This is a genomic window from Kitasatospora sp. UYEF31, from assembly GCF_057291755.1.
Genome location: NZ_JBXAWK010000038.1, coordinates 1 through 56,709 on the forward strand (window position 1 = coordinate 1; position 56,709 = coordinate 56,709).

The window sequence follows — 56,709 nt, forward strand, 5'->3', positions numbered from 1 at the left end:
CGGTTGGCGGCCGAGTCCGGGGCGTCCCACTCCATGCCGTCGACCGACACCAGCCGCCGGTGGCCCAGCCACGCGCCCCGCGTCAGCGGGTCGGCGACCGGCACGGCCACCCGGTCGAAGATCTCCCGGACCGGTTCGGAGCCCAGGCGTTTGCGGGCCTGGGTGATTGCGCTGGTGGTCGGTGTCTCCCAGTCCGAATCCCAGCAGCCCCAGCGGGCCAGCGGTTCCGACAGCCGGGTGACGACCTCCTCGTAGTCGTCATCGGCGAACAGTGCCAGCGCCATCACCAGGTACACCACCACATGCGGCGGCAGTTTCCCGTCCGACCGCTTCGCCTGCCGCCCGAACGCGGTCACCGCGTCGTCGATCACGTCCCGGGGGACGGACCCGGCCAGCAGGCCGATCGAGATCCACTCCGGCAACCGGCCGCTCACGTCCACCCGTTGGTCCACGGTCGGCAACCCTACCGACCCCGGGTGGCACCCCGCCGATCAAGATCTACTTAAGCTACGCGGCATTGCCCTATGTAGTGGCCCCGTCCGGGCGAACTTCCCCGGGCCGTTCGGACGGGTGTGCGCCACCCACCCCGGAAGGGGCGCAGGACCGCGTTGACGTCGGAGCCTTCTCCCCCGGGGAGGCTCCGGAGGAGCGGCCTCTGCGCCCCTTCCACTGTTTTTGGGTCGACGTCGGGGACGTTAGGGCGAACCGGGCGGTAGCCAATGGTCTGTGCCCCCTTCACCTGTTCCCCCCACTGCGGCAGTGCAGGCTGCCCGGTCCGCCAGGTCGCCGCTGCGCGCCGGGACGAAGTCCGCCGACGCGGCGAACATCGCCGACCTGCTGTTGTCCGCTGCCCCGGTCGGCCGTCGCAGTGCGTTCGCCGGTCTCGGATCCCGCGAGCAGGCGTACGTCCTCACCGAAGTCGAGCGCGTTACTGGCAGCGTCTACGGCTTGTGGTTTGACACCCCGTCAGGGTTCGTCTCCGACGTTCTCGGAGAGACGATCTGGTCGTCGCAGCGGGAAATCATCGACGCAGTCCCGGGGTCCGGCCCTGGCCGAACGCCTGCGGGACCGCGCCGGGGAGTATCAGTGGTACATGACCGACTTCGCCGTCCCGTTCGACAACAATCAGGCGGAACGCGACCTCAGAATGGTCAAGGCGCAACAGAAGGTCTCCGGATGCTGGCGCACTCTGACCGGCGCGAGACGCTTCGCCCGGATCCGCTCCTACGTCTCGACGGTCCGCAAGCACGGCATCGATCCGCTGACCGCCCTACGTGACCTCTTCGCCGGGCGGCCGTGGATGCTGCCCACGGCCAGCTGAGACCCCAAAATAGTTACTCCGCCGGTGCGGTCCCGGCCGGGCAGGCGGACGGGCACGACTTCGGTCTCCGGGCCCAGTTCCCGGCGCCAGCCGGAGAAGGCGGACGGGCCACCCCCGGCGTGGTGGAATGCGAAGAGGCGCAAAGTCGCCTCTTCGGTGTTTTTCCCGTTCAGCATCTTTCTGTCGCTTTCATGAGGATCCCCGGTGGGTGACCGAGGGTTTGCACAATTGCGCGACCGGTCAATCACTCGCCGAGTCGCCGGTCCATCGGACTGGCGGAGGTGGATTCGCCCTGTTTTCACCTTTTCCGTTCAAGGCGTTCGGCGAACTGTGTCCACGCGTCGGCGTGGGCATGCGCCATGCGGCTGACCAGTTCGACGGAATGCCCGGGGACGGTGTCGATAATTTCTTCCCAGTGGTGCGCGGAAAGCGTGTTCGCGCTCAGCAGGCGCAACAGGGTCCGGCCGTTTTCGACGTATTTGAGGGAAGGGTCCTTCAGGAGTGAGGCGAGCGTCGCGCTGGGGTCAGCGGTGTGCCCCACGGGCCGCACCTGATCCTGGGCGGGCTTCCCAAGCGCCGCATTGGTCCGCTCGCCGTGTTCCGGGGCCCAGCCCGCCCCGGAGCATCGCGCCGGGTTCCCGGCTCGGCGCACCGTGTCCGGGACCGGGTCGTCCCCGCGGAGCAGCCGGGCGCGCACGTCGCGCACCGTGCCGGGGGAGACGCCGGACAGCTTGGCGATCTGCCGCAGCGAGGCACCGGGTGTCTCCGAGATCAGCCGGGCGGCCAGCGCTCGTCCCTGGGCGCTGTTCACCGGCCGAGCCCGTCCGTCCAGCCCCAGCCGGGCTTCGGGCCGCACCTCCGGGGCGGTCACCGTCCGGCGGATCTTGCCGACGGTTCTGGCGGACAGCCCGGCCACTTCGGCGACCGCGCGGTGCGAGACCAGTGCCCGTGCGACTGGACGATGCGCGCGGCGGCGGACGTGCGGTCGCCCAGGGAGAGGGGAAGGCCGTGTGCGGTGTTCTCACGCACCGCGATGAGGAAGGCGTCCTGCCGGGGACCGTCGAAGAAGCGGACCCGGATCACCTCCTCGCCGCGCTCGATCGCCGCGCGCAGCCTGTGCATCCCGTCCACCACCTGCATCGTGGGCCGGTGCGCGATGATGGGCGGCAGCACGGCCTCCGACTGGGCGAGCAGCCGGGTGTGCCCGCTGTCCTCGCCTCCGGTGCGCGGCGTGTCGGCTGGCTGGAGCGCCTGCACCTGCACGAGTTCCACCGCGGAGAGCACAGGGTGGGCGCCCTCACGCAGTGGCCCCTCCTCGTGGCGCTTCGGGACTGCTGGAACCTGGGTCAAGGTCTGGATGCTCATTCGGCCCCGTGGACGTGAATGCTAAGTCTGGTCAGGTCGGGAGTAGTTATCGACTGTGGACATGCATGCCTGGCACAGCGCCGGACCGGGCGGATCGACTCTAGTCAATTTACATACCTTCGCGAAGGTTTTCTTTGAGGTTCCGCGTCCTGGGCGGTTCCCCGGCCACGCACCGCCGCCGGATCGTCAGGGAGCGTCACCAAATGTCCGGGCACGAAAAAGCGGGCGTACGGAAATCCCGTACGCCCGCTTTCTGTTCGTTCACCGCATCACGTGCCCGGGCGGGTGTCCGTCCCGTCCGCGTTCAGGTGGTGCGCCGGGATCGAGCCCATCTTCCCGGCCTGGTAGTCCTCCACCGCCTGGTTGATCTCCGCCTTGGTGTTCATCACGAAAGGTCCGTACTGCGTGATCGGCTCGCGGATCGGCAGTCCCCCGAGCAGCAGCACTTCCTGGGTGTCGCCGGGGCCGGACGGATTGCCGTCCGCGGTCACGGTGATCGAGTCACCCGGGCCGAAGTGGGCCAGCTGCCCCTCGGTGACCGGGCGCCCCTCCGGGCCCACCCGGCCTGAACCGCCCAGCGTGTAGACCATGGCGTTGAAGTCCTTCGGCCACGGCACGTCGAGCTTGGCCCCGGCGCTGATGGAGGCGTGCGCCAGGATGATCGGGCTGTGCGTGGACCCGGGACCCCGGTGCCCGTCGAGTACTCCGGAGATCAGCCGGACCAGCGCGCCGCCGTCGTTGGAACTGAGCAGTTCCAGGTCGGACGACTTGAGGTCCTGGTACCGCGGCGCGGCCATCTTCATGGACCTGGGCAGGTTCACCCAGATCTGGAAGCCGTGGAACAGGCCGCCCTTGACGACGAGTTCTTCGGTGGGCAGTTCGTCGTGCAGGATGCCGGACCCGGCCGTCATCCACTGCGTACCGCCGTCGTCGATGGTCCCGCCGCCGCCGTGCGAGTCGTGGTGCACCATCGTGCCGTCGATCAGGTAGGTGACCGTTTCGAAGCCGCGGTGCGGGTGCCACGGAGCGCCCTTGGCCTCGCCTGGCGCGTAGTCGACCGCGCCGAGGTGGTCGATCATGAGGAAGGGGTCGCCGAGGGTCTGGTCGCCCACGCCGCCGCCGAGCGGGCGGCGTACGAGGAATCCCGCGCCTTCCATCTTCTGGGTGGCGGTGACGACCTTGGTGACCGGCCGCTGGGCCGCATCCGGCAGGGGGCGCCCGAGACGGGGGAGAAGCAGGAGGTTGTTCACGGTTGCCGCGGGCATGACGTGCTCCTTCCGGAAGCTTGGCCGGACCGGCCAGTTGTTTGCGTCAACAGTAGTTGATGCGTGAACTATTCCAGAAGGTGCGCGCCTGTCGTCCACTGGGCCCGGTGGAACAGATCGGACGCGGACATGGTTATCCCAGTACGGCCGCCGCAAGGTGGCCTCCAAGAGGAGGAAGGCCATGAACGCGATCAACACCACGGGGATGACGCCGGAGAACTTCCGCTGGGCCCAGGAACTGGTGGAAGCGCGCGACCCGCGTGCCGCCCTGCAGATCCTTGAGCCGGTCCTCGACCAGGAGCAGGACAACGTCGCCGTGCTGCTGCTGACCGCGCGGGCCTACTTCATCACGATCCAGCTGGCGAAGGCCGAGACGGCGCTGCGGCGCGTCATCGAGCTCGACCCGAACGACGCGTGGGCGCTGCACGCGTTGGGCCGCACCCTGGAGCGGGCCGGCCGGCCGGACGAGTCCGGGCCGTACTTCCGCCTCGCGGCGGCGATGAACCCGGACGTGGACTACGTCCTGGCGGCGGCGCGGTACGCGCCCAAGGAGTAGTCGGTCACGGCCGAAGGGGTAGTCCGGTCAAGTACGGCCGAAGGGGCCTCCGGGAAACCGGAGGCCCCTTCGGCTGTTCGACCCTTCGGCCGTCGGGTGCCTCAGCTTTCGCTGACGCCGACCTTCTCGTACGCCTTCTTCATCGAACTCGGCGCGTACCAGGCCCACTTGCCGAGCACTGCCATCGCCGCCGGGACGAGGATCCCGCGCACCAGCGTCGCGTCGAGCAGGATCGCAAGTGCCGCGCCCAGACCGAACAGCTGGAGGAAACTGACCGTGCTGGTCATGAGGGCCACGAAGGTGACCGCGAGCAGCGCGGCCGCGGTGGTCACGATGCGACCCGTACGGGCCAGGCCCCGGGTGACGGGCTCCGGGTCGCCGGCGTCGTGCAGTTCCTTGATCCGACTGATCACGAAGACCTCGTAGTCCATGGACAGGCCGAGGGCGACGCAGAACAGCAGCACCGTCATCGAGGTGTCCATCGGCAGCGGTGTGAAGCCGAGCAGTCCGCTCAAGTGGCCGTCCTGGAACACCCAGACGGTGACGCCCATCGCGGCGGCGATGCTCAGGCCGTTGGACAGCAGGGCGCGCAGCGGCTGGACGATGCTGCCGGTGAACAGGAACAGGATGATGAAGGTGGTCAGCGCGATCAGGCCGATGGCCAGCGGGATCCGCGAGCCGATCGCGTGTTTGGTGTCGACGAGGTCGGCGTCACCGCCGCCGACGTAGGTCCGCACCCGGTCGGGGGCCTGGATCTTGCGGAGTTCCCGTACGAGATTCTGGGCCTTGTCCGAGCGTGGCTCGAACGAGCCGGTCACATAAAGGAATTGGGCCTCGGGGCGGACCATGTCGGCGGCGGGCGGCGCAGGCACCGAATGTCCGTCGGCGAAGCTTCCGGCGGCGCTGTCGACGCGGGCGACGCCGGGCACGGTGGACAGCTTCTGAGCGTACGGAGTCAGTGGCTGTGAAGCGTTGGGACCGGTGGCGACGACGGTGAGCGCGTTGGCGTTGTCGGCCGTGTAGTCGTCCCGCAGTGCGTCGCCGACCTGGCGGACGGCGGTGCTGGTGGGCAGGACCCGGTCGTCGGGTGTGCCGAACTTGACGCCGAGCAGCGGGGAAGCGGCCAGGAGCAGGACGGCGAGGACCGGCAGTGCGATCAGCGCGGGGCGGCGTTTCACGGCAGCGCCCAGTTTGCTCCACAGTGGCGCCTCAGCCCCGGTCACACCGCGGATTCCGCGGATCCGGCCGCCGTCGGCCTTCGGGCCGAGAACGGTCAGCAGTGCGGGGGCGATGAACAGGGCTGCGATCGCGGAGATCGCCACGACCCCGATCCCGGCGTACGCGAAGGACCGCAGGAAGTACATCGGGAAGACGAGCAGGACGGCGAGCGCCGCGGCGACGGTGGTGGCGGAGAAGACGATGGTCTTGCCGGCCGTACGCACTGTCCCGACGACGGCATCGTGCAAGTCCAGTCCGTTGTGCCGCAGTTCGCGGTGCCGGGCCACGATCAGCAGGGCGTAGTCGATGGCCAGGCCGAGCCCGAGCGCGGTGGTCAGGTTGATTGAGAAGATGGAGACGTCGGTCAGGCTGCCGAGTACGAAGAGTTCGGCGAACGTGCCGATGATGGCGACGAATCCGATGGCCAGCGGGATCAGCGCCGCCACGATGCTGCCGAAGGCGAACACGAGCAGCAGCAGGGTGATCGGAACGGCGATGGATTCGGCGATGGCGAGGCTTTTGCCGACCTGTGCGGTGATCTCCGGGCCGATGGCCGCGTTGCCTCCCACGCGCACCGTGACCGGGGCGTCCTTGGCGATAGCGGCGGTCTTCTCGGGCAACTCGGCTGTTTCGTCCGGTGCGTGAGTGACGATCAGGCCGCTGCGGCCGTCGGTGGACTTGAGGGACGGCGAGCCGGTGGTCCAGTAGGAGGCCGCGTTGCCGAAGCCGTCCTCCGTGTTGAGTGATTCGGTGATTCGGCGGCCGATGTCCGCTACCGCGGGCGAGTCGGCTGTGCCGTCCTTGGCGCGTACGTTGATGACGAGGTTCGTCCGGTCGCCGAACTGCTTGTCCAGGATGGAACCGGCTTTGCTGGAGCCGGAATCCGGATCGTCGAAGCCCTCGGACTTGAGTTTTCCGAAGGCGCCGAGCCCGAGTGCCGCGGCGGCGATGAAGGCGACGACCGCGACGACGAGCACGGTGCGGGCGCGGCGGAAGACGAACTCTCCGAGGCGTTCGAGCATGGTGGTCGACCTGCTTCCGTAAGGACCGGTGACGGGGACTTCGGCACAGTGATCAAATGTTTACGCTGCAAACAATGTTGGCATTGGTAACTTGGCATCACATGTTCACGCTGTCAACATGCATGAGATGAACAATTCCGGAGGCGAAGACGTGGGTGCGGCAACGCAAGGTCATGGGCGGGCCGGCTACCACCACGGGGACCTGCGCAACGCGCTCCTTGAGGTGGCGGTCGGACAGGCGCGGGAGGGTGGCCCCGGGGCGATCGTGCTGCGTGAGGCGGCCCGGCAGGTGGGGGTGTCCTCGACCGCCGCCTACCGGCATTTCGCCAACCACCAGGAGCTTGTCCTCGCGGTCAAGAAGCGCGGCCTGAAGCTGCTCGCCGCACGGATGCGCGCCGAGCTGACGCCGCTCGGTGGTGGCGGCGACCTGTGCGAGGACGCGCTGCGGCGGATCCGGGCGGCCGGCTACGGCTATGTGAACTTCGCACTGGCCGAACCCGGGCTGTTCCGTACGGTTTTCCAGCATCACAAGGGCGACGGGGCGGTCCTGGTGCCGCCCGCCCCTTCGGTCGTGGTCGATCTGCACGCGGCCGGTGCGGACGCGGCCCTTGAGGTGGGGCTGGAGGACGATGCGTACGCCCTGATGGCGAACGCCCTCGACGATCTCGTGAAGTGCGGCAGGCTGCCTGTCGAGCGCCGCCCGTACAGCGATGTCGTCGCGTGGGGCCTGATGCACGGCCTGGCCTGTCTGCTGCTCGACACGGGTCTGTCGCAGCTGCCCGGCGAGGCCCGTGACGTGCTGCTGAACCGGGCGCTGGAGATTTTTTCCGCAGGACTCTGAAGCTGCGGGACCCGGTGACCGCGGGGATCGTGGGCAGGCCGGAATGTCGGATAAAAGATGTACGATGCAATAGTTCATGCAAGTAAGGATTTTTCGGTCCGACGGACTCAACCGCCGGCCCCGCGAGGAGGCCAACGTCATGACAGTCGCCACCATGAAGGCAGTCCAGTACGTCGAGCACGGCAAGCCGGTGGAGATCCGCGAGATCCCCGTACCCACGCCCGGTCCCGGGCAGGTCCTGCTCAAGGTCACCGCGGCGGGGGTGTGCCACTCGGACATCTTCATCATGAGCCAGCCGATGGCCGCCTTCGGGCTCACTGAGCCGCTCACGCTCGGCCACGAGGGCGCCGGGACGGTCGCCGCGCTCGGCGAGGGCGTCACCGGGCTGGAGCTCGGCACCGCCGTCATCGTCTACGGCCCGTGGGGCTGCGGCACCTGCCACTTCTGCGCGCAGGGCAAGGAGAACTACTGCACCCGCGCCGCCGAACTGGGCATCCGCCCGCCCGGCCTGGGCGCTCCCGGCGCCATCGCCGAGTACGTCCTCGTGGACGACGCACGCCACCTCGTGCCGATCGGCGACCTCGACCCGGTCCAGACCGTGCCGCTCACCGACGCCGGGCTCACGCCGTACCACGCGATCAAGCGGTCCCTGGACAAGCTGACCGCCGGCAGCACCGCTGTGGTCATCGGTGCGGGCGGCCTCGGCCACATCGCGGTCCAGCTGCTCCGGGCCATGTCCCCGGCGCAGGTCATCGCGATCGACGTGTCCGACGAGAAGCTGGACCTGGCCCGCGAGGTCGGTGCGCACCTCGCGTTCAAGTCCGACGACAAGGCGGCCGGTCTCGTCCGCGCGGCCACCGGCGGCCTGGGCGCCCAGCTGGTCCTCGACTTCGCCGGTGTCCAGCCCACCGTGGAGCTCGCCGCCAAGTGCGCCGCGGTGGAAAGCGACCTGACGATCGTCGGCATCGGCGGGGGAGCGCTGCCGGTCGGCTTCGGCCTCGTCCCGTACGAGTGCTCGGTCACCACGCCGTACTGGGGCACCCGCGCGGAGCTGATCGAGCTCATCGAACTGGCCCGCCGCGGCGCGGTCACCTCGCACGTCGAGACGTACGGCATCGACCAGGCCGTCGAGGTCTACGACCGCCTGCACCACGGCAGGATCAACGGGCGCGCGGTCATCCTGCCGAACGGCTGATCCTTACGCGTTGCGCGAAGGGGCCTTCAGCTTCACTGAAGGCCCCTTCGCCGTCATCCGGGCTGAAGCGCTCCCGGCATTGCTGGCAATGTGCCAGCATGGTGGTATGGCCAACAAGATGCTCAGCGTCCGCCTCGACAGCGAGGACCTGGAGATGGTCAAGGAGCGCGCTGCCGCGTGTGGTCAGACCGTCCAGGACTACGTCACGGAAACTCTTCGGCGGGATGACTTCAACGACCGCTTCCGCGAAGCCGCGCAGCAGACCATAAGCGAGTACGGCCGGGAACTGGCCGACGTGGACGCTAATTGGGACCAGACCAACCGCAAGCGGTGACCCGGCGATGACCCACCATCTCGATTTCCGGCAGCTGCTGTGGCTCGCCGAGGAACTTCCGGGAGATCCGGCCGTCGAGGACTTCGGCGTCGTCGTGATCGCAGCGCAACGCACCGAAGCTGAAGTCTTCGGTATGGAGGTGTACTGCTCAGCCGGGCTGAAGGCGGCAGCGCTGCTCCAGACCCTGGTGTTGCTCAAGCCGCTTGAACACAGCAACGCGCTGTTCGCCTTCACCGCCGCTCGGGCTTTTCTCCAGGCCAACGGCGTACGAATTGATCCAGACCCGAAGGATGCGGCTGCGCTGTTGGCCTCAGTGCGGTCCGGTGCGGACGGAGCGAAAGAGATCGCCCGGGCGTTGACGGGCTGGAGTGGTTGACCCAACCTCTGACTGTCCCTGAGACGTAAGGGCGGCGCGGCCGGTCCGCTCCGGGTCGACCGCGGCCAGGACCACGTCCACCGCTCCCACCGCGGCGAACGTGCCGAGCAGGAGTTTTGTCGTACGCGACCGCGGCGCGTGGCGGACGGCGCGGTTCAGACCGCTGGATGCGAGGCGGGCAAACACGCGGTGGCCTCCGAGGGCGGTGCGGGGGATGTCCGCGTGGTGGCCGGCTGCCAGCCGGGGCCGCGGAAGACCCGGCCGAAGGGCTCTTTCCAACCGTGTGCGGCACGCACGTCGCGAGCGATCGACGCGTACTCGTGGAAGGCCACCCGCAGCGGGTTGTGCGTGCTGAGGTTCTTCGTCAGTCCGTACAGCGGCTGCTCGTCCTCCGGCTCGAAACTGCCGAACATCCGGTCCCAGACGATGAGGATGCCACCGTAGTTGCGGTCGAGGTACTGCGGGTTCGTCCCGTGGTGCACCCGGTGGTGCGACGGGGTGTTGAACACGAACTCGACCGGCCGCCAGAGCGTACCGATCCGCTCGGTGTGGATCCAGAACTGGTAGAGCAGGTTCACCGCGTACGCCGTCGCGATCATCTCCGGCTCGAAGCCGAGGAGCGCGACGGGCAGCAGGAACAGCCAGTGGTGCACCCCGGTCCAGGTCTGCCGCAGGGCGGTCGACAGGTTGTAGTTCTGACTGCTGTGGTGCACGACGTGACTGGCCCACAGGAGCCGCACCTCATGCCCGGCGCGGTGCTCCCAGTAGTAGAAGAACTCCACCGCGAGGACCGCCAGCCCCCAGGCCCACCAGTGGTGGCCGACCCGCAGTGGAGTCAATCCGTACGCCCCGACCATCACGACACCGGTCAGCAGCCCCCAGCCGAGGTTGGCGGCGACACTGCCGAGGCCCATCGTCAGGCTTGTCGCGGTGTCCTTCCCGCCGAACCCGCGCAGGCTTTCGTCCGGCCGCAGCCGGTGCGTCAGCCACTCGACGAGCATCAGCAGCGCGTAAGCCGGGATCGCCAGGGTTGTGAGGTCCATGCGCGGACCTTACTGGCGAGTAACTACCTTGTGGAAGAGATTGGTCAGCTTTTGGCCGGTGCTGACATCGGCAGTCGGTAGACACCCTGCGCGACCGGCTCGACCAGGCCGTCCGCCACCAGACCGTCCAGGGCGCGGGCGCGCTGCACGGGCTCGGGCCAGACGGCGTCGAGGTCCGCCTGGGGAACAGACCCGGGGGCGTCCCGCAGCACGGCGAGCAGCTTCCCGCGCACCTGACGATCAGTCCCGGCGTACGTTTGGCCCTTGCGCGGTGGACCCGCATAAGGAGGTTTTCCAGCGAGCTGCCACGCACACCGCGCGGAGACAGGACACCCCCCGCACAGCGGGGCGCGGGCCGTGCAGACGATGGCACCCAACTCCATGACGGCCACCGCCCAGGTCGCGGCCGACTCGGCGTCCAGTGGCATGAGCCCGACGGCAGTACGGCGTTCAGCCGCGGTGGTGGACTGTGGCGGGTGTTCAACCCCGTCGACCGTGCGTGCGATGACCCGCCGCACGTTGGTGTCGAGGACCGCGTGCCGCTGCCCGAAGGCGAAGGAGGCCACGGCCGCGGCGGTGTACTCACCGACCCCGGGCAGCGCGAGCAGCTCGGCGTGGTCCGTCGGCACGTCGCCCCCGTGCTCGTTCGTGATCGCCACAGCCGCGCCGTGCAGCCGCAGCGCGCGGCGCGGGTAGCCGAGGCGACCCCACGCGCGGACAGCCGCACCGGGCGGTTCGGCGGCCAGGTCAGCCGGGGTGGGCCAGCGCTCCAGCCACTGCGCCCACGGCGTCAGGACCCGGGTGACCGGCGTCTGCTGGAGCATGAATTCGCTGACCATGACGCCCCACGGGGTGGCGTCGGAACGTCGCCAGGGCAGGTCGCGGGCACTGGTGGAGTACCAGGCGAGGATCGGGGTGTTCAGAGCATGAGGCATGGCGCTCCGATCCTCCCATGCGCAAGCGCCGGGTCCGGATTCACTCGATCGAGTGATTGACCGCGACGCGGGGAGGTGTGTGGCGGTTTGTCGGGTCCCGGCATCGGCGCGCTGGCCTGCGCAGACGAATTCATCAGAATTTCCGACCTGCGACACGGCGCGGCTCCACCGTACGGCGTAACGATCTCTTTAAAGTCGGCTCCGTGGACGCCATGCGCAACCCTGTGGGTCATCTGCCCCCGTCGATCTACTGGCGGCGGCGGGTCCTTGTGCTGCTCATCGCACTAGCGCTGCTCATCGCGCTGGTCGTTTGGCTGTGGCCGGATGACGACTCGGGGAACAAGACGACTTCCGGCAACAAGTCAGCCAAGCCGAGCGGATCGGCTTCGCCGAAACCGGGCCCGATCACTCCCGGCCAGAGCTCTGCCCCGCCAGGGGGAGTCCTCCCGCCCGCCGGCACCAACGGGGGTGCGACCGCGCCCGGAGGCACACCGGGAACGCCCGGCACAGCGGCCGGCGGCGGCACGGCAGCCGGCAACGGCACCGGTGCGGCGGCCGGGACCAGCGGTGTCCCCGGTGCCGACGGCTCCGCGGGCGGCGGTGCCAACACCGGTACGGGCAACGGGACCATCGGCGGTGCCGCGGGCGACAAGGGCGGCCAGAGCGGCGGCGCGAACGTCGACTCGGCCGCGGCCGGACTGCCGTTCTGCAACAGTCCCGCGCTGAAACTCACGCTGATCAGCGAAGGCCACGCGCAGGACAGTCGGTTCAAGGTCGGTGACCAGGTGCCGCTGAAGCTGACGTTGACGAACACCAGCACCCAGGCCTGTGCGATCGACCTGTCGCAGAAGTCGACCAGAGTCGAGATCGCCTCGGGCCAGGACCGGATCTGGAACTCGGCGGACTGTAAGCAGGACGCCAACGTGTTCACCCGTCTGGATCCGGGGGCCTCGAAGTCCCTCACCTGGTCCTGGACGTGGAACCGCAGCAACCCGGGCCAGTGCACCGGCCAGGTTCCGCAGCTCGACCGCCCGGCCTCCGGTGCGCTGTTCATCGTCAAGGGGTCGGTCAACGGCGTCGAATGGGCCTCGAACGAATTCAAGTTCACGGTGTCCTGACACCGGAACGACCACGTGAAAGGCGCCCCACCCGGACTAACGGGCGGGGCGCCTTTCACGTACTCGCTTACACGTACCTGTTACACGTAACGCTCAAGGATTGAAGACTCCGCCAGACGAGACAGGCCCTCGCGCACGCTGCGGGCCCGCGTCTCGCCGACGCCGTCCACCGCCTGGAGGTCGTCCACACTCGCGGCGAGCAGCTTCTGCAGGCCGCCGAAGTGCTCCACCAGACGCTCGATGACCACCGGTGGGAGCCGGGGCACCTTGGCGAGCAGCCGGTAGCCGCGCGGGCTGACGGCGGTGTCCAGGTTCTCCGGACCGCCGGTGAAGCCGAGCGCGCGGGCGACCGTGTGCAGGTCGAGCAGCTCACTGTGGGTCAGGGCGTCCAGCTCGGACAGCACATCGGCCTCGGTGCGGCCCTTGCGCAGGGCCCGCTCGGGGATGTAGTCACGGGCCACCAGACCGCGGTCCGGGTCGACGCCCGCGATCAGCTCGTCGAGCTGAAGCGTGAGCAGTCGGCCGTCGGTGCCCAGCTCGGTGACGTAGCCGGCGATCTCGCCGGCGATCAGCCGGACCATCTCCAGGCGCTGCGACACCGCGCACACGTCCCGGACGGTGACCAGGTCCTCGATCTCCAGCGCGGACAGCGTGCCGGACACCTCGTCGAGGCGCAGCTTGTAGCGCTCCAGCGTCGCCAGGGCCTGGTTCGCCCGCGACAGGATCGCCGCGGAGTCCTCCAGGACGTGCCGGCGGCCGTTGACGTACAGCGCGATCAGCCGCATCGACTGGCTCACGGACACGACCGGGAAACCAGTCTGTTTGTTCATCCGCTCGGCCGTACGGTGGCGCGTCCCGGTCTCCTCCGTCGGAATGGCGGAGTCCGGGACGAGCTGCACCCCCGCCCGCAGGATCTTGGTCAGGTCCTTGTCCACAACCACACCGCCGTCGAGCTTGCACAGCTCGCGCAGCCGGGTCGCGGAGAACTCGACGTCAAGGACGAACCCGCCGGTGGACAAGGACTCCACGAGCTTGTCGAAGCCCAGGACGATCAGCCCGCCGGTGTTCCCGCGCAGGATGCGTTCCAGGCCGTCGCGCAGTGCGGTGCCCGGGGCGACGGCAAGCAGGGCCGCCCTTAGTTGGCTGTCCTGCCCCGCGCCACGTTCGCCTCGCTCATTGGTAGCCACAGAACTCCCCGTGGTCGTCGCGATCCTCGGCTCGCAGCGTCGTCCGGCACGGAATCGTGCCGCCCGCGTTCGGCACTGGCGCCACCTCGGAAGATCGAGGCAAAAGTCTAGTGCCTTCCGCCACCGCCCGATTCGGGCGGTCGACGGACAGCGACTGGAAACCGCCCTGTCCGACCGTACGGGAAAACCTGCCCGGCGCGCGCCCCGGCGGGGTCATTCCGGCACGCGGCCTCTGGACCGCCGACTCCTCAGCCCCGCTTCTTCACAAGGGAGAAGGCCCTCAGCGCCTCACGGATGTCGGCGACTTCCGTCACCTTCATGCCCGTGGGGACCTTCCCCGGGTCGGGCGGGACCAACGCGTGGGTGAAGCCGAGGCGGAAGGCCTCGGCGAGCCTGCGCTGGACGCCGACGACCCGGCGGACCTCGCCGGCCAGACCCACCTCGCCCACCGCGATGAGGGTGGACGGCAGCGGCAGGTCGGCCGCGGCCCCGGCGAGGGCCAGCGCGGCGGCCAGGTCGGCGGCCGGCTCGGTGAGCTTCACACCGCCCACGGTCGCGGTGTAGATCTCGGTCTTGTCCAGCCGGACGCCGCCGCGCCGCTCCAGGACGGCCAGGACCATGGCGATCCTGGCCGGGTCGAGCCCGGAGGTGCCCCGGCGCGGTGTGGGCATCTGGGACGGTGCGACCAGTGCCTGCACTTCGGCGACCAGCGGACGCTTGCCCTCAAGCGTGACGGTGACGCAGGTGCCGGACACCGGCTCGGCCCGCCGGGTCAGGAACAGCCCGCTGGGGTCGGCGAGGCCGGTGATGCCGGTGTCGTGCAGTTCGAAGCAGCCGACCTCGTCGGCCGTTCCGTACCGGTTCTTGATGGCCCGTACGAGCCGCAGCCTGGCGTGCCGGTCGCCCTCGAAGTGCAGCACCACGTCGACCAGGTGCTCAAGCAGCCGGGGACCGGCGATGGAGCCGTCCTTGGTGACGTGGCCGACCAGGATCGTGGCGATGTTCCGGGTCTTGGCCGCCTGGATGAGCGCGCCCGCCACCTCGCGGATCTGCGACGGACCGCCCGGGGCGCCGTCGATCCCGGCCGATGAGATCGTCTGCACCGAGTCGACCACCAGGAGCGCGGGCTGGACCTGGTCGAGGTGCCCCAGGGCGGCCCCCAGGTCGGTCTCCGCCGCCAGGTAGAGCTCGTCGTTCAGGGCACCGATGCGCCCGGCCCGCAGCCGCACCTGGGAGGCCGACTCCTCACCCGTGATGTAGAGCGTCTTCGACCCGGGCCGGGCGAACTTCGCCGCGACGTCGAGGAGCAGCGTCGACTTGCCCACCCCGGGTTCACCGGCGAGCAGCACCACCGCGCCGGGCACCAGGCCGCCGCCGAGGACGCGGTCGAGCTCGTCCACCCCGGTCGGCCGGGCGGTCGCCGACTCCACGTTCACCTGCGGGATGGGTATGGCCGGAGCGGTCACCGGACCGGCGGCCACAGTGCGCAGGCGGGCGCCGCCGATCTCCTCGACCGTCCCCCACGCGTGGCACTCCGGGCAGCGGCCCAGCCATTTGGGCACCCCGAATCCGCACTCGGTGCAGCGGTAGCTCGGAGTGTTCTTGGAGGATTTGGCGGTGACACGGGCCATGCCGCGAACCGTACCGGGCCGCACCGACAGTGCCTATCGAGCCGGTGTCCGACGCTGCTTCTCGCCGCCGACAGGCTGTTCGTCCGGGAAGGAACAGAAGGATCCGGCCCAGTACGCCCGAAACCATGGCACCGGTGTGACAGTCGTCCTACCGTGAGTGGCCGTACGCGCCGGGGGGTGCGTGGGTCGAGGGGGCGCATGGTGAATGTGGGGACGGATGCCGGGCCCGTGCCCGGCGGGGACATCGACGCGCTGACGGAACTCGCGCTGCACGGCGTCGACCGCGCGGTGCGGCCCATCCTGGAGCAGGCCGTACGCGGCGCTCCCGAACCGCTGCAGGGGATGCGCTGGACCACCAGACGCACGGCCAGACTGCTGGCCCGCGGTCAGCTCCAACTGGCGGAGTGCCTGGCGGTGTACGCGGTGGCGTTCCACCCGGAGCAGGCCTGCGGCGAACTCGCCATGCTCCTGCCGGAGCTGTACGCCGACCCGGCCGCGCCCTTCAGCCCGATGCTGCGCACTCCTGCGTCGCTGCACATCGGTTCATGTCCGGAGTGCGCCCCGTACCGTCCGGCTGCCGCACATCCCTGAGACTCCTTCAACTTCACCCGAAAGGCTGATTGTCGGCCCCGAAAGAAGTATGAAAGTGAAAACCGCGTGAGGTGGCGGCCGCACGCCACCTACCGTCTGGGCCGTGACGGACTCGGTGGCGGACACGGCGGCAGGGCTGACGGCGGCCAGAACGGGCGCGACTGAGCTGAAGGCGGCGGCCGGCCCGACGGACCGGGCGGGCGCCCCGGCGGACAAGAATCCGGACAAGAGCGCAGACAAGACCACAGACAGGACCACAGACAGGACCACAGACAGGACCACAGACAAGACCGCGGACAAGGCGGCGGTCAGCGCGCTCTCCTGGGGCCGGGCCGCCTACGACGCGTTCGCCCGGGGGCTCTACACCTACTGCCTTTGCGTCCTGCGCGACCAACACGCGGCTGCCGAAGCGCTGCGCAACACCTTCGTGCTCGCCGACCGGCACATCGGCCGGCTCCCGGACCTCGATCTGCTCAAGCCGTGGCTGTACGCCCTGGCCAGGTACGAATGCCTGGTCCGCCTCGACTCGTCCGCAGGTGTCCAGGACCGGCCCGTGCGGGCCCCGCGCCGTTCGGCAGTCCCCGCCGTCGAGGACGACGACACCGGCTCGGCCGACCTGGCGGCGCTGGCCTGGCCCGAGGCCGTCGGCCTGGATCCGCAGCAGCGGGAGGCCCTGGAACTGTCGGTCCGCCACGGCCTGGACGCCCGCGGCCTCGCCGCGGTCTTCGGGATCGACGAGCCCGAAGCCCGCCGCGCGCTCCACCAGGCCGGCGCTGAGGTGGACCGGACCCGGGCGGCCGTCGACGGCGGCCAGGCCGCCAAAGCCTGCCCCGAGGGCCGGGAAGCGGCCTCGGCGCGGCTGACCACGCTGCGTCGCGGGCGACTGCTCGAACACACGGCCGTCTGCGCGGTGTGCGGTCCGCACGTCCGTCTAGCCGCGACCCGGCTCGCGCCGACCACCGGGGCCGCCGCCGCACCCACCGTGCTGCCGCTGGTCGACCCGCCGCCGAACCTGCGCGCGACCGTGCTCGCCGACGTGGGCCGGGGGCGTTCCGCGTCGCGTCCGGCTGAGTCAGGCCGCCGGGTCCAGGACTTCGACCGCTCCGGGTTCCCGGTGTTCCGCGACCCGTTCGCCAAGCAGCGCAGCCGCCGCCGGGCGACCCTGATCGCGGTGGCGGTGGTGGCCGTCTTGGTGGCGGCCCCCGCGACGGCCCTGTGGAAGGCGTCCCTCGGGCGGGACGGAGGCACTGTCCAGGCCGGCACCGTCATCTCCAACGCGCGGGTGACCACCGGGCTGCCGGGTGACGCGATCCGTGCCTCCCAGGGCCCGGGGAGCACGCTGCCGCGCCCGGTGGTGGCCCAGTCCAGTGCCGGTGGTGGCAGTCGCAGCAGTGGCAGCAGCGGCGAGGGCGAGCGGGGTGGTCCGCCCGGCGGACACCCGGACACCGCGACGGTGGCCGTGCCCGGCGTACCCCAGGCAGTTCCCGGGACACAGGGCGCACCGGCCCCCGGCGGGCCGGTCCCGGTGGGCCCCGCGACCCCGTCGGCGGATCCGCAGCCGCCGCAACCGGTCCCACCGCTGGTGGACGTGCGGCACAGCCCGGACCGCACGGTCATCACCCTGCGGAACGCCGGCCAGGTCCCGGTCGACTGGACGGCCACCACGGGCGCGAGCTGGCTGCGGCTCGATGTGCGCTCCGGCACACTCGCCGCCGGTGCCGTCGCCACCATTGAAGTGACCGTGGACAGCGGTCGCACACCCCGAGGCGACTGGAACGCCGAGGTGCGGATCACCCCGGGCGGTTCGGTGGTCACCATCGAAGGCCACTCGGAGGATCCGTCGACACCGCCGACGGAATCAGGCTCGCCGTCGCCCAGCCCAGCACCCAGCAAGAGCGGGTGAACGGGCCGCTGAACGGGTTACCGGAGGAGGTCTACGGCTGGTCCGCCGGGTGCGGGGCCAGCAGGTTGGGGCGTCCGCGCCACGACTCCCGCTCGGCGCAGGACCGCGCCAGTTCGTCGTAGGCGGCGTCACCCATGACCGCGCGCAACTCCGGCGCGTAGCTCACGTACACCGGGTCGGGCCCGACGTGGGCCTCGGTCGCCCCGGTGCACCACCAGTTCAGATCGTGTCCGCCGGGGCCCCACGCGCGTCGGTCGTACTCGCCGATGGTGACCTGGAGGTACCGCGTCTCGTCCGGGCGGTCCACCCAGTCGTACGTCCGGCGGATCGGCAGCTGCCAGCACACGTCCGGCTTGGTCTCCAGCGGGTGCCGGCCGATCCGCAGCGCCAGCCCGTGCAGTGAGCAGCCCTCGCCGCCCTTGAATCCGGGCCGGTTAAGGAACACACAGGCCCCGTCGACCAACCGGGTCTGCCGCTCGCCGTCCTCGTTGACCTCGACGATCCCCTCGGCCGTACCAAGACCGTGGAACTGCCAGGTCTCCGGCGTCAGTTGACCCGACCACGCGACAACCCGACGCTCGTCGTCGTCATCGGAGAAGTGCGCGCCGAGGGTGCAGCAGCCGTCGTCCGCCCGGCCCGGCTCGATGCCCTGACAGCCCTGCCCGAAGACGCACGTCCAACGGGACGTCAGCCACGTCAGGTCACAACGGAAGACTTGCTCGGCGTCGGCCGGGTCGGTGAACTCCAACCAGGCGCGCGGGAAATTCAGATCTACCTCAGGCACGTCGCCAAGAGTAAGGCCCGTACGCCCGTACGGCCCCGCGACGGGCCGCACGCGTAGCGAAGGCGACGGCCGAAGGGTCCGTGAGGCACGAACGAAGACCCGCAGGCGTGGCTTCGTGGAGCAGTGGGCTCAGGAGTGGGGGGACCCCAGGACGCACCCGTTGCCGGGGGATACCGTCATTCCATGCGACTCGGTGTTCTTGATGTGGGCTCCAATACGGTCCACCTGCTTGTGGTCGACGCCCATCCGGGCGCGCGGCCCAACCCTGCTTACTCGCACAAGACCGAGTTGCGGCTGGCCGAACTCCTCGAAGACGACGGGAGTATCGCCGTCGAAGGCGTCGACCTCCTCCTGGAGACCATCGCCGCGGCCCTCCAGGTCGCCGAGGACAAGGGCGTCGAGGACCTGCTGCCGTTCGCGACCTCGGCGATCCGCGAAGCGAGCAACGGTGAGGCCGTCATCGCCCGGATCCGCCGGGAGACCGGCGTCGACCTGCGGGTGCTCACCGGCGCCGACGAAGCGCGGCTGACCTTCCTGGCGGTCCGCCGCTGGTTCGGCTGGTCGTCGGGGCGGCTCCTGGTCCTCGACATCGGCGGCGGCTCCCTGGAGGTCGCGGCCGGCATCGACGAGCAGCCTGACGCCGCGGTGTCGCTGCCGCTGGGCGCGGGCAGGCTCACCCGCGGCTGGCTGCACGGCGACCCGCCGGACCTCGGGGAACTGCGCGCGCTGCGCAAGCACGTCCGCGCCGAGATCGCCCGTACGGTCGCCGACTTCAGCCGCCTCGGCCGCCCGGACCACATCGTGGCCACCTCCAAGACCTTCAAGCAGTTGGCCAGGATCGCCGGTGCCTCGGCGAGCGGTGAAGGGCCCTTCACCAAACGGGTCCTGACCCGCGACGGGATTGTCCGCTGGCTGCCCCGCCTTGCCACGATGACCACGGCCGAACGCGCGGCCCTGCCCGGCGTCTCCCCGGGCCGGGCCAGGCAGTTGGTCGCCGGGGCGGTCGTCGCGGACGCAGCCCTCGACCTGTTCGACGTCCCGGAGCTGGAGATCTGCCCCTGGGCGCTGCGCGAAGGCGTGATCCTGCGCCGCCTGGACCGGCTCGCCATGCCCATGGCGTGACCGGACCGCGCCCCACGTCGTTCGCCCGTTCCTCGCGGACGCCTGCGGTCCGGCCACGCTGCCGGACTCCGCCCGGCGTCACTGACCGTGGGCAAGCCGCACTTCGATCGGATGTTCTGATCCGATCACTCTCGTTTCCTGGTTATCCGCCCTACGCTGGGCGTCGTGGCCGACCCTGAGAACTCCGCCCCGCCGGCACCCGCCTTCGATTCAGTACGGGAGCCGGTGCCGCACACGATCCTGGAACCGAACGCCGTCCTGCACGTGCCGGACGCGAAGATCGCACTGTCCACCGCCTCGGTCTACCCCGAGAACACCGAGTACGCCTTCGAGATCGCCGCGCGCCTGGGCTACGACGGCCTTGAGGTGATGGTGTGGACCGATCCGGTCAGTCAGGACATCGAGGCGCTGCGCAGGCTTTCCGACCAGTACGGAATACCCGTGCTCGCGATCCACGCGCCGTGCTTGCTGATCACCCAGCGGGTGTGGGGCACCGACCCGTGGTCCAAGCTCGTACGCGCCCGCAACGCCGCCGAGCGCCTGGGCGCCGACACTGTCGTCGTGCACCCGCCGTTCCGCTGGCAGCGCGCTTACTCCAGGGACTTCATCCGCGGCATCCAGCGGATGGCCGACGAGACCGACGTGCGCTTCGCTGTCGAGAACATGTACCCGTGGCGCTACCGGGAGAAAGAGATCGCCGCGTACGCCCCGGACTGGGACCCGTCCGAGGAAGACTTCCGGCACTTCACCCTCGACCTCTCACACACCTCCACCTCGCGGATCGACGCGATGGCCATGGCCGGGCGGATGGGCGACCGGCTCGCGCACATCCACCTGGCGGACGGCAGCGGCTCCATGAAGGACGAACATCTGATCCCGGGCCGCGGCGACCAGCCGTGCGCGCAACTGCTCGAACAGCTCGCGCAGAACGCCTTCGACGGCACGGTGGTCCTGGAGGTCAACACCCGCAAGGCCGAGAGCCGCGCGGAACGCGAGGCTGACCTGGCCGAGGCGCTGGCGTTCACGAGGCTGCATCTCGCTGCGCTGATGCCGGGCTCTATTTAGCCGGGCTCCTCTTATAAGCCGGGCTCCAAGCGCGGGCGTTTTCCTCACGTCCCCGTCGCTGCGCTCCGGGGCCGTTCGGCGCCCGCGCGTCGCCCGGTCGGGCCGCGCCCTCCGGGCGCGCTCGGGACGCTGCGCGCCTTCGCTGTTTTTTGCCGGGCTCCAAGCGCGGGCGTTTTCCTCACGTCCCCGTCGCTGCGCTCCGGGGCCGTTCGGCGCCCGCGCGTCGCCCGGTCAAGCCGCGCCCTCCGGGCGCGCTCGGGGCGCTGCGCGCCCTCGCCTCGTGGTGGTGGTGCTGGCTGGGGTGCTGCGCGACCTCGCCGCCTGGGGCGGGGCTCCCGGCGGGTCGCATCCTGGACACGGGGCTCGGTGAATTCCGTACGGACGTAAGCTCGCGGGAAAGCTCCGCAGGAGCCCGTATCGAACGAAAGGCTTGATCGCGATGCCACAGCTGAGGTCGCGGACGGTCACCCACGGTCGGAACATGGCGGGGGCGCGGGCACTCCTGCGCGCCGCCGGTGTCGACCGCGAGGACTTCGGGAAGCCGATCATCGCGGTCGCCAACAGTTTCACCGAGTTCGTACCGGGCCACACCCACCTCGCCCCCGTCGGCCGGATCGTCTCCGCGGCGATCAAAGCGGCCGGCGGCATCCCCCGCGAGTTCAACACCATCGCGGTGGACGACGGCATCGCCATGGGCCACAGCGGCATGCTCTACTCGCTGCCCTCCCGTGAGCTGATCGCCGACGGTGTCGAGTACATGGTCAACGCGCACCAGGCCGACGCGATCGTCGCCATCTCAAACTGCGACAAGATCACGCCGGGCATGCTCATGGCCGCGCTGCGCCTGAACATCCCCGTCGTGTTCGTGTCCGGCGGTCCGATGGAGGCCGGGAAGACGACGCTGGTCGACGGCACGGTCCGGTCCAACCTCGACCTGATCACCGCGATCTCCGACTCGGCCAACGCGGACGTCAGCGACGAGGACCTGGAGCGCATCGAAGAGGCCGCCTGCCCCACCTGCGGCTCGTGCTCCGGCATGTTCACCGCGAACTCGATGAACTGCCTCGCCGAGGCCCTGGGCCTGGCGCTGCCGGGCAACGGCTCGGTGCTGGCAACGCACACCGCCCGCAAGGCGCTGTACGAAGCGGCCGGCCGCACGATCGTCGAGATCACCCACCGCTACTACGACCAGGACGACGCGTCGATGCTGCCGCGCAGCATCGCGAACCGGGCGGCGTTCGAGAACGCCATGTCCCTGGACATCGCGATGGGCGGCTCGACCAACACGATCCTCCACCTGCTCGCCGCCGCGCAGGAGGCCGAGTTGGACTTCGGCATGCAGGACATCGACCAGCTGTCCCGCAAGGTGCCGTGCCTGTCGAAGTCCGCGCCGAACAACTCGCCGTACCACATGGAGGACATCCACCGGGCGGGCGGAATCCCCGCCATCCTCGGTGAACTCCACCGCGGCGGGCTGCTCAACGAGGACGTCACGTCGGTGCACACCGACACGCTCACCGAGTGGCTGAAGACCTGGGACATCCGCGGCGGCTCACCGTCCCCGGAGGCGGTGGAGATGTTCCACGCGGCCCCTGGCTGCGTGCGTTCGTCCTTGGCCTTCTCCCAGTCGGAGCGCTGGGAGACGCTGGACACCAACCAGGTCGACGGCTGCATCCGCGACGTCGCCAACGCGTACAGCAAGGACGGCGGCCTCGCGGTCCTCTACGGCAACCTCGCCGAGGACGGCTGCGTCGTGAAGACGGCCGGCGTGGACGAGTCCATCTGGACCTTCTCCGGGCCGGCCCTGGTCGTGGAGTCGCAGGAGGCCGCCGTCGAAGCGATCCTCAGCAAGCGGGTCAAGGCGGGCGACGTCGTCGTCGTCCGGTACGAAGGCCCCAAGGGCGGCCCGGGTATGCAGGAGATGCTCTACCCGACCTCCTTCCTCAAGGGCCTGGGTCTCGGCGCCAAGTGCGCGTTGATCACCGACGGCCGGTTCTCCGGCGGCACGTCGGGGCTGTCCATCGGCCACGTCTCGCCGGAGGCGGCCTCCGGCGGCACCATCGCGCTGGTCAAGGACGGTGACACGATTTCGATCGACATCCCGGGCCGCACCATCAACCTGGACGTGTCCTTCGAGGAACTGCACGAGCGCCGCGAGACGCTGGCCGGGCGGTACAAACCGGTCGACCGTGACCGCGAGGTCAGCACGGCGCTGAAGGCTTACGCGTTCATGGCAACCAGTGCGGACAAGGGTGCGGTGCGCGACAAGTCGCTGTTCGAGTAAAGCTGTTCGCCCGACAGGGCGGTTGCGCGAAGGGCGGTCCCGCAGCAGCGGGACCGCCCTTCTGCGTGTCGGCACGCCCCGACCGCCCCGACCGTCCCGAAGCCTGCGGAGGAACGCGTCCGGACGCCCGCCTGACCTGCTGTTCCGCCGGACGGCGGCCCTCCCGGGGCAGCCGTTCCCACTCCGTACGCACTACCTGAGGGGGCGATTCGATCAGACCTCCGCGTGTGTGTATTATTTCTCCCGCAAGCCCCTATAGCTCAGTCGGTAGAGCGTCTCCATGGTAAGGAGAAGGTCTGCGGTTCGATTCCGCATGGGGGCCCAGACAAGAAGAGGCCGACACCTTCGGGTGTCGGCCTCTTCTGCGTACCGCTCCTCGGCCAGCTCCCGAACAAGCCAAGGTGCGGCAGCAGCTTCTCCGCCGCAGTCAGCGTCTGCTGTGCCTGCTCCAGAGCCTCCCGGTTCTCCTCCGGCTCGACGTGCTCATTCAGAGTTCGGCGCGCTTTGTCCAACCAGGGCTCGCCGTCCGCCTGCCGGCTCCCGGCCCGGGTGAAATGATGTCCCTGCGTAGCGGCCTGCGTTTTGAGGTCCCCACCCCAAAGCCCCCACCCCAAAGCCCCCACCCCAAAGCCCCCGCATCAAGGAGCCCCCACATGACCCAGCGGATCGCCGTGATCGGCACCGGGAAGATCGGCGAGGCTCTCCTTTCCGGGATGCTGCGCGGCGGCATCAAGCCTGCGGACCTGCTGGTCACCGCCCGCCGCAAGGAGCGGGCCGGCGAGCTCACCGCCAAGTACGGCGTCACCGCCGTCTCGAACGAGGAGGCCGCGGCCCAGGCGGACACCCTGATCCTGGTGGTCAAGCCGCAGGACATGGCTGCGCTCATGGACGAACTCGCCCCGCACGTACCGGCGGACCGCCTGGTCATCTCCGGGGCGGCCGGCATCACGACCGAGTTCCTGGAGTCGCGCCTCGCCCCTGGCACCCCGGTCGTCAGGGTCATGTCGAACACCCCGGCCCTGGTGGACGAGGCGATGAGCGCGATCTCGGCCGGTGCGTACGCCGCCGAGCAGCACCTGGCGCGTACCGAGGAGATCTTCCAGAGCGTCGGCAAGACCACCCGCGTCCCGGAGAAGCAGCAGGACGCCGTCACCGCGCTGTCCGGCTCAGGTCCGGCCTACTTCTATTACGTGGTCGAGGCGATGACTGACGCGGGCATCCTCCTCGGGTTGCCGCGCGCCACCGCACACGATCTGGTCGTCCAGGCCGCGGTCGGTGCCGCGATCATGATGCGCGACTCAGGGGACCACCCGCACGAACTGCGGCAGAACGTCACGTCCCCGGCCGGGACGACGATCAACGCGATCCGCGAGTTGGAGAACCACGGCGTGCGGGCCGCGCTGCTCGACGCCCTGGAAGCAGCCAACAACCGGTCCAAGGACATCGCCGAGGGGCTGAAGTGACAGCCGGTCTGGTCATCTTCGACAATGACGGTGTCCTGGTCGACAGTGAGCCGCTCGCCAACCGGGTGCTCGCCGACCTTTTGACCTCGTACGGAATTCCCACCACGCTTGAGGAGTCGTACCGCGATTATATGGGCGGTTCGATGCGGCGCGTACGGGATCTGAACTTGGAAAGGCACGGCAAGGACCTGCCGCCGGACTTCGAACACGTCTACCACGAGCGGGTGTTCGCGGCCTTCCGCAGTGAACTCCAGCCGGTTCCCGGTATCGCCGAAACGCTCCAGGCCCTCGACGCGGCCGGCGTCCCGTACTGCGTCGCGTCCTCCGGCACCCACGAGCGGATCAGGCTCGCGCTGACCGTCACCGGCCTCGTCGGGCATTTTCCCGAGGTGGTCATTTTCAGCAGCCAGGACGTGGCACACGGCAAACCGGCACCGGACCTCTTCCTGCACGCGGCGAAGACCATGGGCGCGGAGCCGGGGCGCTGCACCGTCGTCGAGGACAGCCCGCTGGGCGTCGAGGCGGCCCACGCGGCGGGGATGCGGGTCATCGGTTACGCCAAACTGACCCCGGAAGACCGACTTAGCGCCGCAGACCAGCTGATTTCAGATATGTCCGCACTCCCTGCCGTCCTCCTGTCCGAATCCAACTGAATCCAACGGAATCCAACTGATCAGTGCCTATGCGCTGTTGATACCTGATCAGGTATCTGATCAGATAATTGATCAGAAACTTAACGATCAGACCTACCGGTGGGTACACATCGGCCGTAGCGTCCCGGACCATGCACGCGAATGAGCCCACGGGCTTCCCGGAACCACCAGCGGCACTGCGCCGCGCCCGTACGGCAATCGCGGTGTGCTTCCTGATCCAGGGGCTGTCCTTCGCGGCGCTCCTGACCCGGATCCCTGAGATCCAGCGGCAGTACGGCCTCAGTGACACCGGCCTGACCCTCGCCATCTCGATGGTCCCGGTCATCTGCGGCGTCGGCAGTGTGCTCGCCGAGAAGCTCGCGGCCAAGGCAGGCAGCCGCGCCGTGCTGCGCGCCGCACAGCCGCTGATCGGCGTCGCGATGATCGGGATCGGCTGGGGTGAACACCTGTACACCCTCCTGCCGTCCCTGGCCCTCTTCGGCATCGCGGTGGGCGCGCTCGACGCGACGATGAACATGCAGGGCGTGCAACTCCAGAAGCTGTACGGCCGCAGCATCATGCTCGGCTTCCACGGCGTCTGGAGCGTCGGCGGTATCGCCGGAGCGGGCGCGGCGGGCCTGTCCGCCCACTACGACCTGTCCCTCGGCGTGCTGTTCACCTTCGTCGCTGTCGCGGCCGTGCCCGCCGCCTACGCCGCCGGACAGCACTACCTGCGCCCGTCCGACATCGCCGTGGCGGCCAAGACCGACGTGGCCAAGCCCAAGCTCCCCTGGAAGCCGCTGCTGCCGCTGTGCGCGGTCATGACCTTCGCCTACATCGGCGACGCCTCCGTCTCCAGCTGGGGCGCCAAGTTCATGGAGGACGTCCTCCACTCCTCCGACGGGTTCGCGGCCGTCCCGTACACCGCCTACCTGGTCACCGTGCTGCTCGGCCGCGTCATCGGCGACTGGGGCGTGGCCCGCTGGGGCATGGTCGCCGTGGCCCGCTCCGGGACTCTGCTCGCGGCGGGCGGGTTCGCGGTCGTGGCCGCCGCGGGCAATCAGTGGATCGGCCTGTGCGGCTTCATCGGCCTCGGCCTCGGCCTGTCAGTGCTCGTCCCGCAGACCTTCGCCGCCGCCGGGAAACTCGCCCCGCAGGACGTCGACACCGCCGTGGCCCGCCTCAACATCTTCAACTACGTCGGGTTCCTCGTCGGCACTCCGCTCGTCGGCGCCATCGGCGACGCGAGCTCACTGCGCATCGGCATGATCGCGCCGATGCTGCTTGTACTCGCCGTGCTGCCGCTGGCCAAAGTCTTCGCCGCGGCGAAGACCCCTGACGGTGAAGCAGCTCACGTCGCGGCCTGACACCGGGAACCCCGCAATAGGGTGGGGAGCATGAGCCGAGCCGTGCAACTCATGTGGGACGACCGGATGACCGGTTACGACTTCGGGTCCTGGCATCCGATGACCCCGCTGCGGCTCCGGCTGACGATCGATCTGATCAGGGCGTACGGAATCGACTCCGCGCCGAATGTGCGAACAGTCGCGCCACCCGCGGCAACTGACGAACAGTTGGCGACGGTTCACACCCCCGACTTCATCGCGGCGGTGCGCCGGGCGGGTGACGACCCCGCGTCCGCGGACACCGCCTACGGCATCGGTACGGACGACACCCCGGCGTTCAAGGGCATGCACGACGTGTCCGCGCTGATCGCCGGAGCCTCGATCGCCGGAGCCGAAGCCGTGTGGAGCGGCGCGGCCGACCACGCGGTGAACTTCGCGGGCGGCCTGCACCACGCGATGCCCGGCCTGGCCGCGGGCTTCTGCGTCTACAACGACACTTCCCTGGCGATCGCCCGCCTGCTCGAACTCGGCGCGGAACGCGTCACATACATCGACATCGACGTCCACCACGGCGACGGCGTGCAGAAAGCCTTCTGGAACGACCCCCGGGTTATGACGATCAGCCTGCACGAGAGCCCGAGATTCCTTTTCCCCGGTACGGGATTCCCCGAAGAGACCGGCGGCCCCGAAGCAGTGGGCACGGCGGTCAACGTCGCGCTGGCGCCGGGCATCTCCGACGCCGGCTGGCTGCGCGCCTTCGACGCGGTCGTGCCGCCCCTGCTCGCGGCCTTCCGCCCGCAGGTCCTGGTCACCCAGCACGGCGCGGACACCCACGTCGACGACGACATCGCCCACCTCGCGCTCACCGTGGACGCCCAGCGCATCGCCCACGCCCGCCTGCACACGCTCGCCCACGAGATCTGCGAAGGACGCTGGCTCGCCACCGGCGGCGGCGGCTACGAGGCCGTCAAGGTCGTACCGCGCTCCTGGACCCACCTGGTCGCCGAAGCCGCCGGGGCGCCCATCGCCCCGGACTCCGCCGTGCCCGTCGAGTGGTGCGAGGAGATCCGCATGCTCACCCGCGGCACCCGCGGCGACCCCCCGAAGCGCATGACCGACGGCGGCACGGGCCTTTTCCGGCCGTTCTCAGCCGGATACGACCCGGCCGACCGGGTCGACCAGGCGATCCTCGCCACCCGGCGGGCCGTCTTCCCCACCCACGGTCTGGAACCGCTGTACGACGTGTAGGCCCGGCGGACGACGCTCGGCCACCGCACCGCGAGGAACCCGAGGAGCAGCCCCTGTGAGCACGCCCGCACCCGCCAGCGAACCGTACGACACGCCTTTGAGCAGTCATCCCGGAGCCAGCGTGCCGACAGTTCCCGAGTTGCGCTCCCACCTGCTTCGATCCAAGATCTCGGGCGAAGTCGCGACCCCGCGGGAGAACAACCTGCGCCACTTCCGCCTCATGAGTGAGCGGCACCCCGGCTATTTGTTCGGCCTCGAACCCGACGGCGACTGGACCTGCGGACAGGTGCTCGACGTGATGGTGCGGCGCTGCGGAGTGATCGCCGACCCTGGCCACACACACGGCCAGGACACCATCGACCCCGACCTCACCATCGCCGGACTCGACGCCTACGCGGACCGGCTCAGGCAGGCCGCACAGGGCCGCGAGCGCGTCATCCTGGCCACCGGTCACCCGGAAGCCCTAGGGGGTTGGTACCGAACGCTGGCGCGCGCACTGCGTGGTGCCGGCTGTACTCTGCTGCGCCCCGCGGCCGGCTGGACGTACCGCACGCCGACCTCGGAGGGCGGGCACCTGCGCACGATCACCTACCTGGGAGCGGTCGCCGCGGTGGCCGACGAGGAGGGCAAGCCCCGGCACAGCCACTCCGCCCGGGCCATCCGCCAGATCCTCGCCGAACTCGCCGACAGTGGCTCCGACCTGCCTGATCTGGTTGTCGCGGATCACGGATTCGCTGGTGGAGCGGGCCAGTCCGGGGTGGACAGCATCGGCTTGGCCGACTGCAACGACCCGGCGCTTTTTGTCGGTATGGAGGAAGGCTCGGTGCGGGTAGCGGTGCCACTGGACGACGGTGTCCAACCACACCTCTACAAGCCGCTGACGGCGTACGTTCTGCACCGTGCAGGTCTGATCTGATCCGATTCGTACTAGGGGAGTGTGTAGTGATCTGTCCTGAATTCAAGCCTGATGGCCGATTCCTGGTAGAAAGCTGCTCCTCTTCCCCACTGGTACCACCCGCCACTACTCTGAAAAGCACGCACGCTGGAGTGGAAGTCGCCGGAGGGGAAGCCGGCGCCCGGCGCGTGCTGAATGGTGCGGTGCGACATGGCTTCTGACCAGAGGCCTCTCAACGAGGTCAACTTCTTGACCGTTGCCGAGGTGGCTGCGGTGATGCGGGTGTCCAAGATGACTGTGTACCGACTGGTGCACAGCGGCGAACTACCCGCGATCAGGGTGGGTCGGTCCTTCCGGGTTCCGGAGCAGGCCGTCCACGACTATCTGCGCGACTCGTACGTCGAAACGGCGTAGGAGGAGTGCCCTAGAAACAGGTCCCACCGGGCCCGGCGGAGACCCCGTCGGGCCCGGTGGAACGACTTGGGCTCTTGCTTCGCGTGAGGATTCCGACGACTGGACCCGTTCCGTACACGGGCGGGTTGATGTCGGGCGAACTGCTTGACCCCTCACCGAACCAGGTGAAGCGGGGCGTCAAGTACCGCTTTTACCCCACTGCTGAGCAGGCCAGCCGAGCTGGCCCGCACGGTCGGCTGTGTCCGAAAGGTCTACAATCTGGCGCTCGACGCGCGCACCACCGCTTGGTATGCCGAGAAGCGGCGGATCAATTGTGTCGAGACCTCGGCAATGCTCACCGCATGGAAGATCAGAGCGAGGAGTTCGCCTACCTCAGCTCAGTGTCCTCCGTGCCGCTTCAGCAGGCGCTACGGCATTTGCAGGCGGCGTTCACGGGCTTCCTTGAGGGCAGGGCAAGGTGCCCCCCGGTTCGAGGTCAAGAAGAAGAGCCGGGCTTCGGCTGAGTACACCCGTTCGGCATTCCGCTTCCGCGAGGGGAAGCTGATGTCGGCGAATGGAGTTGGCGTAAGACCTCAACGGAGTGTTCCGGACAGGCGGCCGGCGACGGGACAGGAAAACTGTGGGGCGACTCGCGGGCTCCTCTTGGCAGAGGAAGAGGTCAATTAGAGGTATGGGACGTCGCCGAGTACGCTTGGGCAGGTTGTGCGGACCGTGAGCGGTTCCGCGCTGATTGCCCCCGTCGCTACGGGGGTGTTCCGTACATCACCCTAAGCGAGGTCGTCGGTGGGCTCTGTCATCAAGAAGCGTCGTAAGCGTATGGCGAAGAAGAAGCACCGCAAGCTGCTCAAGAAAACTCGAGTTCAGCGCAGGAACAAGAAGTAGTCACGACTGACGCTCCGCCGGTTCGGGCTCGTCGTGTACGCGGTGACGTCTTGCCGCCGACGCCTGTCATGGCCGTCCGCACCACCCCAGGGTGGTCTGCGGGCGGCCATGCGTGTTTTCCGGACGGAGCGCGACCTCCTGGCGAAGACGTGAGGTTCGGCGCAGCATCGCGCGGTAGTCATCCGTGGGGCGTTCGGTGAAAACCCCGCCGGCCGGTGTGAACGCCTGGTTAACGCCGTCCCAGGTGACCCGGCCCGTCGATAGGTTGTACGGACGATGCATGATGTAGGCGTTCGGTGACCGAGTGCACCGAAGTGACTCCACAGGGCAGCGGACAGCTAGCGACGGGGGAGGTAGTCGTATGGGCCGGGTCGTACTGGTGACCGGTGTCTGCGCGGATCTGGGGGGCAGGTTCGCACAGACACTCCTGGCGGAGCCGGGGGTGGACCGGGTGATCGGGGTCGACACGGTCGGACCGCACTTCGACCTTCCCGGCGTGGAGTTCGTCCACGCCGACATCCGGAATCCGATGATCGCCAAGGTGGTGGCCTCAGCCGGTGTCGACACCGTCGTCCACCTCAGTCTGGCCGAAGCGCCACCCGCCGGACACGGCCGCGTCTCCATGAAGGAGACCAACGTCATCGGCACCATGCAACTGCTCGCCGCCTGCCAGAAGGCGCCGACCATCCGCCGACTGGTCGTCAGGTCCACCACCGCCGTCTACGGGGCCTCCTCGCAGGACCCCGCACTGTTCACCGAGGACCTCCAGCCGAGGGTCCCGCCGACCTCAGGCTGGGCCAAGGACGCCGTCGAGGTCGAAGGTTACGTCCGCGGGTTCACCCGCCGCCGCCCTGACGTCTCTGTCACGACCCTGCGTTTCGCACCCCTGCTCGGCCCGACCGTCGAGACGCCCATGGGCGACTACTTCCGGCTGCCGCTGCTGCCCACAGTCCTCGGCTATGACCCCAGGCTCCAGTTCCTGCACGAAGCCGACGGCATGGCCGCGCTGCGCCTGGCCGTCGCCGCGGACAAACCAGGCACGTACAACATCGCCGGGCCCGGCACCTTGCTGCTCTCCCAGGCCGCCCGCCGGCTGGGCCGCCCGGTCATCGCGGTACCGTCCGCGGCCATGGGCCTGGTCGGCTCCGGACTGCGCAGCCTCGGCCGGGCCGACCTGTCTGCCGAGCAGGTCCGCCTGCTCACCCACGGCCGGGTGGTGGACATCGAACACGCGCGGGGCAGACTGGAGTTCACGCCGCGCTACACGACCCCGGAGACCTTCGAGGACTTCACGGCCGGGCGCGGACTGCACGGACTGCTGGACACCGACCGCATCACGCAGGCGTCTAACGCCCTCGCGTCCATGCTGCTCACCAGGAGGAGCGCCGATGGGTGACGCCCGGATCATCCCGTTCGACGGCGCCACCGGAGCGCCCCGGACCCCCCGCGCGCCTGGGGTCGGGCGCCGGACGCACCGGGGCCCGGCGCGTTCCGCGCAACCGTCGGAGGCCGTCGACGGCGACGTGCCGGTCCGCGAACGCGGCCGTACGGCGTCCCCACAGCACGACGGGAACAAGGTCAGAGCCCTGCGTACGGCGGACTCCGACCCGCTGCTCGCGGTCGCCCAGGCGATCGACGAACTGGCGGAGCAGGAAGTCCCCCGTACGGCCGGCAAAACCGGGGCAGGGGCCCCCGAACAGCCGGGGTTCGGTTCGCTCCTCGGCTCAGCCGCCGGAGTGCTCGGCAAATCCCTCGGCAAATCCCTCGGCCGCACCGTGGGCGGCGCGCTCGACGGCGCGGCCAAAGCTGCGGGCACTGTCGCCGGGCGCACGGCCGGCGCGGTGGTCGACACCCTCGCCGGGCCCAACTGGGAGGCGAAGGCAGCCGACGGCCTGGCCTTCCTGCGCCGCCGCATCACCGGCGACTACGCGGTCGACGAGTTCGGCTTCGACGAGGAGTTGACCGACGAAGTCCTGATGCGGTTGATGCGGCCGATGTACGAGAAGTACTTCCGCGTCGAGGTCATCGGGATGGAGAACATTCCGGCGGAGGGCGGCGCGCTGATCGTCGCCAACCACTCCGGCACGCTGCCGCTCGACGCGCTGATGACCCAGGTCGCGGTGCGGGAGGACCACCCGGCGGGGCGCAACCTCCGGCTCCTGGGCGCGGACCTCGTGTTCCAACTGCCGGTCGTGGGGCAACTCGCCCGCAAGAGCGGCCACACCCTGGCCTGTAACGCGGACGCCGACCGGCTGCTCTCCCAGGGCGAGCTGGTGGGCGTTTGGCCGGAGGGCTTCAAGGGCCTGGGCAAGCCGTTCAGCGAGCGCTACAAACTCCAGCGCTTCGGCCGCGGCGGGTTCGTCTCCGCGGCCCTGCAGAACCAGGTGCCGATCATCCCGTGCTCGATCGTGGGCGCGGAGGAGGTCTACCCGATGATCGGGAACCTCCGGCCGTTGGCCCGGCTGCTCGGTCTGCCGTACTTCCCGATCACGCCGACGTTCCCGTTGGCCGGGCCGCTGGGGCTCCTCCCGCTGCCGACCAAGTGGCGGATCCAGTTCGGCGAGCCGATCCGCACCGATGCGTATCCGGTCGAGGCGGCGGACGACCCGATGGTGTTGTTCAACCTCACCGACGAGGTCCGGGAGACGATCCAGCACACGATCTACCGGCTGCTGATGCAGCGCAGGTCTGTGTTCTTCTGACCGGCGGATGACTGGCGCGTAACCGGCTTGTGACGGGTACCGGACAGCCGAACTGCCGGGTGGATCCTTGAGGATCCACCCGGCAGCCTGTTCCAGCGTGTTACTCCAGGACGGTCACTTCGGAGCGTCGCCGAGGTTGATGCCGATGCCGGGGAGACCCGGCAGCAGCGGCGGGATGGTGGTCCCGCCCTGCGGCACCGCGGAGGTGACCGGCGGCACGTTCATGTCCAGCGGAGCGGAGCTCTTGGTGGGACCACCGGACGGGGTGGAACCGGTCGAGCCGAGCAGTGGGATGTGCACCGGTGGCAGGGAGCCGCCGGTGGGCACCGCGGAAGCAGCCGGTTTCCCGTCACCCGCGACATTCGGTGCGACACCGGCCGCGCCGGGAGCCGCAGAGCTGCCGACGGGCGGCTGCGCCTGCCGGCTGTCCGGGGAAGCGCCCGGCTGCAGCACCTCGGAGGGCACTTCGACCGGGAGCCGCTTCCCGTCCTTGCCCTTCGGCGCCAGACTCACCCCGGTGATCGGTTTGACCTGGTCGCGGATAGAACCGAGCAGGGTCCGCACTTCGTCGCGCTGGGCGGAGACCCCAGTCGGCAGTGACCGGTCGATGTGGTCGAGCCGCTCGGTGCCGTTCGTCGCGAAGTCGGCCAGTGTCTGCATCGGCCCGACCTTGTGGTGCGACTGGTAATCCTTGGTCAGGAGCGTGCGCCCCTTGCCGGCCGAGGAGTTCAGATCACCGAGGACGTTCCGCAGGTGGGAGACGGTCTCCTGGTCGGGAGCGCCCTTGCCGGAGTGCGAGAGCAGTTGCTCCGCCTCGGACATCCGGGTGCGGGCCTGGGAGAGGTATTCCTCGCCTTTGGCCCGGTCCGAACCGGCGAAGGAGGTCTGCAGGTTTTCCACCGTGCGTTTGACGCCGTAGGTCAGGTCGCCGGGCAACGCGTCGGTGCTTGCGTACGCCACCCCGCCCAGACCGCCGCCGGTGACCGCGACCAGGGCCCCGGCGACAGCGAACCGGCGGCGCCAGGGGCTCCGGCGGGTTGGGGCCGCCGGAGTGTCGCGCCGATGGGAACGCTGCTCGGGGATGGTGCCGGGTTCTGCGGTGGAGCCGCCGACCACCGCGAGCGTCGCCGCCTCTTCCATCAGGCGGGTGCGCAGGGCCGTTCGGAAGTCCGTGGTGGGGACTGGTGGAGCGTCAGCCCTCACTTGCAGGGTTTCGACGACGCCCAGCGAGCGGGCGGTGTCGGGGGACGGCGGTTCGCCGGATGGGCTGTAGCGCACTCCCTCACGCGTTTTGTCCGCGTTGTCCTTCTCGCGTTGCCGCACGAGGTCTCGCGTGTCTAGTGCATCGGCGAAGGCATCGATCCGCCTTCTGTTCACCAGCGCTGGGCTCACGGGCCGCACCTCCTCTCCCCGGATGTTCGTCCAGGGACGTCATCGGGTCGGGGTCCGCGGAGCGGATCCCCGCCACGCCCGTTTCCGACGGGCTGGACGCATTTCCCCGGCCGGTCCGCACCTGACGAGTCCGATGCCGCTCCACCTTGTGGGCGTAGCGCTGATAAGACGGGGTCTGCTATCCCGGAGAACGAGCGAGGGGCCCCGCAGGTTACGCGGATGTGACTCACCGCACATCCTCCGGCAGGAGTCGGGCCAGGGTGCGCACTGCGCGGTACTGGAGCGTTTTGATGGCGCCTTCGTTCTTGCCCATGATCCGCGCGGTCTCAGCGACCGACAGGCCTTGCAGGAAGCGGAGCGTGACGCATTCCTGCTGTTGCGGGTTGAGCTTGTGCACAGCCTCCAGGAGTGTGGCGTTGGACAGCGATTCGAGCACGCTGTCCTCTGGGCTGGGCTCGAAGTCGTTGGAGTCGAGCATCTCGCCGGTGGTGACCTCAAGGCGGAACCGGCTGGACTTGAAGTGGTCCGCGACCAGGTTGCGGGCGATGGTCACCAGCCAGGCGCCGAAATCGCGCCCCTGCCAGGTGAAGGTCCCGATCCGGCGCAGCGCGCGCAGGAACGTCTCGCTTGTGAGGTCCTCGGCGATGGCCCGGCCGCCGACCCGGTAGTAGATGTAGCGGTAGACCGTGTCGATGTAATGGTCGTACAGCTGAGCGAAGGCGTCACTGTCGCCGCCCTGGGCGAGTTCGACCAGGCCCATGATCCGGGCCGCCTCGCCGTCCGGTGCGGGGGGACGGGGGCGGCGCGAACCGGAGGTCGAGCGCCCTGCTGTGTTGTCGGTGCGGGTGCGGGACAGGCGGTTGCTACCGCCGTCCTGAGCGCGGCCGGTGTCGACCACTGCGACGGCGAAACCACGCTGGGTGGGGATTCCCAGGAAGTGGGAGGAGGGCTGGGGACAGCCGACGAGGACCGCCGCGGAGCAGGGGGAAAGGCTCGCGACCATCGCCGCACGCAGTGTCGCCAACCCGGACACGTCAACCCGGACGATTTGGTGCACGGGACTCCCAGTTGCTTCAGCGGACAATTACGTAAAGTGCGGGACCGCTCACCCATCGTAGGGACAGTTGATACCGCTGTGCGCCGACCGAGACTAACGCTTAGTAATGGAAGAGGTACCAAGTGTGTCCGTCGGTGGTGCGAAGCTACCCGCACACGCTGCTGATGTGTGCTTTTCAGGCGATCTACGGACGCATTGGCAGAGCTCGTGTTATGAGCGGCTCGAAGTGCCCGCGAAAAGACATGCGGGAATCACTCGAACGAGTTACGTGAGGGTGCGTCAGCCGGGCTAACCGTGACGGCGGTTGCTGCCGGGCGGGTGTGATCAAGTCGGATCAAGTCGGATCAAGTCGGATCAAACTGGATCAAGCCGGATCGAACCAGATCGGGCAGGGTCGGGCCGCGCTGGATCGAGCCGGATCACGTCAGGCTGCGCTGGATCGAGCCGGATCACGTCAGGCCGCGCTGGATCAAGCCCGGTTGTTCCGGATCGGGCAGGATCGCCTGAGGTGCAGTCAGGCGAACTTGCGGCGGACCGCGGTGCCCGCCGCCAAGGCGCCGGCGAGGGCGCCGACCCCGGCCGCCGCCGGCAGGCCGATCCTGGCCGCCTTGCGGCCGGTGCGGAAGTCCTTGACCCGCCAGCCGTGTTCGCGGGCGTGCTTGCGCAGTTTCGCGTCGGGGTTGACCGCGCAGGGGTCGCCGACGAGCGTGAGCATGGGTATGTCGTTGCTGGAGTCGCTGTACGCGGAGCAGTCGGCGAGCGTCAGTCCTTCGCGTTCGGCCAGGGCGAGCATCGCCTCGGCCTTCGCCTGACCGTGCAGCAGTTCGCCGACCAGGCGGCCGGTGTACACGCCGCGGTCGGTCTCGGAGACGGTGCCGAGCGCGCCGGTGAGGCCGAGGCGTTCGGCGATGGTGCTGGCGATCTCCACCGGTGCGGCGGTGACCAGCCAGACCTGGCGGCCCGCGTCCAGGTGCATCTGCGTGAGTGCCTGGGTGCCTGGCCAGATCTTGTCGGCCATGTGCTCGTCGAAGATCTCTTCGCCGAGCCCGCGGACCTCTTCGACACTGTGGCCCTTGACGAACGACAGGGCGGTCTCCTGGGCTTCGCCCACATCGCCCATGTGCTCGCCGCCGACCCGGAAGCGCACCTGCTGCCAGGCGAACCGGGCGAGGTCGCGGCTGTGGAAGAAGTCCCTGGCGTACAGGCCGCGGGCCATGTGGAAGATCGACGCGCCGCGCATCACAGTGTTGTCGAGGTCGAAGAAGGCTGCGCCGAGCGGTCGTTCGACGGCGGCGGGTGCCGCCGGAGCGGCTTCGACGGCTTCAGTGGCCGCGTCGGGTTCGCTGTCGGTTTCCGCATGCGCCTTGGACGGCTTGACCACCCGTGCGGCAGCCGCGGCGGCCCGCCCGGCGGTCTGCGCCCGTACGGCGGCCTGGGCTCGGAGTGACCGCATCGCGGGGATGGCCGGGACGCTCGGGATATGACGACGCAGCACAACCATGAACTGAGCTTAGTCGGGCCGGGTGTTGCTTGTGTTAAGAGCGGGTGACTAATCGTGTGCGTCCAGTCACCCGGGAGATGTCGAGGTTTCCGCACGCGGGGCCAGGGAGTCGTACGGGAAGCGTCCGGAAGCGGGGACAATCGGGCGTGTGAACTCCTTCAGTCGCTGGACCGGCCGCCGGCCGCAACCTGACGAACCCCTGACGCCCCGCACGGTCACCCTGCTGACCCGTCCGGGCTGCCATCTGTGTGAGGCCGCACGGGTGACAGCGGTACGGGTCGCAAACGAGCTCGACGTGGTGTTCGAGGAGGTGGACATCAGCGCACCGGGCAACGAGGAATTGCACCACATCTACTGGGAACAGATCCCCGTGACGCTCATCGACGGGAAGCAGCACGACTTCTGGAAGGTCGACGAGAAGCGGCTGCGCAGAGCACTCGGCGCCTGAGCCCTGGACAGCCCGGCGCCAGGGGCTCCGGGTGGCGCGTGTGCTTTAGGCACCCCGGATCAGCGCTTAAGCTTTGTACGACAAGTGCTCCGAGCTGGATCTTTGAGCCCCGGGCAAAGTTTGCCGTACGGTGGCGTATGCATGGATTTCGCGCACGGAACGCGGCTATTGCCGCATCCCGGCCGACTTCCCGCGCTAGGTAGGGGATGTCACGCAATCGCCGGTAACCATCCACGTGACGAGCGTCACGCCGGATGGACAAAGCGGACAGCAGCTTTGTGCACGCGTTCACAAAAGCCTAACCTGGCAGGCAGATCCCACCTCGAGCACCCCCGGGCGAGCATCGCCCAGACCCTCAGGAGCACCGTGGCTACAGGCCGTACCGAGCGACCGGCGCAGCGGGGACGCGGTATCCCCGAGGCGACGGTGGCGCGGCTCCCGCTGTACCTGAGGGCGCTGACGGGATTGTCCGAGCGGAGTGTCCCGACGGTTTCCTCCGAAGAGCTGGCCACCGCCGCCGGAGTGAATTCGGCGAAGTTGCGCAAGGATCTGTCGTACCTCGGCTCGTACGGCACCCGCGGAGTCGGTTACGACGTCGAGTATCTCGTCTACCAGATTTCGCGTGAACTCGGGCTCACCCACGACTGGCCCGTGGTCATCGTCGGCATTGGAAACCTGGGTCACGCGCTCGCCAACTACGGCGGTTTCGCTTCCCGCGGGTTCCGGGTCGCCGCCCTCCTCGACGCCGACCACGCGGTCTCCGGACAGCGGGTCGCCGGCATGGTCGTGCGGCATATGGACGAACTTGAGCGGATCGTCCGGGACGACAACGTCTCGATCGGCGTGATCACCACCCCGGCGCCGGCCGCCCAGCCGGTCGCCGACCGGATGGTCGCCGCCGGGATCACCAGCATTCTGAACTTCGCGCCGACGGTGCTGACCGTGCCTGAGGGCGTGGACGTACGCAAGGTCGACCTGTCGATCGAGTTGCAGATCCTCGCCTTCCACGAGCAGCGCAAGCTCGGCGTCGAACCGTCGGTCCTGCCCGAGCGCATGCGCGGACCGGCCGCGAACAGAGTGCCGCAGCCGGCGGCACGCACACGTGCGGGCACGACTGCCGCGGTGAAGGACGAAGTCGGTCCGGCCGAGGTGATGCCCGCGTGACCGGGCCGGGCACCTGTCCGTACGGGTGTCAGGCCCGCGTGGCACTGCTGGGCGGGGCCACGCGTGGGGGAACAGGTGATGTCCGGGGGGACGCAAGTACCAACCGAAACGTCGGCAGGAAGAGCACATGAGTGTCCTGGTGGTGGGCCTGAGCCATCGCACGGCTCCGGTCAGCCTGCTCGAGCGCACCACGCTCGGCGGTGACGCGCAGGTCAAACTGCTGCGCGATGTCGTCACGGCGGGCCCCGTCCTCGAAGCGTTGCTCCTTTCGACCTGCAACCGGGTCGAGTTGTACGCCGACGTCGACCGCTTCCACAATGGTGTCGCCGAGCTGTCCGAGCTCCTCGCGCAGCACACCGGGGTCTCCCTGAACGAGCTGACGCCCCATCTGTACGTCCACTACGACGAGCGTGCGGTGCACCACCTGTTCTCGGTGGCCACCGGACTCGACTCGATGGTGGTCGGCGAGGCGCAGGTCCTCGGCCAGATCAAGGGTGCCCTGGCGCTGGCCCAGGAGCAGCAGACCGCGGGCAAGCTCCTCAACGAGCTCACCCAGCAGGCGCTGCGGGTCGGCAAGCGGGCGCACAGTGAAACCGCGATCGACCGGGCCGGGCAGTCCCTGGTGACCCTCGGCCTGGAGCAGGCGGAGCTCGACCTCGGGCCCGTCGGCGGCAGCCGCACGCTGGTCGTCGGCGCAGGTTCGATGAGCTCGTTGGCCGCCGCGACCCTGCGCCGCGCAGGGGCCGGCAACATCGTCATCGCCAACCGGACGTACGCCCGAGCTGAGCACCTGGCCGACCAGGTGGGCGGCAAGGCCGTCCCGATGAGCGCGCTGCCTGAGGCGCTGGCCGCGGCCGACCTGGTGATCTCCTGCACCGGTTCGGCCTGTGAGGTCATCACCCTGGCGGACATAGAAGACGTCCTGAAGCACCGCCAGGACCGTACGAACCATCGCCCGCTGGTCCTCCTGGACCTCGCTATGCCCCGCGACGTGGACCCGATGGTCCGCGGGCTCGAAGGCGTCCATGTCATCGATCTGGAATCGCTCGCGGAGGTGGCGCCGGGTTCCAGCGCCGCCGCCGACGTGGACCGGGTGCGCGGCATCGTCGAGGACGAGGTCGAGGCGTTCGGCGCCGCCCAGCGGGCCCAGCACATCACTCCCACCGTGGTTGCCCTGCGCACCATGGCGGCCGAGGTGGTCAGCGCTGAGCTGCACCGGCTCGACGGCCGGGTGCCGGACCTCGACGCCAAATCACGCGCGGAGGTCGAACAGACCGTCCGGCGTGTGGTGGACAAACTCCTGCACGCTCCGACTGTGCGGGTGAAACAGCTCGCCGGTGAGCCCGGCGGTGCCTCGTACGCTGAGGCCCTGCGGACGCTCTTCGACCTGGGTGCCGGAACGGCCGCGGCCGTCAGCCGCGCGGATGTCAAGAAGGAGGTGCAGGAATGACCACACCTCTCCGACTCGGGACCCGGCGCAGCAAGCTCGCCTTGGCCCAGTCCGGGCACGTGGCCGCCGCGGTCACCGAACTGACCGGACGCCCCGTCGAACTGGTGGAGATCACCACGTTCGGCGACGTCTCCAAGGAGAACCTGGCGCAGATCGGCGGGACGGGCGTGTTCGTCAACGCCCTGCGCGACGCCCTGCTCGCCGGGGAGATCGACTTCGCGGTCCACTCGCTGAAGGACCTGCCCACGGGGCAGCCGGCCGAGCTGGTGCTCGCGGCGATCCCCCAGCGGGAGGACCCGCGCGACGCGCTGATCGCCCGTGACGGCCTGACGCTCGGCGAACTGCCGCGCGGGGCCAGGGTCGGCACCGGTTCGCCGCGTCGGGCCGCGCAGCTGCGGTTGCTCGGCCTGGGCCTTGAGGTCCTGCCGATCCGCGGCAATGTCGACACCCGCATCGGCTTCGTCACTTCCGGCGAACTCGATGCCGTGATTCTTGCCAAGGCGGGCCTCGTCCGTCTCGGCCGTGCGGATGAGGCCACTGAGGTCCTCGATCCCCTCCAGATGTTGCCAGCCCCCGGTCAAGGGGCTCTGGCCGTCGAGTGTGCGGCGGACAACGCCGACCTCGTCACCCTGCTCAGCGGCCTCGACGACCCGTTCACGCGGGCCGCCGTGACTGCTGAGCGCACCCTGCTCGCCCGACTGGAGGCCGGTTGTTCGGCCCCCGTCGGCGCCCTTGCTGATGTTGTTGAGGGAGAGGGTCCGTCCACCGGTTCGGGGAACGCCGGTGCGGACGAAGAGCAGGTTTACGAGCTGTACCTACGGGCCGTAGTCGCATCAGTCGACGGCACCGCGAGCGTACGGTTGTCCGCCACCGGACCCCTGGGAGAGGCCGAGGCCATCGGCCGTCGGCTCGCCGACGACTTGCTCGCCCAGGGTGCCTCCGGTCTGATGGGGGAGCGCGTCCCTTGAGCCCCAGAGTGAAAAAGAAACCCAGCGGAACCGTCACCTTTGTCGGTGCCGGTCCCGGTGACCCACGGCTGTTGACACTTCGTGCCGTCGAGGTCATCGCGGAAGCCGACGTCATCGTCGCCGACCCGGCGACCCGACGGGCGGTCACGGCACACGCCGCGGCCGACGTCGAGGTCATCGACGCGGCTGCCGGTGACGGCGGTGAGCCGCTGACCGCGGCCGCCCGGTCCAAGCTGGTCGTGGCCGCGGCCAAGGCCGGCAAGGTCGTCGTCCGGACAGTCGACGGCGACCCGTGCGTCGATCAGGCAGTCACGGAGGAGATCGCCGCCGTGGCCAAGGCGAAGATCCCCTTTGAGGTCGTCCCGGGTGTCCCGGTGTCGACCGCGGTGCCGGCTTACGCAGGTGTCCCCCTGCACGGCAAGAGCGGCGGGGGCGTGCGTGTCCTCGACATCAACGACCCGTCCGTGGACTGGGCCACCGTCGGCGCGACCGACGGCACCCTGGTGCTGCGCGGTCCCCTGGACCGGCTCGGCGAGATCGCCCAGGAGCTCGTGGCAGGTGGCCGCAAGGCCGCCACCCCGGTCTCCGTGACGATCCAGGGCACGACGACCGACCAACGGACGATCACCGGGAAACTGGCGCAGATCGCAGCGGAGGTGAAGGCCAACAAGCTCGGCCTGCTCGCCCCCGCGATGCCGGCTGTGGTCGTCATCGGCGAGGTCGTCGCCCAGCGCGACGCCCTGTCGTGGTTCGAGACCAAGCAGCTGTTCGGCTGGAAGGTCCTGGTCCCGCGGACCAAGGAGCAGGCCGCCACGCTGTCCGAGCAGCTGCGTTCGTACGGTGCGGTGCCGCATGAGGTGCCGACCATCGCCGTCGAGCCGCCGCGTACTCCGCAGCAGATGGAGCGCGCGGTCAAGGGCCTGGTCACCGGGCGCTACGAATGGATCGCGTTCACCTCGACCAATGCGGTCAAGGCGGTCCGTGAGCGCTTCGAGGAGTACGGCCTGGACGCCCGCGCGTTCGCGGGAATCAAGGTCGCCGCCGTCGGCGAGCAGACCGCGCAGGCACTGGTCGACTTTGGTGTGAAGCCGGATCTGGTGCCCACCGGCGAGCAGTCGGCTGCCGGCCTCCTTGAGGACTGGCCGCCGTACGACCCGGTCTTCGACCCGATCGACCGGGTGTTCCTGCCGCGTGCGGACATCGCCACCGAGACCCTGGTGGCCGGTCTGATCGAGCTCGGCTGGGAGGTCGACGACGTCACCGCGTACCGTACGGTCCGCGCCGCGCCGCCGCCCGCCGACACCCGCGAGGCGATCAAGGGCGGTGGCTTCGACGCCGTCATGTTCACCTCGTCCTCGACCGTGCGCAACCTGGTCGGCATCGCCGGCAAGCCGCATGCGGTCACGATCATCGCCTGCATCGGCCCGGCCACGGCGAAGACCGCCGAGGAGCACGGCCTGCGGGTGGATGTCATGGCGCCGGAGCCTTCGGTCTCGGCGCTGGCCGAGGCCCTGGCCGAGTTCGGCGGGGCCCGCCGCGCGGCGCTCCTGGAGGCCGGCGATCCGGTCACCAAGCCGAGCGAGCGCCGTCCGGGTTCGCGCCGCAAGAGCGCGAAGTAGCGAAGTCGAACAGGTGAGCGGCCCCGGAGAACGAGAGTTCTCCGGGGCCGCTCGTTTTTCGGCTGGGAGTCCGGGGGTTGCTCCCCCGGGCAGGTACAGCCTGAGGGAGACTTGTACGCATGGCATTTCCCAATCACCGACCGCGTCGGCTCCGCACCACACCGGCGATGCGCCGCCTGGTGGCCGAGACTTCCGTACGGCCCGCAGATCTGATCCTCCCGCTGTTCGTCCGCGAGGGCATCACCGACGCCGTGCCGGTGTCGTCGATGCCCGGTGTCGTCCAGCACACCCGCGAAACGCTGCGCAAAGCCGTCCGTGAGGCGTCCTCGCTCGGCCTCGGCGGGGTGATGCTGTTCGGCATCCCGCAGCACAAGGATGCGGTCGGCTCGGCCGGCACCGACCCGGACGGCATCCTCCAGGTGGCACTGCGCGATGTCCGCGACGAAGTCGGGGACAGCCTGGTGGTCATGTCCGACCTGTGCCTGGACGAGTTCACCGACCACGGCCACTGCGGGATCGTGGCCGACGACGGCTCGGTGGACAACGACGCGACGCTGGAGCGCTACGCCGAGATGGCTGTGGTCCAGGCGCGGGCCGGGGCGCACATGGTCGGCCCGAGCGGCATGATGGACGGTCAGATCCGGGTCGTCCGTGAGGCGTTGGACTCGGCGGGGTTCGTGGACACGGCGATCCTGGCGTACAGCGCGAAGTATGCGAGCGCCTTCTACGGCCCGTTCCGTGAGGCAGTCGACTCGTCGCTCCAGGGTGACCGCAAGACCTACCAGCAGGATCCCGCCAACGCCGAGGAGTCCATCCGCGAGGTCCTCCTGGACCTGGAGGAGGGCGCCGACATGGTGATGGTGAAGCCCGCCATGGCCTACCTCGACATCCTGCACCGGATCGCGGAGATCGCCCATGTGCCGGTCGCGGCCTACCAGGTGTCCGGCGAGTACGCGATGGTCGAGGCGGCGGCGGAGCGCGGCTGGATCGACCGGGAGCGCGTGATGCTGGAGACGCTGACGTCCATCCGCCGGGCCGGGGCGAAGTCGATTCTCACCTACTGGGCGGCAGAGGCGGCGCAGAAGCTCAACTAACTGGTGACGGGTGTCACCCCGCGTGAGCGATGATCGCCACCGTTTGCCCTTCCGGACGATCATGGATCTGACGTACCGTCAGGCGATGTTGGTTAGTCGTGGCGGGCTGTGGGCGATCGCCCCCGGCTGCCTTCGCGTGGGAGGACACCCGTGTCACAGCCGATCTATGACGCCACGACGCTCTGGGAGCTCGTCGAGCGCCGGGCCGCCGATTCGCCGGACGTCCCCATGCTGTGCGACGCCGACGACCGCCAGGTCACCTTCGCCGAGTTCAAGGCGTGGGCGGAGCGGGTCGCGGCCGGCTACCTGGCGCTCGGGATCGGCAGTGGTACCAAGGTCACCTGGCAGCTGCCGACCCGGATGGAGTCGATCGTCCTGTCGTTCGCGCTGTCGCGGCTCGGCGTGGTCCAGAACCCGATCATCCCCTTCTACCGGGACAAGGAAGTCGGCTTCTGTCTCCAGCAGACCGGGGCCGAGTTCTTCCTGTGCCCCGGCACCTGGAAGGGCCACGACTTCGTCGCCATGGCCGAAGGTGTGGCCAAGGAGATGACAAACCCGCCGAAGATCCTGGTCGCGTACGACGAACTCCCCGAAGGTGACCCGGCGACGCTGCCCCCGGCGCCCACCGACGGCGACACGGTCCGCTGGCTCTACTACACCTCGGGCACGACCTCGGACCCCAAGGGTGTCCAGCACACCGACGGCACGCTCATCGCCGGCGGCCGCGGCCTGGCCGAGGCCTTGGACATGTCCGAGACGGACGTCGGCTCCATGGCTTTCCCGTACGCACACATCGCCGGGCCGGACTATGTCAACACCCTGCTGATCACCGGCTTCCCCACGGTGATCATCGAGACCTTCGACCCGGCGGGGGTGATCCCGGTCTACAAACGGCACAACGTCACCATGATCGGTGGGTCCACCGCGTTCTACTCGGCCTTCCTCAACGAGCAGCGCAAACAGCCCGGCGAGAAGATCATCCCGACCCTGCGGATCGTCTCCGGGGGCGGCGCGCCCAAGCCGCCGGAGCTGGTCGCCGAGGTCCGGGACGAGATGCGGGCGATCCTCTGCCACGGCTACGGCATGACCGAATCCCCGATGATCGCGCAGGGCGGCCCGCACGACTCCGAGGAGCAGCGCGCGCACACCGAGGGCAAGCCGGTGTCCGGCATCGAGGTGCACATCGTCCGCGCCGACGAGACCCGCGCCGAAACCGGTGAGGAAGGCGAGATCCGGCTGCGCGGCCCGATGATCTTCAAGGGCTACACCGACGAGTCGCTGAACGCCGACGCGTTCGACACCGACGGGTTCTTCCGTACGGGCGACCTCGGCAAGCTCCGCGCCGACGGCCACCTGGCCATCACCGGACGCCTCAAGGACGTGATCATCCGCAAGGGCGAGAACATCTCCGCCCGGGAGATCGAGGACCAGCTGTTCAACCACCCGAAGGTCGCCGACTGCGCGGTCATCGGGCTGCTCGACCGCGAACGCGGCGAGCGGGTCTGCGCCGTGGTGGAGCGTCAGGCGGGCGAGGACGACCTGACCGTCGTGGAGATGGTCGCCTACCTCAAGGGCGCCGGCATGATGATGCAGAAGGTGCCGGAGCAGCTGGAGATCGTCGACGCGCTGCCGCGCAACGAGACGCTGCGCAAGGTGCTGAAGTACAAACTGCGCGATGAGTACAACGCGAAGGCGTGGGCGAAGAGGTGAGCGGCTTCGCTACTTTCTGAGCGTTTTCGCTACTTTCCGAGCGGCTTCGCTACTTTCCGAGCGGCGTCCCAGGCGGCTGTGCCGGGGCGTCGCTCTGGTGTTTCCGTACCTCTTCTGCCGCTTTGGGATGTTCCCGATCGGGAGCATTTTCCTGGAATCGCGCGTCTGATGGTCTGCCGAATGAGTGAATGTTCCCGATCAGGAGCATTTGCCGCTGATTAGCGGTCTACTCTGGCTCGACGGCCATGAATGTGCGCTATCGGGAACATTGGAGGATCAAATGCTGGAAGCTCTCGGCGCGGCGATCCAAGCGCGCAGACGCTCGGCCGGGCTCACCCAGCAGGAGTTGGCAGACCTCTCGGGGGTGGGGCGACGCCTTGTCGGTGAACTCGAAAACGGGCGCGCTGGTGTGTCGTTGGGGAAAACCGCAGAGGTGTGCAAAGCATTGGGACTGACTTTGACCGCGACACCCGGCCGGAGGGGACAGTCGTGAGCAGTCTGGTCGACGTGCGTGAGGTTGAGGTCGCCGATGTGTACAAGAACGGCGTCCTCGCCGGACGACTGACCCGGAGCGGCTCCGGGACGGACTTCCGCTACGACCGGGACTACCTGGAGTCGGGTGGGCGGCATGTGGCATTCACCCTGCCGCGACGCCCGGCACCCTTTAAGGCTGCTGCCGGCGCGGTACCGGCGTTCTTCGCAGGCCTGCTGCCGGAAGGTGCCCGGCTGGCAGCGGTCGTCCAATCGGTGAAGACCTCGATGAATGACGAACTGTCCTTGCTCTTGGCTGTGGGTGCCGACTGCATCGGCGATGTTCAGATCCTCCCCGCAGGAGTCAAGCCAGGTGCGGCGACCTTCGTGCCTGAGATGGTGACTCCGGGCGAGGTTCGTTTCGCCGAGCTCTTCACCCGGGCGGTGGACCCGGTCTCCCCGCGGGTCGAGGCTGTGCCAGGGGTTCAGGACAAGGTCTCGGACCGGATGGTTTCGTTTCCGGTGGCTTACGGCGGAGCGGGACACATTCTCAAGCTGAACCCGCCCACAGTGCCGAGACTCGTCCAGAACGAGCACTTCTTCCTCGGGATGGCTGCCGACTGCGGCTTGACCGTCCCACGGCACACCCTTCTCCATGACCGGGACGGGGAAGTCGGCCTGCTGGTCCAGCGGTTCGACCGCTTTCGAGGGAAGGGCGGGGAGATCGGCAGGGTCGCTCAGGAGGATGCCTGCCAGCTGGCAGGCCTCTGGCCGGCGGACAAATACCGCATGTCTTACCGCGATGTCGTGCAAGCAGTGGTAGACGCGGTCTCAGTGCCACGCGCGGCGGTGCTGGATCTGGTGCGCCTGGCTGCCTTCTCGTATTTGATCGGGAACGGAGACCTGCATGCCAAGAATGTTTCCGTCTTCGCCCCCGACCCGGACTCGGTGCGCCCGACGCCCTCCTATGACCTGGTCAGCACCTTGCCTTACCGGGACCGCAGCATGGCATTGAAGATCGACGGTCGGGACAGTCGGATCACCGGATCGGCGCTGGCCACTTTCGCGGAGCGCTTCGAGGTGCCGGGGAAGGCGATCCGTCGGATGATCGGCCGTCTGACCACAGCCGCCGAGCCACATTTTGAGCGACTCGGCGAAATCGGGTTCGACGACCGGCGTACGTCCGACCTGGACCGCACGATGCGGGAGCGGATCACTGAACTGATCAGCTGAATCGTTCTGTTGGCGGTCAGTCAGCTCAATTCGCCGGATGCGCCTGCCAAGCAGTCGTAAGGTCGGCCGTCGTGGTGACGGTGGCGATCGCGCCCAGGGTGTTGGCGAGCACGGCCTCCGCGTATTCGCGCGGGAATCCGGCCACGCATTCGCGTGGGATCACGAATTGGAATCCCGAATTCACCGCGTCCATCGCGAAGTTCAGCATGCCAACGTTCAGTGACACACCGACGCCGACGATGGTCGACACCCCGAGATTCCGCAGTACGGAGGCCAGGCCCGTATCAGCCATCGGGCCGAGGCCGTGCAGGCGCTCGAAGCGCAGATCGGTCCCAAGCGCCCCGATCCCGGGGTGAAGTGACGTAGCTTCAGTTCCCGGTGTCAGCTGTACGGGGGCCTTCGCGGCGGCGGCCAGCATCCGGGCGTTGCGATTGGCGCCCAGACCGTCGGGGCGGCGCACCGCGAGGCAGTGCAGCACCGGGACCCCGGCCGCGCGGGCCGCCGCGGTCAGTCCGCCGATGGCCTGGATCATCCCGGCGCACTGCTCGGCCAGCGCGGGGAAGACCGCGGCGGTCCCGATGATTCCGGTCTGGCACTCCTGGGTTACCAGCGCAGTGTGACCGGGGTGGACCAGACGAGTGATATCCAGCGCCATGTGAGACTCCTGACGGTCCGTCGGCTTGATGTTCGAGTAGTCGGAGAATACGCTTTATCTGACGGTCCATCAGATTGAGCACAGTAAGGCAGGAGGGGCCGCGTGAGCGCCACCGAAACCGAGCAGGTGACAGTGGGATCCGGGAACACCTTCGGTGAACTCCCGAAGATCATCAGCGTCGACGACCACGTCATCGAGCCCGCGCACTTGTTTGACCGGTGGCTGCCGAAGAAGTTCCACGAGCGTGGCCCCAGGGCGGTCACCACCGGCATCGGGCAGCTGGAGTTCATCGGCAACGGCTACAAGATCACGACGAACGAGAACGGACCCCCCGCCGACTGGTGGTTCTACGAGGATCTGAAGTTCCCGTACAAGCGGAACATCGCGGCCGTCGGCTTCAGCCGCGACCAGATGACGCTTGAGGGCATCACCCGTGCGGAGATGCGCCCCGGCCTGCACGACCCGGCCGAGCGGCTCAAGGACATGGACCTCAACCATGTCGAGGCGTCGCTGTGCTTCCCGACCTTCCCGCGGTTCTGCGGCCAGACGTTCTCCGAGGCCAAGGACAAGGAAGTCGCGCTCGCGTGCGTCCGCGCGTACAACGACTGGATGGTCGAGGAGTGGTGCGGTGACTCCGGCGGCCGGCTCATCCCGCTGATCATCATCCCGCTGTGGGACGTGCAGCTCGCGGTCGAGGAGATCAAGCGCAACCGGGCCCGCGGCGTGACCGCTGTGTGCTTCTCCGAGATCCCGGCGTTCCTCGGCCTGCCGTCGATCCACACCGGCTACTGGGACCCGTTCTTCGAGGTCTGCGCCGATCTGGGCGTCACGATCAACATGCACATCGGCTCGTCCTCGACGATGCCCGCGGCGTCGCCCGACGCCCCGGCCGCCGTCCAGGCCTCGCTGAGCTTCAACAACGCGATGGCCTCCATGGCGGACTTCATCTTCGCCGGCGTCCCGGCCCGCTTCCCGAAGATCAAACTGGCCTACTCCGAGGGGCAGATGGGCTGGATCCCGTACGCCCTGGAGCGGATGGACGATGTCTGGGAGGAACACCGGGCCTGGGCGGGCGTCAGCAAGGCTCTGGTGGAGCCGCCCTCGTACTACTTCCGCAAGAACATGTTCGCGTGCTTCTTCCGCGACCGGCACGGTGTGAACTCCCTGGACGTCATCGGGGTGGACAACGTGACCTTCGAGACCGACTACCCGCACGTCGACTCGACCTGGCCGCACACCAAGAAGATCGCCGAAGAGCACCTCGCCGGGCTCGGCGCGGAGACTGTCTACAAAGTCATCCGCGGCAACGCCATCCGGATGCTCGACCTGGACTTCGACAAGGACCGCACCGCCGGTAAGTAACGCGGCCCTGTCGTCGCCAGGTTGCGCGGCGGTCGTCTGGGGTTCTCCGTACGCCAAGACTTAAATTCAAAGGGGTCGACATGAGCGGAATATGCGACGGGCGCGTAGTCATCGTGACGGGTGCCGGTGGTGGCCTGGGACGTGAGCACGCGCTGGCGTTCGCCCGCGCGGGCGCGAGCGTGGTCGTCAACGACATCGGTGCGTCGCGCGAGGGCGACGGGCGTTCGCCCGGCCCCGCCCAGCAGGTCGTCGACGAGATCGTCGCGGCCGGCGGCAAGGCCGTAGCGAACACCGACGACGTCGCCGACTGGGACGGCTCGCTGCGGCTCGTGCGCACGGCGGTCGACACCTTCGGCGGCCTGGACGTCCTGGTCAACAACGCCGGGTTCCTGCGCGACCGGATGCTCGTCTCACTCGGCGAGGCCGAGTTCGACGCAGTCGTACGGGTGCACCTCAAGGGCCACTTCGCCACGATGCACCACGCCGGTGCCTACTGGCGCGGCCAGGCCAAGGCGGGCAACACCGTCGACGCGCGCATCATCAACACCTCCTCGGGCGCGGGCCTCATGGGCAGCGTCGGGCAGGGCAACTACGCCGCCGCCAAAGCCGGCATCGTCGCGCTGACCCAGGTCGCCTCGGTGGAGATGGGCCGGTACGGCGTCACCGCCAACGCCATCGCACCGGCGGCCCGTACGCGGATGACCGAAGAGGCCATGCCCGACATGGTGGCGAAGCCGACGGATGACTCGTTCGACTTCTACGACCCGGCGAACGTCTCACCGCTGCTGGTGTGGCTGGGCTCGGCAGAGTCCAAGGACATCACCGGCCGCGTCTTCGAGGTCGAAGGCGACAAGGTCTCCGTCGCGACCGGCTGGCAGCACGGCCCCGAGGCCAAAGCCGGACGCAAGTGGGAACCATCCGAACTCGGCCCAGTGGTACGCAAGTTGATTGATGAAGCACCTGAGCCCACCCCCGTCTACGGCGCCTGAGGGGTAGCACGATGGACCTGAGGTACACGGAGGCCGAAGAGGCCTTCCGCACCGAACTGCGGGCCTGGCTCGACGAGGCCCTGCCCAAACTGCCGCCGAAGGCCGACCGGGACGACTGGCCGGCCCGCCGCGCCTACGACACGGCGTGGCAGCGCATGCTGTACGACGCCGGATACGCCGGGATCAACTGGCCCGAGGAAGCCGGTGGTCGGGGCGCGACCCCGACCGAACACCTGATCTTCCTGGAGGAGACCGAGCGGGCGGGCGCGCCGTACGTCGGCGCCAACTTCGTCGGCCTCCTGCACGCCGGACCCACCATCAACGCCGCGGGCACGCTTGAGCAGAAGAAGAAGTACCTGCCGGGCATCCTCAGTGGCGACGAGGTCTGGTGCCAGGGCTTCTCCGAGCCCGGCGCAGGGTCTGACCTGGCGTCACTGCGCACCCGCGCGGTCCGCGACGGCGACGATTACGTCATCAACGGCTCCAAGATCTGGACTTCGCACGCTGAAGTGTCGGACTACTGCGAGATGTTGGTGCGCACCGACCCCGACGCGCCGAAGCACAAGGGCATCACCTGGCTTGTCGTGCCGATGGACACCCCCGGCATCACGGTGCGCCCGCTGACCACGGTCATGGGCTCCACCGAGTTCGCCGAGGTCTTCTTCGACGACGTACGGGTGCCGGTGGCCAACCGCGTCGGCGACGAGAACGACGGCTGGCGGGTCACCATGGTGACGCTGTCCTTCGAGCGCGGTACGGCGTTTGTGAGCGAGGTCGTCGCGTGCCAGCGCACGGTGCGCGAACTGGCCGCGCTGGCCCGCAAGATCCCGCGCAAGGGCGGCACCGCCTGGGACGACATCGCACTGAAGCGTGAACTGGGCCATCTGGCCGCCGAGTTCGAAGCACTGTGGGCGCTGACCAAGTGGAACGTCTCCGAAGCCCAGCGCTCCGGGGTGCCCGGCATCGGCGGCTCGGTCTTCAAGCTGCGGTTCAGTGAGACCAAGCAGAAACTGTACGAACTCGCCCACCGGCTGCTCGACCGGGCCGCACTGGTCGTCGAGGACGTCGCGGACCTGCCCAGCGGACAGATCATGGACGAGCGTCTTTCCTCGCTCTCCTACACGATCGCCGCGGGCACGTCCCAGATCCAGCGGAACATCGTCGGGGAGCGCATCCTCGGACTCCCCAAGGAGCGCTGACATGGACTTTCAGCTCAGTGAGGACCAGCGCGACCTCCAGTCCGGCGTACGGGACTTCCTGACCGGCCGGTTCGACCGGGACCGGATGCGCAAGCTGCTCGATTCCACCGGAGTCCCCGGCAAGGTCGACCGCAAACTGTGGAACGAACTGGCCGAAACGGGCTTCTTCGCGCTGCGGCTGCCCGAGGACAAGGGCGGCGTCGGCCTCGGCACACCCGAAGCGGTGCTGGTCTACGAAGAAGCCGGGCGCGCCCTGGTCCCCGGACCGATCGTCGCCACCCACCTGGCCGCCTCGCTCGACGGTGAGCTGGGGGAGAAGGCCGCGTCGGGCGAGTGGGTCGTCGGCCTGCTCGAAGCTGACCAAGTACCGCTGCTGGTCGAGCACTTGGACGCCCTCGACGTTCTCCTCGTGCTGTGCGAGGACGGCGTCTACCGGGCCGAGCCGCAGACTGTGGAAGCAGTCGCGATCACCCACCTGGTGGACCCGTTCACCCCGCTGCACCACGTGAAGTCGCTGCCGGAAGGCGTGCGGCTGGACGTGGACGCCGACGAGTTCCGCCGTACCGCGGCGGTCCTGACCGCGGCCCTCCAACTGGGGATCTCCGGACGACTGACCGAACTGGCGACGCAATATGCCAAGGAGCGCGAGCAGTTCGGCCGGCTCATCGGCAGCTTCCAGGCGGTCAAGCACCTGTGCGCCGACATGCTCGTGCGCACTGAGGTCGCTCGGTCGTCCGTCTACTACGCGGCGGTGGTCCTGGACGACGGGATCGTCGGCGACGTGCGTACGGCGGCCCTGGTCGCAAAGCTGATGGCCGACGACGCGGCGACGCGCAACGGCAAGGACGCGACGCAGGTGCACGGCGGGATGGGCTTCACGTGGGAGGTCGATGTGCACCTCTTCATGAAGCGGGCGTGGGTGCACGCTACGCAGTTCGGCGGGGCTGAGGAGAACGAGGAAGTGCTGGCAGCGGGGCTGTGACCAGCAAGATTCTGCGGTGATCTCGGGTTTTCCACCCTGCCCCCGGAGGGTGGAAAACCCGAGATCACCGCAGCGTCAAGCCCGCGATCGGTGCGTGCTGGACCCGAGGTGGCGGGTGATTCCCATATCTGACCAAACGGGTGTCGCAATGGATCTTCCATCTGCCGCAGGTGATCGCTAGGGTGACTGCGGCAATCCCGTTTGACAGCAACGCCGGAGACCCGCTCCGGGCAGGTGTCGGCGTGGGATCTTCTGCACTCTGCCGCTTGACGTGATGACCTGCATTCCCGTGGGGGGAAAGACCGAGTGGGTCCGTCGGCAGCAGAACGGGTGCATACCAGGGTGGGGAAAACAGCAACATGGGTAATCCGTTCGGCACGACGCAGTTCAACTTGCCGCATCCGCAGTCCGGACGATCCGGTCGGTGGCTGCGCAGGCGTGTTCTCCTGCCGGTCACCGCAGTGCTCTTCCTGGTGCTGGGTGCCAGTGTCGGAGGTGCCGACGGAGCGTCGGACAAGGATGCCAAACCGGCCGTTCCGACGGCGACTGTCACGGCCGCGCCATCTCTGTGGCCGACGGCCGCAGTCACAGTCACCACGGGCCCGACCGTCCATTCGACGGTCGAGGTCTACAAGGACCCGACTGCCGCGCCGACGGTCACTGCGACAGTTACGGTCACCGCGACCGCAGACACAACGGGCTCCGGCACCTCTGGTGGCGGTTCGTCAAGTGGTGGTTCGGGTTCGTCGGGCGGAGAAGCCGACGCGGATACGCAGAACTACGGGTCGGCCAGCGCAGTATGCGAGGACCGCACGTTGTCGTACTCGAAAAACCGGCGCGGCACTTGCTCCGGCCACGGAGGTGTGGCCAAGTGGCTCTGAAGAACGAGTGGGCCGGCGTCGGAGCGGCCGCGACGAAGGTTGTCCTGACAAAGTCGGCGCCAGTCGTGTCGCTGACCAAGAGCGGCATTACGACCGGACGGATCAGAGTCAACCTGAACTGGACGTCGCCCAGGACTGTCGCGCTACAGCAGGCGGCCGAAGCGAAGGGGCTCTTCCGTAGGCTTAGGGCCTCGATGCGCGTCGGGACGGTGACTGATTTCGATCTTGACCTCGGTTGCATGGTCAAGTACGCGGATGGAAGCAAAACAGTGGTCCAGGCCCTGGGCGATGCCTTCGGGGCGCTGGACACTTTCCCCTATATCGCACTTGACCGGGATGACCGTACAGGCGAAATTCAGGGCGGGGAGAACCTCTTCATCAACCTGGACAGGCAGGAGGAGTTCTCCAGGCTGCTCGTCTACGTCTACATCTATGAAGGTGTGGGTGATTTTCGCGGTCTCGACGCGGTGGCAACCTTGTACGCGGACGGGGGCCACCGGTTGGTGGTGAACCTCGGCGGGTGCCCGCCAGGTGCACGCGCATGCGCTATCGCATTGCTCAAGCGGAACAAAGGCGATCTCATCGTTCAGCACGAAGTCCAGTGGTTCATGCCTGACCCGAAACGGAGCCTGCACGAGACGATCTCCCGTGCCTACCGGTTCGGAATCAAGTGGACGCCGGGCTCGAAGTAGTCGGGAGCGTTACCCGGGCGTCATGGGTTTTCCACCCTGTAGATATTCAGGGTGTTGATTTTCGTGGCCGGTTTTTGCCGGAATCGACGGCCCGATTCCTGCCGGAGTCTCACACGCTGGCCGGGGCCAACTACGCTGAACTGGGCTCTCATCGGGCTGAGGTCGGGAGTGATCAGGCACAGGCGTGGTCGTCAGGCACACGTGTTTGGTGGACGGCAATCCTGACAGTTCATCCGAAAGGGTGAAGGGGTCCGCCGCGGCAGTCCGGCGGGCCCCTCTCAGGTAAAGCGCTTACGCGGCGTCCAGCACGTCCGCCGCGATCAGTTCCTGCAAGTGCCGGTCGTCGTACCAGTTGAGCTGGAGCGACTTCGCCCGGCGGAAATACAACTGCACGTCGCACTCCATCGTGAAGCCCATACCGCCGTGGATGTGCACGGCCATGTCCGTGACTTCGCGGTACGTCTTGCATGCGAACTGCTTGGCCATCGGCGCCAGTCCGGTGGCCGAGCGGCCGTTGTCCCGGGCCCACGCGGCCTCGCGGACGAGGATCTCCGCACCGTCCACCGCGGCCGACGCGTCGGCCAGGTAGTGCGAGATCGACTGGAACGCGCCCAGCGGTTTGTCGAACTGCTGCCGGGTGTTCGCGTAGTCGACGCTGATCTCCAGGGCGCGCCGGGCACCGCCGACCGCCTGGGCGGCGGCCAGGACAAGACCGTCGAGCATGGTCTCCTCCCAGACGTTCCAGTCCTGGGTGACCAGGGCCGAAGCGGGCACGTTCACGCCGTCGAAGTCCACCCGGTACTGGGTGTCGGTGGCGATGGTCTGCTGCCGGGTGAGGGAGATGCCCTCAGCCGAAGCGTCGACGAGCAGGACAATCGGTCCTGACTCCGTACGCGCGAGCACAAGGAGCGCGTCGGCGGCCTTGGCGTACGGAACGTGCCGCTTGGCGCCGCTCAGCGCCCAGCCGTCCGCAGTCTGCACAGCGGTCAGCTGAACACCCTTGGCACCGAAGCCGTTGTCCGGCTCCAGCCACGCCACCGAGACGACCTTCTCGCCGGACGCGATCTTCGGCAGCCACTGCTTGCGCAGGTCCTCGTTGTCCGAGCGGGTCAGTGCCCCGCCGGCCAGCACGGAGCTGACGAAGTGCGGGGACGGGGCCAGCGAACGGCCCAGTTCCTCGTACACCACGACCGCGTCGAGCATCGACATGGCAGAGCCGTCGTACTCCTCGGGCAGCGTCAGTCCGACCAGGCCCGACTCGGCGAACTTCCGCCAGAACCCGTCGTCGTAGCCGTGCTCGTCGTTTTCAAGGTTCCGTACGACATCCAGCCCGGAGTGCCGGGTGCACAGGCCGCGGACCGTGTCGCGGAGGATGTCCTGTTCCTGGGTGAAATCGAGATCCACTTCGGGCTCCTCAAGGCTTCCACGTGTCGCCGCGGCGCTGCCACGGGTTGTCGTTGTCGTCTACTGGTACGGCGATGCGCAGTGTGCAGGTTGTGCACACGGTCTGCGTTCCGTCTTCTTGGCCGACGGTGACCTTCGCGGTCGCGGAGATCCAGCCGCAGCCGGTCTCGTCGGTCGATACATCCGTCACGGTTCCGGTCATCACCATGGTGTCGCCGGGGAAGACGGGCGTACGCATCTGGAAGGTCAGCCGGCCGAGCCGCCCCTTGGGGCCGGTCCAGTCGGTGAGCCAACGCTCAAACCAGGAGGCCTGGTTCGGCGTGTTCAGGAAGATGTCGCGGACGCCGTTGCGGACGGTCGCGAACTCGTGGTCGTGGTGCATCGGCCGCCAGTCACGGGAGGCCAGGGCGCCGAGCACCACGGTGGTGCTGGTGACGTCGTACGAAAGCTCCGGAAGTTCGTCGCCGGGTTTCACACTGTCCAGGGTGATCACTTCGACGCCTCCTTTGCCGGGCTCTCGGGACGGTGGTCGCCGCTCTGCTCAGGTCGGTGGTCGCCGCTCTGCTCAGGTCGGCGGTAGCCGAACCCTGTGTACGATTCGACGCCGCACAGGTCACCGCGCTGGTTGCGGTACTCCACGTCGATGGTCCAGAAGCGGCCCGTACCGACTCGCGTGGTCTTGACGTCGCTGACGACCTTCAGGACCTGACAGAACGACACGACGTCGCCGATGCGCACCGGTTCGTGGAAGACGCTGGTGTACTCCGAGATGATCGCCTCGGGCAGGTCGAGCCGCGTCTTGAGGTCGAAGTGCACCTGGAGCGCGAGCTGTTCGCCGTCGGAGCCCGGAGCCCAGTAGTGCGGGCGCTGCCAGGCAGAGAGCAGCGACAGTGGCGTGGTCGGCCCATCGGTGATCTCCTGCGCGACCGCCGGGTCCCAGTAGATCGGGTTGCCGTTGAAGACCGCCGCACAGGCGGTCCACACGTAGCCCTGCTCCGCCGGGAAGTCGGAGGTCTTCTCGTACTGGACCTTGCCGATCAAGTCGCTTACGTCCGCCGGGAGTTCCGTGGGGAGTTGAGTCATGCCACCGCTCCTGACGCGCGCAGTTCGTCGATCTTCCCGGTGGAATAGCCGGCCGCGGCGAGGAGTTCCGCCGTGCAGGTGCTTCCGTCAGGCAGTCCGTACGGGCCCTCGGGCTTGACCATGCCGGCCAACAGCGGTGCTGTCTGCCGGAATTCGCCCCGCTCGGGGTGCACGGCGGAAGTGATCGCCCCGCGCGCGTCGAACTGCGGGTCGGCCGCGACCTCCGGGATGGAGAGCACAGGCGACACGCACACGTCGATGCCGTCGAGGACGGCCACCCATTCGTCCCGGGTCTTCGAAGCGAAGACCGTACGGAATTCCGTACGGATATCGTCCTGGACCGTGTCGTCCATCTGGCGCGGGATCCTCTGTTCCAGACCGAGCGCCGTGCACAGGTTGGCCCAGAACTTGTGCTCGATCGCGCCGACCGCGAGGTGGCCGCCGTCAGCGGTGGCGTAGACGTCGTAACAGGCGTACTTGCCCATCAACAGGCTGCCGCCGGGCTCCAGGGAAGCCCCCGTCGCCAGGTGCTCGTCCACGCTCAGCGCCATCAGCGCGAGCACGCCGTCGGCGACCGACACGTCGAGGAAGCTGCCCTCGCCGGTGTTGGTCCGCCC

The 56,709-nt window shown here is 68.6% G+C and carries 54 protein-coding genes, 1 tRNA gene and 1 pseudogene (1 of these 56 only partly in view); 38 read left to right on the top strand and 18 right to left on the bottom strand.

Translation table 11 applies throughout. The features are described from left to right. The coding region (locus AC0Z36_RS19050; protein WP_485464146.1) for a transposase domain-containing protein at window positions 1-452 on the bottom strand (452 nt) is incomplete at its 3' end. A 416-nt stretch (window positions 453-868) separates the two neighbouring features. Here AC0Z36_RS19050 and AC0Z36_RS19055 point away from each other — a divergent pair. Then, window positions 869-1,321: an IS66 family transposase gene (locus AC0Z36_RS19055; protein ID WP_485464147.1), complete on the top strand. Its 453-nt coding sequence runs from the start codon at window positions 869-871 to the stop codon at window positions 1,319-1,321. A 298-nt stretch (window positions 1,322-1,619) separates the two neighbouring features. Here AC0Z36_RS19055 and AC0Z36_RS19060 read toward each other — a convergent pair whose 3' ends face one another. The 3 genes from AC0Z36_RS19060 to AC0Z36_RS19070 form a co-directional block, all read right to left on the bottom strand. Next, window positions 1,620-2,237 (bottom strand): helix-turn-helix domain-containing protein, encoded by a 618-nt coding sequence (locus tag AC0Z36_RS19060; RefSeq protein WP_485464148.1) that lies wholly within the window; start codon window positions 2,235-2,237, stop codon window positions 1,620-1,622. Then, a complete protein-coding gene (locus AC0Z36_RS19065) occupies window positions 2,189-2,686 on the bottom strand; it encodes a ParB/RepB/Spo0J family partition protein (protein ID WP_485464149.1) in 498 nt (165 codons plus the stop codon). Before AC0Z36_RS19065 ends, AC0Z36_RS19060 begins: the two co-directional genes overlap by 49 nt. Window positions 2,687-2,955: 269 nt before the next feature. After that, window positions 2,956-3,951 carry a pirin family protein gene (locus AC0Z36_RS19070; RefSeq protein ID WP_485464150.1) on the bottom strand — a complete coding sequence of 332 codons (996 nt, stop codon included), beginning with the start codon at window positions 3,949-3,951 and terminating at the stop codon, window positions 2,956-2,958. 181 nt (window positions 3,952-4,132) lie between these two features. On the opposite strand from AC0Z36_RS19070, the gene AC0Z36_RS19075 reads away from it, so the two are divergent. Beyond that, entirely contained in the window at window positions 4,133-4,507 is a 375-nt protein-coding gene (locus AC0Z36_RS19075) for a tetratricopeptide repeat protein (RefSeq protein WP_485464151.1), read from the top strand. 101 nt (window positions 4,508-4,608) lie between these two features. Here the strand turns inward: AC0Z36_RS19075 and AC0Z36_RS19080 are convergent, their stop codons facing one another. Next, complete coding sequence (locus AC0Z36_RS19080; protein ID WP_485464152.1) at window positions 4,609-6,747, bottom strand: MMPL family transporter; 2,139 nt, start codon at window positions 6,745-6,747, stop codon at window positions 4,609-4,611. 127 nt (window positions 6,748-6,874) lie between these two features. Here AC0Z36_RS19080 and AC0Z36_RS19085 point away from each other — a divergent pair, with 127 nt between their 5' ends. The 4 genes from AC0Z36_RS19085 (at window position 6,875) to AC0Z36_RS19100 (ending at window position 9,493) form a co-directional block, all read left to right on the top strand. Next, complete coding sequence (locus AC0Z36_RS19085; RefSeq protein ID WP_485464153.1) at window positions 6,875-7,588, top strand: TetR/AcrR family transcriptional regulator; 714 nt, start codon at window positions 6,875-6,877, stop codon at window positions 7,586-7,588. Between the two features lie 154 nt (window positions 7,589-7,742). Further along, window positions 7,743-8,783: an NAD(P)-dependent alcohol dehydrogenase gene (locus tag AC0Z36_RS19090; protein WP_485464200.1), complete on the top strand. Its 1,041-nt coding sequence runs from the start codon at window positions 7,743-7,745 to the stop codon at window positions 8,781-8,783. 106 nt (window positions 8,784-8,889) lie between these two features. Continuing rightward, on the top strand, window positions 8,890-9,117 hold the full coding sequence (locus tag AC0Z36_RS19095) for a hypothetical protein (RefSeq protein ID WP_485464154.1): 228 nt from the start codon (window positions 8,890-8,892) through the stop codon (window positions 9,115-9,117). Window positions 9,118-9,124: 7 nt separating this feature from the next. Then, the gene (locus tag AC0Z36_RS19100; RefSeq protein WP_485464155.1) at window positions 9,125-9,493 is read left to right on the top strand and encodes a fic family toxin-antitoxin system, toxin component; all 369 of its coding nucleotides are present in this window, start codon (window positions 9,125-9,127) and stop codon (window positions 9,491-9,493) included. A 155-nt stretch (window positions 9,494-9,648) separates the two neighbouring features. On the opposite strand, the gene AC0Z36_RS19105 is transcribed toward AC0Z36_RS19100, so the two are convergent. Further along, window positions 9,649-10,536, bottom strand: coding sequence for a sterol desaturase family protein (locus AC0Z36_RS19105; protein WP_485464156.1), 888 nt, complete (start codon window positions 10,534-10,536; stop codon window positions 9,649-9,651). 44 nt (window positions 10,537-10,580) lie between these two features. Further along, entirely contained in the window at window positions 10,581-11,471 is an 891-nt protein-coding gene (locus AC0Z36_RS19110) for an HhH-GPD family protein (protein ID WP_485464157.1), read from the bottom strand. 203 nt (window positions 11,472-11,674) lie between these two features. Between AC0Z36_RS19110 and AC0Z36_RS19115 the strand changes: the two genes are divergently transcribed. Further along, window positions 11,675-12,589 (top strand): hypothetical protein, encoded by a 915-nt coding sequence (locus AC0Z36_RS19115; RefSeq protein ID WP_485464158.1) that lies wholly within the window; start codon window positions 11,675-11,677, stop codon window positions 12,587-12,589. A gap of 80 nt (window positions 12,590-12,669) precedes the next feature. Here AC0Z36_RS19115 and disA read toward each other — a convergent pair whose 3' ends face one another. Together disA and radA are read right to left on the bottom strand one after the other, a co-directional pair. Further along, entirely contained in the window at window positions 12,670-13,776 is a 1,107-nt protein-coding gene (gene disA, locus AC0Z36_RS19120; RefSeq protein ID WP_485464159.1) for a DNA integrity scanning diadenylate cyclase DisA, read from the bottom strand. Between the two features lie 248 nt (window positions 13,777-14,024). Then, window positions 14,025-15,407 carry a DNA repair protein RadA gene (radA, locus tag AC0Z36_RS19125; RefSeq protein ID WP_485464160.1) on the bottom strand — a complete coding sequence of 461 codons (1,383 nt, stop codon included), beginning with the start codon at window positions 15,405-15,407 and terminating at the stop codon, window positions 14,025-14,027. Between the two features lie 198 nt (window positions 15,408-15,605). On the opposite strand from radA, the gene AC0Z36_RS19130 reads away from it, so the two are divergent. Continuing rightward, window positions 15,606-15,998, top strand: a complete 393-nt coding sequence (locus AC0Z36_RS19130) for a hypothetical protein (protein ID WP_485464161.1) — start codon at window positions 15,606-15,608, stop codon at window positions 15,996-15,998. Between the two features lie 103 nt (window positions 15,999-16,101). Further along, window positions 16,102-17,901 (top strand): hypothetical protein, encoded by a 1,800-nt coding sequence (locus AC0Z36_RS19135; protein ID WP_485464162.1) that lies wholly within the window; start codon window positions 16,102-16,104, stop codon window positions 17,899-17,901. Between the two features lie 31 nt (window positions 17,902-17,932). Here the strand turns inward: AC0Z36_RS19135 and AC0Z36_RS19140 are convergent, their stop codons facing one another. Beyond that, a complete protein-coding gene (locus AC0Z36_RS19140; protein ID WP_485464163.1) occupies window positions 17,933-18,685 on the bottom strand; it encodes a DUF3109 family protein in 753 nt (250 codons plus the stop codon). A gap of 183 nt (window positions 18,686-18,868) precedes the next feature. On the opposite strand from AC0Z36_RS19140, the gene AC0Z36_RS19145 reads away from it, so the two are divergent. The 14 genes and pseudogenes from AC0Z36_RS19145 (at window position 18,869) to AC0Z36_RS19210 (ending at window position 32,738) form a co-directional block, all read left to right on the top strand. After that, window positions 18,869-19,807, top strand: a complete 939-nt coding sequence (locus tag AC0Z36_RS19145; protein WP_485464164.1) for a Ppx/GppA family phosphatase — start codon at window positions 18,869-18,871, stop codon at window positions 19,805-19,807. Window positions 19,808-20,044: 237 nt separating this feature from the next. Then, window positions 20,045-20,872, top strand: coding sequence for a sugar phosphate isomerase/epimerase family protein (locus tag AC0Z36_RS19150; protein ID WP_485464201.1), 828 nt, complete (start codon window positions 20,045-20,047; stop codon window positions 20,870-20,872). A gap of 439 nt (window positions 20,873-21,311) precedes the next feature. Beyond that, window positions 21,312-23,156 (top strand): dihydroxy-acid dehydratase, encoded by a 1,845-nt coding sequence (gene ilvD / locus AC0Z36_RS19155; RefSeq protein WP_485464165.1) that lies wholly within the window; start codon window positions 21,312-21,314, stop codon window positions 23,154-23,156. A gap of 249 nt (window positions 23,157-23,405) precedes the next feature. Beyond that, window positions 23,406-23,478 (top strand) — tRNA-Thr (locus AC0Z36_RS19160). Between the two features lie 331 nt (window positions 23,479-23,809). Further along, window positions 23,810-24,619: a pyrroline-5-carboxylate reductase gene (gene proC / locus AC0Z36_RS19165; protein WP_485464166.1), complete on the top strand. Its 810-nt coding sequence runs from the start codon at window positions 23,810-23,812 to the stop codon at window positions 24,617-24,619. Next, the gene (locus AC0Z36_RS19170; RefSeq protein ID WP_485464167.1) at window positions 24,616-25,272 is read left to right on the top strand and encodes an HAD family hydrolase; all 657 of its coding nucleotides are present in this window, start codon (window positions 24,616-24,618) and stop codon (window positions 25,270-25,272) included. The genes proC and AC0Z36_RS19170 overlap by 4 nt, the downstream gene beginning before the upstream one ends. Window positions 25,273-25,403: 131 nt before the next feature. Beyond that, window positions 25,404-26,618, top strand: coding sequence for an MFS transporter (locus AC0Z36_RS19175; protein ID WP_485464168.1), 1,215 nt, complete (start codon window positions 25,404-25,406; stop codon window positions 26,616-26,618). Between the two features lie 30 nt (window positions 26,619-26,648). Further along, a complete protein-coding gene (locus tag AC0Z36_RS19180; protein ID WP_485464169.1) occupies window positions 26,649-27,845 on the top strand; it encodes an acetoin utilization protein AcuC in 1,197 nt (398 codons plus the stop codon). A gap of 55 nt (window positions 27,846-27,900) precedes the next feature. After that, on the top strand, window positions 27,901-28,761 hold the full coding sequence (locus tag AC0Z36_RS19185) for a phosphatase (RefSeq protein WP_485464170.1): 861 nt from the start codon (window positions 27,901-27,903) through the stop codon (window positions 28,759-28,761). A 189-nt stretch (window positions 28,762-28,950) separates the two neighbouring features. Then, window positions 28,951-29,154, top strand: coding sequence for a helix-turn-helix domain-containing protein (locus AC0Z36_RS19190; protein ID WP_485464171.1), 204 nt, complete (start codon window positions 28,951-28,953; stop codon window positions 29,152-29,154). A 128-nt stretch (window positions 29,155-29,282) separates the two neighbouring features. After that, window positions 29,283-29,715: pseudogene (locus AC0Z36_RS19195) on the top strand (RNA-guided endonuclease InsQ/TnpB family protein); the annotation flags it as partial. A gap of 222 nt (window positions 29,716-29,937) precedes the next feature. Further along, complete coding sequence (locus AC0Z36_RS19200; RefSeq protein WP_012854759.1) at window positions 29,938-30,036, top strand: 30S ribosomal protein bS22; 99 nt, start codon at window positions 29,938-29,940, stop codon at window positions 30,034-30,036. 361 nt (window positions 30,037-30,397) lie between these two features. Beyond that, on the top strand, window positions 30,398-31,432 hold the full coding sequence (locus tag AC0Z36_RS19205; RefSeq protein ID WP_485464172.1) for an NAD-dependent epimerase/dehydratase family protein: 1,035 nt from the start codon (window positions 30,398-30,400) through the stop codon (window positions 31,430-31,432). Next, window positions 31,425-32,738, top strand: coding sequence for a lysophospholipid acyltransferase family protein (locus AC0Z36_RS19210; protein WP_485464173.1), 1,314 nt, complete (start codon window positions 31,425-31,427; stop codon window positions 32,736-32,738). The genes AC0Z36_RS19205 and AC0Z36_RS19210 overlap by 8 nt, the downstream gene beginning before the upstream one ends. Window positions 32,739-32,852: 114 nt before the next feature. Here the strand turns inward: AC0Z36_RS19210 and AC0Z36_RS19215 are convergent, their stop codons facing one another. The 3 genes from AC0Z36_RS19215 to AC0Z36_RS19225 all read right to left on the bottom strand — a co-directional run bounded on the left by AC0Z36_RS19215 (window position 32,853) and on the right by AC0Z36_RS19225 (window position 36,688). Continuing rightward, entirely contained in the window at window positions 32,853-34,061 is a 1,209-nt protein-coding gene (locus tag AC0Z36_RS19215) for a DUF5667 domain-containing protein (RefSeq protein ID WP_485464174.1), read from the bottom strand. A 295-nt stretch (window positions 34,062-34,356) separates the two neighbouring features. After that, window positions 34,357-35,187: an ECF subfamily RNA polymerase sigma factor, BldN family gene (locus AC0Z36_RS19220; protein WP_485464175.1), complete on the bottom strand. Its 831-nt coding sequence runs from the start codon at window positions 35,185-35,187 to the stop codon at window positions 34,357-34,359. 514 nt (window positions 35,188-35,701) lie between these two features. Then, window positions 35,702-36,688 carry an HAD family hydrolase gene (locus AC0Z36_RS19225; protein WP_485464176.1) on the bottom strand — a complete coding sequence of 329 codons (987 nt, stop codon included), beginning with the start codon at window positions 36,686-36,688 and terminating at the stop codon, window positions 35,702-35,704. 148 nt (window positions 36,689-36,836) lie between these two features. On the opposite strand from AC0Z36_RS19225, the gene AC0Z36_RS19230 reads away from it, so the two are divergent. The 9 genes from AC0Z36_RS19230 (at window position 36,837) to AC0Z36_RS19270 (ending at window position 46,845) form a co-directional block, all read left to right on the top strand. Continuing rightward, entirely contained in the window at window positions 36,837-37,136 is a 300-nt protein-coding gene (locus AC0Z36_RS19230; RefSeq protein WP_485464177.1) for a glutaredoxin family protein, read from the top strand. Between the two features lie 366 nt (window positions 37,137-37,502). After that, window positions 37,503-38,300: a redox-sensing transcriptional repressor Rex gene (locus tag AC0Z36_RS19235; protein ID WP_485464178.1), complete on the top strand. Its 798-nt coding sequence runs from the start codon at window positions 37,503-37,505 to the stop codon at window positions 38,298-38,300. 127 nt (window positions 38,301-38,427) lie between these two features. Further along, entirely contained in the window at window positions 38,428-39,750 is a 1,323-nt protein-coding gene (locus AC0Z36_RS19240; protein WP_485464179.1) for a glutamyl-tRNA reductase, read from the top strand. Continuing rightward, on the top strand, window positions 39,747-40,718 hold the full coding sequence (gene hemC / locus AC0Z36_RS19245) for a hydroxymethylbilane synthase (RefSeq protein ID WP_485464180.1): 972 nt from the start codon (window positions 39,747-39,749) through the stop codon (window positions 40,716-40,718). Before AC0Z36_RS19240 ends, hemC begins: the two co-directional genes overlap by 4 nt. After that, entirely contained in the window at window positions 40,715-42,337 is a 1,623-nt protein-coding gene (locus AC0Z36_RS19250; RefSeq protein ID WP_485464181.1) for a bifunctional uroporphyrinogen-III C-methyltransferase/uroporphyrinogen-III synthase, read from the top strand. Before hemC ends, AC0Z36_RS19250 begins: the two co-directional genes overlap by 4 nt. A gap of 119 nt (window positions 42,338-42,456) precedes the next feature. Next, entirely contained in the window at window positions 42,457-43,431 is a 975-nt protein-coding gene (hemB, locus tag AC0Z36_RS19255) for a porphobilinogen synthase (RefSeq protein ID WP_485464182.1), read from the top strand. A 150-nt stretch (window positions 43,432-43,581) separates the two neighbouring features. Beyond that, entirely contained in the window at window positions 43,582-45,141 is a 1,560-nt protein-coding gene (locus tag AC0Z36_RS19260; RefSeq protein ID WP_485464183.1) for an AMP-binding protein, read from the top strand. A 280-nt stretch (window positions 45,142-45,421) separates the two neighbouring features. After that, window positions 45,422-45,634 (top strand): helix-turn-helix domain-containing protein, encoded by a 213-nt coding sequence (locus tag AC0Z36_RS19265; protein WP_485464202.1) that lies wholly within the window; start codon window positions 45,422-45,424, stop codon window positions 45,632-45,634. A gap of 38 nt (window positions 45,635-45,672) precedes the next feature. Next, window positions 45,673-46,845 (top strand): type II toxin-antitoxin system HipA family toxin, encoded by a 1,173-nt coding sequence (locus tag AC0Z36_RS19270; RefSeq protein WP_485464203.1) that lies wholly within the window; start codon window positions 45,673-45,675, stop codon window positions 46,843-46,845. A gap of 25 nt (window positions 46,846-46,870) precedes the next feature. Here the strand turns inward: AC0Z36_RS19270 and AC0Z36_RS19275 are convergent, their stop codons facing one another. Continuing rightward, window positions 46,871-47,500, bottom strand: coding sequence for a cysteine hydrolase family protein (locus tag AC0Z36_RS19275; RefSeq protein ID WP_485464184.1), 630 nt, complete (start codon window positions 47,498-47,500; stop codon window positions 46,871-46,873). Between the two features lie 102 nt (window positions 47,501-47,602). On the opposite strand from AC0Z36_RS19275, the gene AC0Z36_RS19280 reads away from it, so the two are divergent. The 6 genes from AC0Z36_RS19280 (at window position 47,603) to AC0Z36_RS19305 (ending at window position 53,605) form a co-directional block, all read left to right on the top strand. Next, window positions 47,603-48,862, top strand: coding sequence for an amidohydrolase family protein (locus tag AC0Z36_RS19280; RefSeq protein ID WP_485464185.1), 1,260 nt, complete (start codon window positions 47,603-47,605; stop codon window positions 48,860-48,862). A gap of 80 nt (window positions 48,863-48,942) precedes the next feature. Next, window positions 48,943-49,851 carry an SDR family oxidoreductase gene (locus tag AC0Z36_RS19285; RefSeq protein ID WP_485464186.1) on the top strand — a complete coding sequence of 303 codons (909 nt, stop codon included), beginning with the start codon at window positions 48,943-48,945 and terminating at the stop codon, window positions 49,849-49,851. Between the two features lie 11 nt (window positions 49,852-49,862). After that, a complete protein-coding gene (locus AC0Z36_RS19290) occupies window positions 49,863-51,050 on the top strand; it encodes an acyl-CoA dehydrogenase (protein ID WP_485464187.1) in 1,188 nt (395 codons plus the stop codon). A gap of 1 nt (window position 51,051) precedes the next feature. After that, on the top strand, window positions 51,052-52,032 hold the full coding sequence (locus AC0Z36_RS19295; RefSeq protein ID WP_485464188.1) for an acyl-CoA dehydrogenase family protein: 981 nt from the start codon (window positions 51,052-51,054) through the stop codon (window positions 52,030-52,032). Between the two features lie 359 nt (window positions 52,033-52,391). Continuing rightward, on the top strand, window positions 52,392-52,913 hold the full coding sequence (locus AC0Z36_RS19300) for a DUF3761 domain-containing protein (protein WP_485464189.1): 522 nt from the start codon (window positions 52,392-52,394) through the stop codon (window positions 52,911-52,913). Beyond that, window positions 52,904-53,605 carry a hypothetical protein gene (locus tag AC0Z36_RS19305; RefSeq protein ID WP_485464190.1) on the top strand — a complete coding sequence of 234 codons (702 nt, stop codon included), beginning with the start codon at window positions 52,904-52,906 and terminating at the stop codon, window positions 53,603-53,605. The genes AC0Z36_RS19300 and AC0Z36_RS19305 overlap by 10 nt, the downstream gene beginning before the upstream one ends. A 291-nt stretch (window positions 53,606-53,896) precedes the next feature. Here the strand turns inward: AC0Z36_RS19305 and AC0Z36_RS19310 are convergent, their stop codons facing one another. The 4 genes in view from AC0Z36_RS19310 to AC0Z36_RS19325 are tightly spaced (at most 10 nt apart) and all read right to left on the bottom strand, a layout consistent with a single transcriptional unit that may run on beyond the window. Next, entirely contained in the window at window positions 53,897-55,009 is a 1,113-nt protein-coding gene (locus tag AC0Z36_RS19310; RefSeq protein WP_485464191.1) for an acyl-CoA dehydrogenase family protein, read from the bottom strand. 10 nt (window positions 55,010-55,019) lie between these two features. Next, window positions 55,020-55,502 (bottom strand): MaoC/PaaZ C-terminal domain-containing protein, encoded by a 483-nt coding sequence (locus AC0Z36_RS19315; RefSeq protein WP_485464192.1) that lies wholly within the window; start codon window positions 55,500-55,502, stop codon window positions 55,020-55,022. Continuing rightward, complete coding sequence (locus AC0Z36_RS19320) at window positions 55,499-56,092, bottom strand: FAS1-like dehydratase domain-containing protein (RefSeq protein ID WP_485464193.1); 594 nt, start codon at window positions 56,090-56,092, stop codon at window positions 55,499-55,501. The genes AC0Z36_RS19315 and AC0Z36_RS19320 overlap by 4 nt, the downstream gene beginning before the upstream one ends. Further along, window positions 56,089-56,709, bottom strand: the 3' portion of a protein-coding gene (locus AC0Z36_RS19325; RefSeq protein ID WP_485464194.1) for a CaiB/BaiF CoA transferase family protein. The gene runs 546 nt beyond the window's last position; only the last 621 of its 1,167 coding nucleotides appear in the window; the start codon falls outside the window, past its right edge — the gene reads right to left on this strand; its stop codon occupies window positions 56,089-56,091. Before AC0Z36_RS19325 ends, AC0Z36_RS19320 begins: the two co-directional genes overlap by 4 nt.

What these genes read in the sequence shown, in the direction of transcription:
- AC0Z36_RS19130 (WP_485464161.1), top strand. Translation starts at nt 15,606, where the DNA reads ATGGTGAATGTGGGGACGGATGCCGGGCCCGTGCCCGGCGGGGACATC.
- AC0Z36_RS19145 (WP_485464164.1), top strand. Translation starts at nt 18,869, where the DNA reads ATGCGACTCGGTGTTCTTGATGTGGGCTCCAATACGGTCCACCTGCTT.
- AC0Z36_RS19290 (WP_485464187.1), top strand. Translation starts at nt 49,863, where the DNA reads ATGGACCTGAGGTACACGGAGGCCGAAGAGGCCTTCCGCACCGAACTG.
- AC0Z36_RS19105 (WP_485464156.1), bottom strand. Translation starts at nt 10,536, where the DNA reads ATGGACCTCACAACCCTGGCGATCCCGGCTTACGCGCTGCTGATGCTC.
- AC0Z36_RS19085 (WP_485464153.1), top strand. Translation starts at nt 6,875, where the DNA reads ATGAACAATTCCGGAGGCGAAGACGTGGGTGCGGCAACGCAAGGTCAT.
- hemC (WP_485464180.1), top strand. Translation starts at nt 39,747, where the DNA reads ATGACCACACCTCTCCGACTCGGGACCCGGCGCAGCAAGCTCGCCTTG.
- AC0Z36_RS19210 (WP_485464173.1), top strand. Translation starts at nt 31,425, where the DNA reads ATGGGTGACGCCCGGATCATCCCGTTCGACGGCGCCACCGGAGCGCCC.
- AC0Z36_RS19080 (WP_485464152.1), bottom strand. Translation starts at nt 6,747, where the DNA reads ATGCTCGAACGCCTCGGAGAGTTCGTCTTCCGCCGCGCCCGCACCGTG.
- AC0Z36_RS19240 (WP_485464179.1), top strand. Translation starts at nt 38,428, where the DNA reads ATGAGTGTCCTGGTGGTGGGCCTGAGCCATCGCACGGCTCCGGTCAGC.
- AC0Z36_RS19090 (WP_485464200.1), top strand. Translation starts at nt 7,743, where the DNA reads ATGAAGGCAGTCCAGTACGTCGAGCACGGCAAGCCGGTGGAGATCCGC.
- AC0Z36_RS19075 (WP_485464151.1), top strand. Translation starts at nt 4,133, where the DNA reads ATGAACGCGATCAACACCACGGGGATGACGCCGGAGAACTTCCGCTGG.
- AC0Z36_RS19110 (WP_485464157.1), bottom strand. Translation starts at nt 11,471, where the DNA reads ATGCCTCATGCTCTGAACACCCCGATCCTCGCCTGGTACTCCACCAGT.
- proC (WP_485464166.1), top strand. Translation starts at nt 23,810, where the DNA reads ATGACCCAGCGGATCGCCGTGATCGGCACCGGGAAGATCGGCGAGGCT.
- AC0Z36_RS19070 (WP_485464150.1), bottom strand. Translation starts at nt 3,951, where the DNA reads ATGCCCGCGGCAACCGTGAACAACCTCCTGCTTCTCCCCCGTCTCGGG.
- AC0Z36_RS19175 (WP_485464168.1), top strand. Translation starts at nt 25,404, where the DNA reads ATGCACGCGAATGAGCCCACGGGCTTCCCGGAACCACCAGCGGCACTG.
- AC0Z36_RS19190 (WP_485464171.1), top strand. Translation starts at nt 28,951, where the DNA reads ATGGCTTCTGACCAGAGGCCTCTCAACGAGGTCAACTTCTTGACCGTT.
- AC0Z36_RS19285 (WP_485464186.1), top strand. Translation starts at nt 48,943, where the DNA reads ATGAGCGGAATATGCGACGGGCGCGTAGTCATCGTGACGGGTGCCGGT.
- radA (WP_485464160.1), bottom strand. Translation starts at nt 15,407, where the DNA reads ATGGCCCGTGTCACCGCCAAATCCTCCAAGAACACTCCGAGCTACCGC.
- ilvD (WP_485464165.1), top strand. Translation starts at nt 21,312, where the DNA reads ATGCCACAGCTGAGGTCGCGGACGGTCACCCACGGTCGGAACATGGCG.
- AC0Z36_RS19265 (WP_485464202.1), top strand. Translation starts at nt 45,422, where the DNA reads ATGCTGGAAGCTCTCGGCGCGGCGATCCAAGCGCGCAGACGCTCGGCC.
- AC0Z36_RS19205 (WP_485464172.1), top strand. Translation starts at nt 30,398, where the DNA reads ATGGGCCGGGTCGTACTGGTGACCGGTGTCTGCGCGGATCTGGGGGGC.
- AC0Z36_RS19295 (WP_485464188.1), top strand. Translation starts at nt 51,052, where the DNA reads ATGGACTTTCAGCTCAGTGAGGACCAGCGCGACCTCCAGTCCGGCGTA.
- AC0Z36_RS19320 (WP_485464193.1), bottom strand. Translation starts at nt 56,092, where the DNA reads ATGACTCAACTCCCCACGGAACTCCCGGCGGACGTAAGCGACTTGATC.
- AC0Z36_RS19065 (WP_485464149.1), bottom strand. Translation starts at nt 2,686, where the DNA reads ATGAGCATCCAGACCTTGACCCAGGTTCCAGCAGTCCCGAAGCGCCAC.
- AC0Z36_RS19275 (WP_485464184.1), bottom strand. Translation starts at nt 47,500, where the DNA reads ATGGCGCTGGATATCACTCGTCTGGTCCACCCCGGTCACACTGCGCTG.
- AC0Z36_RS19225 (WP_485464176.1), bottom strand. Translation starts at nt 36,688, where the DNA reads ATGGTTGTGCTGCGTCGTCATATCCCGAGCGTCCCGGCCATCCCCGCG.
- AC0Z36_RS19100 (WP_485464155.1), top strand. Translation starts at nt 9,125, where the DNA reads ATGACCCACCATCTCGATTTCCGGCAGCTGCTGTGGCTCGCCGAGGAA.
- AC0Z36_RS19095 (WP_485464154.1), top strand. Translation starts at nt 8,890, where the DNA reads ATGGCCAACAAGATGCTCAGCGTCCGCCTCGACAGCGAGGACCTGGAG.
- AC0Z36_RS19300 (WP_485464189.1), top strand. Translation starts at nt 52,392, where the DNA reads ATGGGTAATCCGTTCGGCACGACGCAGTTCAACTTGCCGCATCCGCAG.
- hemB (WP_485464182.1), top strand. Translation starts at nt 42,457, where the DNA reads ATGGCATTTCCCAATCACCGACCGCGTCGGCTCCGCACCACACCGGCG.
- AC0Z36_RS19180 (WP_485464169.1), top strand. Translation starts at nt 26,649, where the DNA reads ATGAGCCGAGCCGTGCAACTCATGTGGGACGACCGGATGACCGGTTAC.